Source organism: Occultella kanbiaonis (assembly GCF_009708215.1).
GTDB lineage: Bacteria > Actinomycetota > Actinomycetes > Actinomycetales > Beutenbergiaceae > Occultella > Occultella kanbiaonis.
The window spans coordinates 3,539,805-3,597,475 of sequence record NZ_CP046175.1; the positions used below are offsets into that span (position 1 = coordinate 3,539,805).

The 57,671-nt window shown below is 72.2% G+C and carries 51 protein-coding genes, 1 tRNA gene and 1 riboswitch (2 of these 53 cut by a window edge); of the genes, 25 read left to right on the plus strand and 27 right to left on the minus strand.

The window, feature by feature from the left end; genetic code table 11:
• The 5 genes in view from mvk to GKS42_RS16300 are tightly spaced (at most 21 nt apart) and all read left to right on the plus strand, a layout consistent with a single transcriptional unit that may run on beyond the window.
• Positions 1-948: the 3' portion of a mevalonate kinase gene (mvk, locus tag GKS42_RS16280; RefSeq protein ID WP_168217869.1), read on the plus strand. It extends 27 nt beyond the left edge of the window; 948 of the gene's 975 nt are visible here — the last part of the coding sequence; its start codon lies off the left edge, out of view; it ends in the stop codon at positions 946-948.
• Positions 945-1,919 (plus strand): diphosphomevalonate decarboxylase, encoded by a 975-nt coding sequence (gene mvaD, locus GKS42_RS16285; protein ID WP_154794782.1) that lies wholly within the window; start codon positions 945-947, stop codon positions 1,917-1,919. The genes mvk and mvaD overlap by 4 nt, the downstream gene beginning before the upstream one ends.
• On the plus strand, positions 1,916-3,013 hold the full coding sequence (locus GKS42_RS16290; RefSeq protein ID WP_154794783.1) for a phosphomevalonate kinase: 1,098 nt from the start codon (positions 1,916-1,918) through the stop codon (positions 3,011-3,013). Before mvaD ends, GKS42_RS16290 begins: the two co-directional genes overlap by 4 nt.
• Before the next feature lie 14 nt (positions 3,014-3,027).
• Positions 3,028-4,098 (plus strand): hydroxymethylglutaryl-CoA reductase, encoded by a 1,071-nt coding sequence (locus GKS42_RS16295; protein ID WP_154794784.1) that lies wholly within the window; start codon positions 3,028-3,030, stop codon positions 4,096-4,098.
• Positions 4,099-4,119: 21 nt separating this feature from the next.
• Positions 4,120-5,274: a hydroxymethylglutaryl-CoA synthase gene (locus tag GKS42_RS16300; protein ID WP_290368061.1), complete on the plus strand. Its 1,155-nt coding sequence runs from the start codon at positions 4,120-4,122 to the stop codon at positions 5,272-5,274.
• A gap of 30 nt (positions 5,275-5,304) precedes the next feature.
• Here GKS42_RS16300 and GKS42_RS16305 read toward each other — a convergent pair whose 3' ends face one another.
• On the minus strand, positions 5,305-5,907 hold the full coding sequence (locus tag GKS42_RS16305) for a TetR family transcriptional regulator (RefSeq protein ID WP_154794786.1): 603 nt from the start codon (positions 5,905-5,907) through the stop codon (positions 5,305-5,307).
• A 128-nt stretch (positions 5,908-6,035) separates the two neighbouring features.
• Between GKS42_RS16305 and GKS42_RS16310 the strand changes: the two genes are divergently transcribed.
• Positions 6,036-6,518, plus strand: a complete 483-nt coding sequence (locus GKS42_RS16310; protein ID WP_154794787.1) for a hypothetical protein — start codon at positions 6,036-6,038, stop codon at positions 6,516-6,518.
• 305 nt (positions 6,519-6,823) lie between these two features.
• Positions 6,824-7,861, plus strand: coding sequence for a glutaminase A (gene glsA / locus GKS42_RS16315; RefSeq protein ID WP_435529626.1), 1,038 nt, complete (start codon positions 6,824-6,826; stop codon positions 7,859-7,861).
• 15 nt (positions 7,862-7,876) lie between these two features.
• Here the strand turns inward: glsA and GKS42_RS16320 are convergent, their stop codons facing one another.
• A complete protein-coding gene (locus GKS42_RS16320) occupies positions 7,877-8,749 on the minus strand; it encodes an alpha/beta hydrolase (protein WP_168217870.1) in 873 nt (290 codons plus the stop codon).
• 70 nt (positions 8,750-8,819) lie between these two features.
• Here GKS42_RS16320 and GKS42_RS16325 point away from each other — a divergent pair, with 70 nt between their 5' ends.
• The gene (locus GKS42_RS16325; protein WP_154794790.1) at positions 8,820-9,467 is read left to right on the plus strand and encodes a TetR/AcrR family transcriptional regulator; all 648 of its coding nucleotides are present in this window, start codon (positions 8,820-8,822) and stop codon (positions 9,465-9,467) included.
• Positions 9,468-9,495: 28 nt separating this feature from the next.
• Here the strand turns inward: GKS42_RS16325 and GKS42_RS26810 are convergent, their stop codons facing one another.
• Positions 9,496-9,876: a winged helix-turn-helix transcriptional regulator gene (locus GKS42_RS26810; protein ID WP_354002661.1), complete on the minus strand. Its 381-nt coding sequence runs from the start codon at positions 9,874-9,876 to the stop codon at positions 9,496-9,498.
• A 731-nt stretch (positions 9,877-10,607) separates the two neighbouring features.
• Complete coding sequence (locus tag GKS42_RS27025) at positions 10,608-11,609, minus strand: ABC transporter permease (RefSeq protein ID WP_435529627.1); 1,002 nt, start codon at positions 11,607-11,609, stop codon at positions 10,608-10,610.
• 353 nt (positions 11,610-11,962) lie between these two features.
• Between GKS42_RS27025 and GKS42_RS16340 the strand changes: the two genes are divergently transcribed.
• Together GKS42_RS16340 and GKS42_RS16345 are read left to right on the plus strand one after the other, a co-directional pair.
• A complete protein-coding gene (locus GKS42_RS16340) occupies positions 11,963-12,445 on the plus strand; it encodes a hypothetical protein (protein WP_154794792.1) in 483 nt (160 codons plus the stop codon).
• 4 nt (positions 12,446-12,449) lie between these two features.
• Positions 12,450-12,749, plus strand: a complete 300-nt coding sequence (locus tag GKS42_RS16345) for a hypothetical protein (RefSeq protein WP_154794793.1) — start codon at positions 12,450-12,452, stop codon at positions 12,747-12,749.
• Here GKS42_RS16345 and GKS42_RS26945 read toward each other — a convergent pair.
• From GKS42_RS26945 to GKS42_RS16395, 11 genes are all read right to left on the minus strand, one after another.
• On the minus strand, positions 12,712-12,924 hold the full coding sequence (locus tag GKS42_RS26945; RefSeq protein ID WP_168217871.1) for a substrate-binding domain-containing protein: 213 nt from the start codon (positions 12,922-12,924) through the stop codon (positions 12,712-12,714). The two genes, GKS42_RS16345 and GKS42_RS26945, sit on opposite strands and share 38 nt — an antisense overlap.
• 601 nt (positions 12,925-13,525) lie before the next feature.
• The gene (locus tag GKS42_RS16355) at positions 13,526-14,485 is read right to left on the minus strand and encodes a hypothetical protein (protein ID WP_154794794.1); all 960 of its coding nucleotides are present in this window, start codon (positions 14,483-14,485) and stop codon (positions 13,526-13,528) included.
• 100 nt (positions 14,486-14,585) lie between these two features.
• Positions 14,586-14,658 (minus strand) — tRNA-Ala (locus GKS42_RS16360).
• 29 nt (positions 14,659-14,687) lie between these two features.
• On the minus strand, positions 14,688-15,338 hold the full coding sequence (locus tag GKS42_RS16365) for a histidine phosphatase family protein (RefSeq protein ID WP_154794795.1): 651 nt from the start codon (positions 15,336-15,338) through the stop codon (positions 14,688-14,690).
• Entirely contained in the window at positions 15,335-15,748 is a 414-nt protein-coding gene (rsfS, locus tag GKS42_RS16370; protein ID WP_154794796.1) for a ribosome silencing factor, read from the minus strand. The genes GKS42_RS16365 and rsfS overlap by 4 nt, the downstream gene beginning before the upstream one ends.
• A 104-nt stretch (positions 15,749-15,852) precedes the next feature.
• A complete protein-coding gene (locus GKS42_RS16375) occupies positions 15,853-17,493 on the minus strand; it encodes a hypothetical protein (protein WP_154794797.1) in 1,641 nt (546 codons plus the stop codon).
• Positions 17,490-18,143: a nicotinate-nucleotide adenylyltransferase gene (gene nadD / locus GKS42_RS16380; RefSeq protein ID WP_290368024.1), complete on the minus strand. Its 654-nt coding sequence runs from the start codon at positions 18,141-18,143 to the stop codon at positions 17,490-17,492. The genes GKS42_RS16375 and nadD overlap by 4 nt, the downstream gene beginning before the upstream one ends.
• Positions 18,144-18,189: 46 nt before the next feature.
• Positions 18,190-18,345, minus strand: a complete 156-nt coding sequence (locus GKS42_RS26055; RefSeq protein ID WP_163544798.1) for a hypothetical protein — start codon at positions 18,343-18,345, stop codon at positions 18,190-18,192.
• Positions 18,346-18,430: 85 nt separating this feature from the next.
• Positions 18,431-19,777 carry a glutamate-5-semialdehyde dehydrogenase gene (locus GKS42_RS16385; RefSeq protein ID WP_154794798.1) on the minus strand — a complete coding sequence of 449 codons (1,347 nt, stop codon included), beginning with the start codon at positions 19,775-19,777 and terminating at the stop codon, positions 18,431-18,433.
• Positions 19,778-19,866: 89 nt separating this feature from the next.
• Positions 19,867-20,913, minus strand: a complete 1,047-nt coding sequence (locus tag GKS42_RS16390) for an LLM class oxidoreductase (RefSeq protein WP_154794799.1) — start codon at positions 20,911-20,913, stop codon at positions 19,867-19,869.
• A 265-nt stretch (positions 20,914-21,178) separates the two neighbouring features.
• Positions 21,179-21,293, minus strand: a riboswitch (SAM riboswitch).
• Between the two features lie 62 nt (positions 21,294-21,355).
• Entirely contained in the window at positions 21,356-23,161 is a 1,806-nt protein-coding gene (locus GKS42_RS16395; RefSeq protein WP_154794800.1) for a lipase family protein, read from the minus strand.
• Positions 23,162-23,397: 236 nt separating this feature from the next.
• Here GKS42_RS16395 and GKS42_RS16400 point away from each other — a divergent pair, with 236 nt between their 5' ends.
• Together GKS42_RS16400 and GKS42_RS16405 are read left to right on the plus strand one after the other, a co-directional pair.
• Positions 23,398-23,940 (plus strand): NADPH-dependent FMN reductase, encoded by a 543-nt coding sequence (locus tag GKS42_RS16400; protein WP_154794801.1) that lies wholly within the window; start codon positions 23,398-23,400, stop codon positions 23,938-23,940.
• Complete coding sequence (locus tag GKS42_RS16405; protein ID WP_154794802.1) at positions 23,937-24,500, plus strand: flavin reductase family protein; 564 nt, start codon at positions 23,937-23,939, stop codon at positions 24,498-24,500. The genes GKS42_RS16400 and GKS42_RS16405 overlap by 4 nt, the downstream gene beginning before the upstream one ends.
• 40 nt (positions 24,501-24,540) lie before the next feature.
• On the opposite strand, the gene GKS42_RS16410 is transcribed toward GKS42_RS16405, so the two are convergent.
• The 7 genes from GKS42_RS16410 to rplU all read right to left on the minus strand — a co-directional run bounded on the left by GKS42_RS16410 (position 24,541) and on the right by rplU (position 31,326).
• The gene (locus GKS42_RS16410) at positions 24,541-26,400 is read right to left on the minus strand and encodes a hypothetical protein (RefSeq protein WP_154794803.1); all 1,860 of its coding nucleotides are present in this window, start codon (positions 26,398-26,400) and stop codon (positions 24,541-24,543) included.
• Entirely contained in the window at positions 26,397-26,951 is a 555-nt protein-coding gene (locus GKS42_RS16415; RefSeq protein ID WP_154794804.1) for a hypothetical protein, read from the minus strand. The genes GKS42_RS16410 and GKS42_RS16415 overlap by 4 nt, the downstream gene beginning before the upstream one ends.
• Positions 26,948-27,898 carry a DUF4231 domain-containing protein gene (locus tag GKS42_RS16420; protein WP_154794805.1) on the minus strand — a complete coding sequence of 317 codons (951 nt, stop codon included), beginning with the start codon at positions 27,896-27,898 and terminating at the stop codon, positions 26,948-26,950. Before GKS42_RS16420 ends, GKS42_RS16415 begins: the two co-directional genes overlap by 4 nt.
• Before the next feature lie 57 nt (positions 27,899-27,955).
• Complete coding sequence (gene proB / locus GKS42_RS16425) at positions 27,956-29,107, minus strand: glutamate 5-kinase (RefSeq protein ID WP_154794806.1); 1,152 nt, start codon at positions 29,105-29,107, stop codon at positions 27,956-27,958.
• Complete coding sequence (gene obgE, locus GKS42_RS16430) at positions 29,104-30,600, minus strand: GTPase ObgE (protein WP_154794807.1); 1,497 nt, start codon at positions 30,598-30,600, stop codon at positions 29,104-29,106. Before obgE ends, proB begins: the two co-directional genes overlap by 4 nt.
• A 120-nt stretch (positions 30,601-30,720) precedes the next feature.
• Entirely contained in the window at positions 30,721-30,978 is a 258-nt protein-coding gene (gene rpmA, locus GKS42_RS16435) for a 50S ribosomal protein L27 (RefSeq protein ID WP_154794808.1), read from the minus strand.
• A 39-nt stretch (positions 30,979-31,017) separates the two neighbouring features.
• Positions 31,018-31,326 (minus strand): 50S ribosomal protein L21, encoded by a 309-nt coding sequence (rplU, locus tag GKS42_RS16440; RefSeq protein WP_154794809.1) that lies wholly within the window; start codon positions 31,324-31,326, stop codon positions 31,018-31,020.
• Between the two features lie 348 nt (positions 31,327-31,674).
• Between rplU and GKS42_RS16445 the strand changes: the two genes are divergently transcribed.
• A complete protein-coding gene (locus GKS42_RS16445) occupies positions 31,675-32,409 on the plus strand; it encodes a Type 1 glutamine amidotransferase-like domain-containing protein (protein WP_154794810.1) in 735 nt (244 codons plus the stop codon).
• Between the two features lie 90 nt (positions 32,410-32,499).
• Complete coding sequence (locus GKS42_RS16450) at positions 32,500-34,617, plus strand: hypothetical protein (protein ID WP_154794811.1); 2,118 nt, start codon at positions 32,500-32,502, stop codon at positions 34,615-34,617.
• 92 nt (positions 34,618-34,709) lie between these two features.
• Here GKS42_RS16450 and GKS42_RS16455 read toward each other — a convergent pair whose 3' ends face one another.
• The gene (locus GKS42_RS16455) at positions 34,710-38,252 is read right to left on the minus strand and encodes an Rne/Rng family ribonuclease (protein WP_232847701.1); all 3,543 of its coding nucleotides are present in this window, start codon (positions 38,250-38,252) and stop codon (positions 34,710-34,712) included.
• Positions 38,253-38,681: 429 nt separating this feature from the next.
• On the opposite strand from GKS42_RS16455, the gene GKS42_RS16460 reads away from it, so the two are divergent.
• The 5 genes from GKS42_RS16460 to GKS42_RS16480 are packed head-to-tail and all read left to right on the plus strand — an operon-like array spanning position 38,682 to position 46,613.
• On the plus strand, positions 38,682-40,202 hold the full coding sequence (locus GKS42_RS16460; RefSeq protein WP_154794813.1) for a cytochrome ubiquinol oxidase subunit I: 1,521 nt from the start codon (positions 38,682-38,684) through the stop codon (positions 40,200-40,202).
• 12 nt (positions 40,203-40,214) lie between these two features.
• Positions 40,215-41,261 (plus strand): cytochrome d ubiquinol oxidase subunit II, encoded by a 1,047-nt coding sequence (gene cydB / locus GKS42_RS16465; RefSeq protein WP_154794814.1) that lies wholly within the window; start codon positions 40,215-40,217, stop codon positions 41,259-41,261.
• Positions 41,258-43,099 carry a thiol reductant ABC exporter subunit CydD gene (cydD, locus tag GKS42_RS16470; RefSeq protein ID WP_354002664.1) on the plus strand — a complete coding sequence of 614 codons (1,842 nt, stop codon included), beginning with the start codon at positions 41,258-41,260 and terminating at the stop codon, positions 43,097-43,099. Before cydB ends, cydD begins: the two co-directional genes overlap by 4 nt.
• Positions 43,096-44,988, plus strand: coding sequence for a thiol reductant ABC exporter subunit CydC (cydC, locus tag GKS42_RS16475; protein ID WP_210769203.1), 1,893 nt, complete (start codon positions 43,096-43,098; stop codon positions 44,986-44,988). The genes cydD and cydC overlap by 4 nt, the downstream gene beginning before the upstream one ends.
• Positions 44,985-46,613, plus strand: coding sequence for a sensor histidine kinase (locus GKS42_RS16480; protein ID WP_154794815.1), 1,629 nt, complete (start codon positions 44,985-44,987; stop codon positions 46,611-46,613). Before cydC ends, GKS42_RS16480 begins: the two co-directional genes overlap by 4 nt.
• A gap of 33 nt (positions 46,614-46,646) precedes the next feature.
• On the opposite strand, the gene GKS42_RS16485 is transcribed toward GKS42_RS16480, so the two are convergent.
• The 4 genes from GKS42_RS16485 to GKS42_RS16500 all read right to left on the minus strand — a co-directional run bounded on the left by GKS42_RS16485 (position 46,647) and on the right by GKS42_RS16500 (position 51,733).
• A complete protein-coding gene (locus GKS42_RS16485) occupies positions 46,647-48,518 on the minus strand; it encodes a glycerophosphoryl diester phosphodiesterase membrane domain-containing protein (RefSeq protein WP_154794816.1) in 1,872 nt (623 codons plus the stop codon).
• Positions 48,515-49,954 carry a dipeptidase gene (locus tag GKS42_RS16490; protein WP_154794817.1) on the minus strand — a complete coding sequence of 480 codons (1,440 nt, stop codon included), beginning with the start codon at positions 49,952-49,954 and terminating at the stop codon, positions 48,515-48,517. Before GKS42_RS16490 ends, GKS42_RS16485 begins: the two co-directional genes overlap by 4 nt.
• Positions 49,951-50,607: a response regulator gene (locus GKS42_RS16495; protein ID WP_290368025.1), complete on the minus strand. Its 657-nt coding sequence runs from the start codon at positions 50,605-50,607 to the stop codon at positions 49,951-49,953. The genes GKS42_RS16490 and GKS42_RS16495 overlap by 4 nt, the downstream gene beginning before the upstream one ends.
• 121 nt (positions 50,608-50,728) lie before the next feature.
• Complete coding sequence (locus GKS42_RS16500; protein WP_154794818.1) at positions 50,729-51,733, minus strand: LacI family DNA-binding transcriptional regulator; 1,005 nt, start codon at positions 51,731-51,733, stop codon at positions 50,729-50,731.
• 127 nt (positions 51,734-51,860) lie between these two features.
• Here GKS42_RS16500 and eda point away from each other — a divergent pair, with 127 nt between their 5' ends.
• The 6 genes from eda to GKS42_RS16530 form a co-directional block, all read left to right on the plus strand.
• Positions 51,861-52,487, plus strand: a complete 627-nt coding sequence (gene eda / locus GKS42_RS16505; RefSeq protein ID WP_154794819.1) for a bifunctional 4-hydroxy-2-oxoglutarate aldolase/2-dehydro-3-deoxy-phosphogluconate aldolase — start codon at positions 51,861-51,863, stop codon at positions 52,485-52,487.
• Between the two features lie 52 nt (positions 52,488-52,539).
• Positions 52,540-53,640 (plus strand): sugar kinase, encoded by a 1,101-nt coding sequence (locus GKS42_RS16510; RefSeq protein WP_154794820.1) that lies wholly within the window; start codon positions 52,540-52,542, stop codon positions 53,638-53,640.
• A gap of 61 nt (positions 53,641-53,701) precedes the next feature.
• On the plus strand, positions 53,702-54,658 hold the full coding sequence (locus tag GKS42_RS16515) for a sugar kinase (RefSeq protein ID WP_154794821.1): 957 nt from the start codon (positions 53,702-53,704) through the stop codon (positions 54,656-54,658).
• Between the two features lie 38 nt (positions 54,659-54,696).
• Positions 54,697-55,341 carry a bifunctional 4-hydroxy-2-oxoglutarate aldolase/2-dehydro-3-deoxy-phosphogluconate aldolase gene (locus GKS42_RS16520; RefSeq protein ID WP_232847702.1) on the plus strand — a complete coding sequence of 215 codons (645 nt, stop codon included), beginning with the start codon at positions 54,697-54,699 and terminating at the stop codon, positions 55,339-55,341.
• Positions 55,342-55,388: 47 nt separating this feature from the next.
• Positions 55,389-56,810, plus strand: coding sequence for a serine hydrolase domain-containing protein (locus GKS42_RS16525; protein WP_154794822.1), 1,422 nt, complete (start codon positions 55,389-55,391; stop codon positions 56,808-56,810).
• 84 nt (positions 56,811-56,894) lie between these two features.
• Positions 56,895-57,671 carry the 5' portion of a caspase family protein gene (locus GKS42_RS16530; protein WP_232847703.1) on the plus strand. The gene runs 237 nt beyond the window's last position, so the window shows 777 of its 1,014 coding nt (coding positions 1-777); the start codon lies at positions 56,895-56,897; the stop codon falls past the right edge of the window.

A 57,671-nucleotide genomic window follows, 5' to 3' on the forward strand; every position in this document is an offset into this window, starting at 1 on the left:
GAGGATGCCGGCAGGGTCGCGCCGGTCGCGACCGGCACCGCCCACGCCAAGGCGATCCTGATCGGTGAGCACGCCGTCGTCTACGGGCACCCGGCCATCGCCCTGCCGCTCATTCCGTTGCGCACGATTGCGAGGCTACGCACCGTGCCCGGCCCGCTCAGCGCCCGGCACGGGGACCAGCGCGTCCGGGTGGAGGACCTGCCCGAGAGGTTCGCGCCGGTCGGCGTCGCCGTGACGGCCGCGCTGGCCCACTTCGGCCTGCCCGGCGACGACCTCGAGATCGAGCTGGACAGCGACATCCCGCCTGGTGCCGGGCTGGGCGCGAGCGCCGCATCCGCGCATGCCATCGTCGAGGCCGTGCGGGTGCACGCCGGTCAGGACCTCGATGAGGAGGCCAGGTTCGAGCTCGTGCAGACCGCCGAGCGGGTCGCGCACGGCAACCCCAGCGGGCTGGACGCCCGGGCCACCCGGGCTCGCACGCCGGTGGCGTTCACCGGCGGCGTCACCTCCGACCTGGCTCTCGGCGGCTCGTTCTCGTTCGCCGTCGCCGACACCGGTGTCCGCTCCCCGACCCGGGACGCGGTGGCGGGGGTGCGCAGGTTCGTCGAGGCCGAACCCGACCGCGGTAGCGAACTCCTCGAGCGCCTCGCCGAGCTGACCCGGGCCGCGGGGCGGGATCTCGGCGCGGGCAGGATCGCAGACCTCGGCGCACGCCTGGACGCGGCCCAGGCGGCGCTCGACGCTCTGGGCGTCGGGCACCCCGCCATCGACCGGCTCCTCGCCGCGGCCCGGGCGGCCGGCGCGGCCGGTGCCAAGCTCACCGGTGCCGGGCGCGGGGGCTGTGTGATCGCGGTGGCCGACTCCCCCGAGCGAGCCGCCGAGATCGTGACGGCGATGCGCGATGCCGGCGCGGTCGGCGGCTGGGTCGTCACGGCGGCCGGCCGGTGAGCAGCACCGCCATCGCGCACCCCAACATCGCGCTCATCAAATACTGGGGCAAGGCCGACGAGCGGCTCTCGTTGCCGGCCACCGGCAGCCTCTCGCTCACCCTCGACATCGCTCCCACCCGCACGACCGTGACGCTGGACCCCGGCGCGGACCAGCACGTCGCGTCCTGGAGCGGCGAGCCGATGACCGGACGGGAACTCGAGCGGGTGAGCGCGTTCCTCGACCTGGTCGCCGAGCGCGCCGGCAGCCGGACCCGAGCCGTCGTCGAGACCGCGAACGAGATCCCCACCGGCGCGGGCCTGGCCTCCTCGGCCGCGGGCTTCGCGGCGCTGGCGGCAGCCGCGAGCGCCGCCTACGGCCTCGCCCTCTCACCCCGTGACCTGTCCCGGCTCGCCCGGCGCGGATCCGGGTCGGCGGCCCGCTCGGTCTTCGGGGGGCTCGTCCAGTGGCACGCCGGTGACGACGAGGGCTCGTTCGCGGAGCCGATCGAGGCACCCGGGCTCGAGCTCGCGCTCGTGGTGGCGGTCCTGACCGCCGGACGCAAGGCGATCGGCAGCCGTGAGGCGATGCGGCGCACCGTGGCGACCTCCCCGTTCTTCGGCGCCTGGGTCGCGAGCGTGCCCGGCGAGCTGGACGCGATGCGCGCCGCGATCGCCCGGGCCGACCTCACCGCCGTCGGCGAGCTGGCCGAGTCGAACGCGATGCGGATGCACGCGACCATGCTGGGCGCGGTCCCCCCGGTGCGGTACTGGAACGCGGACACGGTGGCGGCCCTCGACGTCGTGGCCCAGTGCCGCCGCGACGGCATCGAGGCGTACGCGACCATCGACGCGGGACCGAACGTGAAGGTGCTCTGCCGGCCCGAGGCGACGACCGCCGTCGCCGACCGGCTCCGGGCCGCGTTCGCCGACGTGGACCTGTTGGTCTCGGGATCCGGCCCGGGTGTGCGCATCGTCGGACCCGCCGCATGATCACCGCCCGGGCACCCGGCAAACTCTTCATCGCCGGCGAGTACGCCGTCGTCGAGCCCGGCGGGGACGCCGTCGTCGTGGCGGTCGATCGACACGTGCACGTGCATCTCGGTCCGGCAGACCGCGGCCGCGTCGACTCCGACCAGCCCGGCTGGGCACCGCTGACCTGGTCGCGGGACGCCACCGGCGTCGTGGCCGACGACGATCGCGCCCTCGACCACGTGCTCTCGACCATCCGGACCGTCGAGGAGTTCGTGATCGGCCTCGGCATCGACCCCCGCACCCACTCCCTGCGGATCTCCAGCGACCTCGACGACGCCGACGGGCGCAAGTACGGCCTCGGCTCCAGCGCCGCCGTCACGGTCGCCACGATCCGGGCACTCGACGAGTTCTACGGACTGCGCCTGAGCCCGCTGGAGCAGTTCCGGCTGGCCCTGCTCGCGATCATCGAGGTGGCGCCGACGTCCTCCGGTGGCGACGTCGCGGCGAGCAGCTTCGGCGGCTGGATCTCCTACCGCTCCCCCGACCGGGCCGCACTGGCCGAACTGCGCGCCCGCGACGGAGTGCTCGCCGCGTTCCGGGCGCCCTGGGCGCCGCTCGCGATCAGCCCGCTGCCGTCCCCGGACACGCTCGAGTTCGTGGTCGGCTGGACCGGTGCCGCGGCGTCGACGGCGCAACTCGTCGATGACGTGCAGGCTGCGGTGGGCGCTGGCACGTCAGCGGGCCCGGCGCTGCCCTACGAGCGCTTCCTGACCGAGAGCCGCGCCCGCGTCGCGGACCTGACGGCGGGTCTCGCCGATGGTGACCCCGAGCGGGTCCTGGCGGCCGTACGCGCGGCGCGGCGACTGCTCGTCGCACTCGGGACCGGCCTCGGCGTCGAGATCGAGACCCCGGCCCTGACCCGGCTGTGTGACGAGGCCGAGGCCATCGGGGCCGCCGCGAAGTCCTCCGGTGCCGGCGGCGGCGACTGCGGCATCGTGCTGGCCCCGGGCGGCACCGACCTGACACCGATGCTCGACGGCTGGCAGCGGGCCGGCGTGCGCAGGCTCACGCTCGCCGTGGCCCCACCGGAGCCGCGGGTGGGTGCCCGATGACAGAGAATGGGACCATGAGCGAATCCGTGGCGGCCGTGCCCATGCGCTGGGTCGGCCCGATCCGCATCAGCGGGAACGTGCTGTCCGGCGAGCAGGAGGTCCCGCTGGCCACGTACGAGTCGCCGCTGTGGCCCTCCGTCGGCCGTGGCGCGCGGATCTCCCGCCTGGTCGACGGTGGGATCGCCACCACGCTGGTCTCGGAGCGGATGAGCCGCTCGGTGTACTTCGAGACCGACGGCGCAGGCGTGTCCGTCCGCGCCCTCGCCGAGATCCGCGACCGGTTCGCCGAGCTCCAGGACGTCGTTGCCGCGAGCAGCCGGTTCGCCCAGCTCATCGACCTCCACAGTGAGATCGCCGGTCGCCTGCTCTTCCTTCGGTTCGAGTTCCTCACCGGCGATGCCTCGGGCCACAACATGGCCACGCTCGCGGCGGAGTGGCTGATGTCCCACCTGATGGCGACGTGGCCCCAGCTGCGGTACGGCTCGATCTCCGGGAACTACTGCTCGGACAAGAAGGCGACCGCCGTCAACGGGATCCTCGGGCGCGGCAAGCACGTGGTGACCGAGGCGCTCATCCCGCGCGCCGTCGTCGAGAAGCGGTTGCGGTCCACCCCGGAACAGATCGCCCGGCTGAACACGAACAAGAACCTGGTCGGCACGATCCTCGCCGGCGGGCTCCGCTCGGCCAATGCCCACTACGCGAACATGCTGCTGGCCTTCTACCTGGCCACCGGGCAGGACGCGGCGAACATCGTGGAGGGTTCGCAGGGCATCACCCAGGCCGAGGTCGACGACGGCGACCTGTACTTCTCCTGCACGTTGCCGAACCTGATCGTCGGCACCGTGGGCAACGGCAAGGGCCTGCCCTTCGTCGAGGAGAACCTGCAGCGGCTCGGGTGCCGCGAGGAGCGCGCTCCGGGCGAGAACGCCCACCGTCTCGCCGCCCTGTGCGCGGCATCGGTCTGGTGCGGCGAGCTGTCCCTGCTCGCGGCGCAGACCAATCCCGGCGAACTGATGGCCGCTCACGTGGCCATCGAGCGCTCCGCTGGCCACAATGCAGATCTGAACACCTCGAACCAGGAGTGAGACATTTCCCCCGCAATCGGCATCGATGACCTCGCCTTCGCCACAGGCTCCTTCCGTATCGACCTCGCGGTCCTCGCCGAGCGGCTCGGCGCCGATCCGGCCAAGTACTACCGCGGGCTCGGGCAGTCCGAGATGAGCGTCGTGGCCGAGGACGAGGACGTCGTCACGCTGGGCGCCGCGGCGGCGCAGCAGATCCTCGCCCGCGGCGGCGCCGAGGGAGTGCGCACCCTGATGTTCGCGACCGAGACCGGCATCGACCAGTCGAAGTCGGCGGGCGTCTACGTGCACAGGCTGCTCGGCCTCGGCCCGAACGTGCGCGTGGTGGAACTGAAGCAGGCCTGCTACTCGGCGACGGCGGCGATGCAGTTCGCGGCGGCACTCGTCGCGCGGGACCCCAGCGAGAAGGTGCTCGTGATCGCGAGCGACATCGCGCGCTACGAGCTGGACACGGCCGCGGAGCCGACGCAGGGCGCCGGTGCGGTGGCCTTCACCGTCACGGCCAACCCGGCGCTGCTCAGGCTCGAGCCCGCGAACGGGGTCTACACCGAGGACGTCATGGACTTCTGGCGGCCGAACCACTCGACGACCGCGATCGTGGACGGCAAGACCTCGATCACGGCGTACCTGGACGCCGTCGCCGGGGCGTTCGACGACTACCTGAGCCGCGGCGGCGCACCGTTCGACGCCATCGACTGGTTCTGCTATCACCAGCCCTTCACGAAGATGGCAGTGAAGGCCCACCGCCACCTGGCCGACCGCGCCGGGTCCGGCTCCGACCCGGCCGCCGTCGCCGCCCGGATCGAGCCGACGACCGGCTACAACCGGCGGATCGGGAACAGTTACACGGCGTCGGTCTACCTGGCCCTGCTCGCGCTGCTGGACGGTGCCGAGGACCTCGCCGGCAAGCGGATCGCGATCGCGAGCTACGGCTCCGGCGCCGTGGCGGAGTTCCTCACCGGCACGGTCCCGGCGAACTACCGGACGGCGTTGCGCGCCGCCGATAACGAACGGCGGCTCGCCGACCGGGTGCCCGTGGACGACGCCACCTATCTGGCGCTGCAGCACGCCGCCCGCCGCCGGGACCCCTCGAACTATGAGACCGCCCGGCAGACCCCCGCACCGTTCCGGTTCGGCGGCGTCCGCGACGACCAGCGGATCTACGAACCCACCGTCTGAGCAGCTCCTGCGTGGATCGCAGCGTCGCGGTCAGTCTTCGGTCGACCAGATCGCACGCAGGGGCCGCATGCCCTCCTCGACATACTCGGCGATCGGGTGCGTACCGCCGTCGGTGAACCAGCGTTCGAGGGCGGCGAAGTACCCGAACGCGAGCGCGTTCGCGACCACGAGCGCCTGCGTCGGGGTCAGGCCCCGCTCCGGGGCCAGGAACGGTGCCGCCCGTTTCGCTGCCCGGTCGAGCGTTGCGAGAGCGGCCATCCGCACAGACGGTTCGCTGAAGAAGTAGCGGACCCGTCGCCTGGAGGTCGGCTCGGCTCCTCCCTCTGCCGGCGCAGCGCGCCCCTCCGACGCCAGCTCGTAGGTCACCACCGAGCCGAGCAGACTCCCGACCGGGTCGGCCGGGTCGATCAGCACCGCGAGTTCCTCGTCACTCAGTCCGTCGAAGTCGTCGGCGACGAGGAGACCCTCCTTGGTGCCGAAGTACCGATATACCGACGAGGGCGAGACCTCAGCGGCCGCAGCGATCTGCTCGATGGTGACGGCATCGAACCCGTGCGCGTCGAAGAGGTCGAGCGCGCGCTCGGTGATGGTGTGCATGGCAGCGCGGCGCCACTGCTCTCGGAGTCCCGGCATCCACCGATGCTAGCAGTCTTGTGACAGTTACTGGCTAATTGCGATTGACTCTCTCCGACACGGATGTCACAGTGGCTTCGTTCAGATAGTTACTGTCTCAATGCCCACCGAGTCGAATGGAGAACGCCATGACCGCAGCGACCACATCTCTCGCACGTCCCGGCCAGCGGGCCGCCCTGCCTGCCCTATGGATCGGACTGTTGCTCACGGCCGCGGTCGGTGTGTACGCGCTGCTCGACGGCTCGACGACGCACGTGCTCGCCGACCACCTCCGGGCCACGTACCCAGCGTTCGACGACCAGGACGTGCAGGCCGGCGTGGCCGCCTACGTGACGATCCTGCTCGGGGTCACCGGCCTCGGTGTGGTCGGCTGGGTCGCCACGATCTGGGCCGCACGCAGCGGCAAGCGCTGGACCGTCTGGCCCGCGGCGACGCTGCTCGTCGCCGCCGTCGGAGTCGCCACGGTTGGCCTGACCACACTGGACACCTCCGGCGAGGTCGGCCTTGCACCACTGATGGGCTGGCTCCTGGTGCTGCCCTGCTTGCCTGGACTGGTGGCCGTCGTGATGCTCTGGACCCGGCGCCGCTCGGCATCCTCAACCTCGAGGTGAGTGCCGCGCAGTCCCCGTCGAGGGCCGCCGCATCCCGGTGGCGGACTGACGCATCCAGCTCGGCCGAGATCCGGTCACGACCGGCGCCACGTCGGGTCGCGGCGCCTCGCGCTCGCCGGCGACGTGCGCGCACTGTGATCATGGCGAGTCAGCGCCGCCTCGAGAGCCTCACGACGACGCCCGGTGCAGGCGCAAGGGCGAGGACCCGCGGGAGTTTCGCTGAGCTCTGCGACCCCGCGACCTCAAGGCCGTGCTCCGACGCTACGATCGTCATCCTGTCCCTTCTGTCCAGCGGGAGCCGCCTGGTGGAGACGCTGCACAACGACGAGGACGCCGCCCCGGTGGGCGTACAGGATGCCGCGGTCTCCACGGGCTCACTGCCCGCGCCGGCGGACGTCCAAGGCCTCCTGACGGCGGCACACGAGCGATACCGGCAGGACCGGCGGGGCGCCGTCGCCGACTACATCCCGGCACTCGCCGCCGCCGACCCCGACCTCTTCGGACTGAGCCTGGGCGGGGTGGATGGAGCCGTCCACTCCGTGGGCGACGCTGCGGTCGAGTTCTCCATCCAGTCGATCTCCAAGGCGTTCCTGTTCGCGCTCGTCGATTCCGAACTCGGCCACGAGACGGTGCGACAGGCGGTGGGCGTCAACAACACCGGCCTGCCGTTCGACTCGGTGATGGCGATCGAGCTCAACGCCGGCCGACCTATGAACGCCATGGTGAATGCGGGCGCGATCGCGACGACCGGCCTCGTCCCCGGTGGCACCGGTGACGAGCGGTGGGCGTTCATCCTCGACGGCCTGTCCGCGTTCGCTGGCCGGGACCTCCACGTCGATGCGGACGTCTACCGCTCCGAGACCGCAACCAACGGCCGGAACAGGTCGATCGCCGGCTTGTTGCGCTCGTACGGCACTCTGACCGCTGACCCTCACGAGACCGTCGACCTGTACACCCGGCAGTGCTCGGTGAACGTGACCGCCGAGGATCTGGCCGTCATGGGGGCGACCCTGGCCCATGGCGGCGTCAACCCTCGAACGGGGCAGCGGGTGGTCGAGCCGTCGGTGTGCCGTGACACCCTTGCGGCCCTGGCCGCGTCCGGCCTGTACGAGCGCTCGGGCGACTGGCTGTACGAGATCGGCATGCCCGGAAAGAGCGGGGTGTCCGGTGGGCTCGTCACGATCTCACCGGGCAAGGGCGCTCTCGGCTCCTTCTCCCCGCCACTGGATCCCGCCGGCAACTCGGTGCGCGGCCAGCGGGCGGCCCACTACCTCTCCAGTGCTCTTGGGCTGAACCTGTTCGCCTCCCGACCGCTGCCGGCCGGTGACGCGAGCTCCGGGTGAGCCGCAGGGGCCGGCTCACCCGCGCAGTTCGCTGAGGCTCTCGTTCGCGACAGCGGCCAGCACGGTGTCGAGGGTGCGGTCGGCACTGAGGATGCGGCTGTGGCCGAACCCTTCTGTCTCGATCACCCGGACCTGACCGCCACGCTGGGCCTCGAGCTGCCTGACCTCGCCGATGTCAGCCCAGCCGTCCGCGCGATCGTGGATGTAGGTGAGCCGCACGTCGGGAGACAGCGCGAGAACGGTGGCGTCGAAGCGGGTGTAGACGTCGGGTGCCGCGCGCCGCAGGCGGTGCGCGTACCACTCCTCGTGCAGGGCCCGAGCGCGCTCACCGAGGCCCAGGTTCCTGGCGAATACCTCATTGAGGTACCGAAACCGAGTGATCGCCGCGATGGCGACGAGGTGTCCGGTGACGTCGCTCTCGGCGGCTGCGGTGAGCGCCGCAAGCGAGCCGACCGAGTGGCCCACGACCGCGTGGAACGGGGCGGCCTCGCGCTCGGCGAGGGCCGTGACGATCGCGTGGTAGTCGCCGATGTTGGTGCGCCGACCCGGCGAGTCCCCGCACCCGGGGGCGTCGAAGGAGACGACCCGGAATCCCTCGTAGCGCAGGTCCCTGACGAGTGCAGCGAACTGTGAGGCGCGCCCTCGCCAACCGTGCACGAGGAGGACCGTCCGCTCCCCCTGGCCCCACTCGTAGGTGACCACCCTCCGGCGGCCCACATCGACGACGGTCCGTCGCGCCTCCTCATGGGTGGCGCGTTCATACTCGCGGACCCGGCGGCGGGCACCCACCCGGATGAAGAACGGGTAGGTCACTGTCGCCGCGAACCGTGGCGACAGCCGGTCGAGGGCGCGCACCGGTTGCCACGTGGGAAGACCTGAACCAGACATCGGGATCTCCAAACAGTACGGACGATCGTTCGAATAGATATATGGACGACTGTACTGATATTCTCCGGATATGCCAACAGTCATCGACGGGCGTCGCGCCCGAGGGGATCGATCACGCAAAGCCGTGCTCTCCGTGGCGACGCAGCTCGCGAGCACGGACGGGCTGACCGGTGTCTCGATCGCGCGACTCGCAACAGAGACCTCCTCGAGCAAGAGCGGTGTCGCTGCCTTGTTCGGCTCGAAGGAAAATCTGCAGCTCGCGGTCGTCAGCGAGGCCAAGCGCATCTTCATCGACGTCGTCGTCCAACCCGCACGCACCGAGGCGGCCGGCTTCGACCGGCTGTGCGCACTCGTGCGGACCTGGATCGATTACTCGTCCGGCCGTACGTTCCGCGGCGGTTGCTTCTTCCTCGCCGCGTCGGCCGAGTTCGCCGCGCACCCCGGGGCCGTGCGCGACGCGATCACCGAGGCGATGGATCTGTGGCGCTCGTACCTGGAACACCAGATTTCACGGGCTATCGCGGACGGGGCGCTTCCCCGACTGGACGATGCCACCCAGCTCGGTTTCGAACTCGAGGCGCTGCTGTCCCATGCCAACGCCGAGTCGACCCTGCACGACCGCAGCGAACCGTACCGGCGCGCGGAACGCGCCATCGTCGAGCGACTTGAGGCCCTGGGCGGGGACCAGCGCGTGCTGGACCGCGTACGCGGTCCCTGACGGAACGCGAACCGTCCACCGCAGACGGTCAGCGGTTCCGGGCTGCGATCAGTTCGTTGAGGCGTTCGTCGCCCCAGGCGCGGGCCGCGTCGATCACGACGATGAGGCTGCGACCCAGGTCCGTGAGCTCGTACTCGACGTGCGGCGGGTTCTCGGCGAAGTCGTGGCGCAGGATCAGGCCGTCACGCGCCATGTCACGCAGCGTCTGGGTCAGCACCTTCGGCGTCACCGTTCTCAGCGCGGCGCGGAGCTCGGTGAAACGCCGTCGCTGTTCGACGAGGCAGAAGCTTCGTGGCGGCTGGGCTGGGGGTTTCCGACAGGGGTTGGTGCCGTCGCTTCGCGCTCGTTGCATCTGCCTAATCTGACCTATTGGGGGTGTCATGCCTGGGCATCTGTCCAGCGGGCGCATGGGTGCTCGCGCCGACCATGGCCCGGCAACGATTGCTTGGTCAGAAGCCTTTCCACCGCCGAGGATTGCCGTCCCCCGCTGGTGGGTGGCTCATAGCAGGCCGCCTGATCCGTGACACCTCACGCGGGCTGACGCCGCCAACGACGTCCATTCCGCTCAGTGAGGAGGACGCCGGCGTGTCCAGTCAGTCTGCCACCCTGACTGAGTTTGACCGCTTGTCGTCTGGGTCGATACCCACGCCGCGACCACAGCTACGCATCGCCGCTACCTCCGACGCCACCTTTCGCGGCCAACCAACCCTCCCCACGAACCGCGCTGCCCGCGCCTGGCGCCGTATTGGATCGGGCGGTGCGCCGAAGGCGACGTCGATTCGATGGTGATCGCTGCATAGGAAACTGGCTCCTGCGGACAACAATATGTGATGTCATCAAGATGCCGGCTGCCGGGTCGACGAGGCACGCACACCACGACGTGGGCGCGATGACGGCAAGAGCGACAGGGTCGACGGCGTGCTGGCGGCGGGTTCCAACCTGCTCATGGCACTGGCGACGCCGCTCGATCGGCGTACTGGCGAGCCACACCCGACCCCTGCGATATCTTGACCGCGGCACGCGAGCACCCGCAGATCGCGAGCACCTCAACCTCGAACGAGCGCGTTGCACCGACGCTGCCCTCCCTCTTGCGGCGCCTGCCGGAGCCCTCCCTCTCCCGCGGGAGGGGGCCTGGTGGGCTCACTCGAAGCGCAGAGGTTCAATCGGGTCCTGCCTGGCAGTTCGCAGCGCGGGCATGGTCCCGGCCAGGAACGCGACTGCCATGACGCTCAGGATGACCGTGGCCACGGTGGCGGGTTCAAACAGGATCAAGGTCAGGCCCGGCAGGTCGGACAGGATCGAGGAGGCAGGGCAGCTGAGACTGCCTCGCCGACGCCGAAAGCAGCCAGTACGCCGATGGCGCTGCCGAGCAGGCCGATGACGACGGCTTCGATGGTGAACAGCGATAACACCTTCGCGCTGGACACCCCCATGGCCTTCATGAGGCCGATCTCGCGGGTGCGTTCCTGGACGGCCATGTAGAGGGGTGTTGATGATGCCGATGGAGGCGGCCAGCAGGGCGATGATCGCGAACCCGTTCAGGACCAGCACGATGGTGTCGATGACCGAGGTGAACGTGCCGAGCTGGTCTTCCAGCGTGGTCGCGGTGTAGCCAGCGTCGGCCAGCCGCTCCCTGAAGGCGTCGGTGGCTTCGTCGCCGGCGTCCGGTTCGAACCACACCGAGGCGGAGGCGTAGGTCTCGGCCTGCCCTTGCGCCGCGCCGGTCATCTGCAGGTCGAACAGGGCGGTGGTGAGGGCCTCGTTGGGGATGGCGCCGGCCATCGAGATCAGGCCTGGTTCGGCGATTCCGACCACGGTGACCTCGGTGGTGGTCTGTGTGCCGCTGGCGTCGGTGACGGCCAGCACCACATTCTGGCCGATCGCGTCCTGTGCGGGCCCTAGTCCGAGCGGCTCCAGATAGGTATTGGGGAGCACGATCTGCGGCTGGTCGCCCTGCAGGTCGACCTGGTCACCTGCCGCTAGTTCCACGCTCACCCCGGGCATGATCTGTGACAGCGCGAGCTGGTAGCGGGTACCGTCGCCGTGCTGAATGAAGTCGACGCTCACGTTGAGCGCGGGCTGTACCCGCAGCACGCCGTCGATGTCGGCGACCTCGTCGATGTCGTCGACGGTGAGCGCCACCGCAGTGCCGGCGCCGGGTGCACCGGCGCCCCACCGCCGGGCACGCCGCCGGCGCCTACGTCGATCTGGTCGAGATCCCTGGTGATGTCCAGGCGCTTCATCGCGAACGGGCCGTGCTGCATGAGCGCGAGCTGCACAGTGATGGTCGGTTTTCGTGATCGTCCGCATGCTGCGGCCTTCCGATCGAGGCCCGCAGGGCGCCGCGCTGAAGCGGAGCAGGTCTAGGCACTGGCCGACGTCGCGGTGTACGGTGCTCACACCCTTGGAGAAGTTGCGACGTTGCAGTGCTCCCACGGGCCCGTTAGCCATTCGTTGCTCCTGACCCCGGCAACTCCACAAGTCCGGGGAGTGCCGTGGGCAAGTCACATGTTGTACCCGTTGAAGCCACCTTCCAGCCGGCCGTCCACTATGAAGAGAGCGCTCAGGACGGGTCCGCGTGTTCGCGCGGAGTGATCTGCATCGGCCTCCGCCTCCGTGGGGAGGTGGAAGGTGATCAATCCACGGCGCTGCAGCGCATTGCCAGCGACATCGCCGCCTTCCTCAATGAGTACTTTCCCGAGCTGAGCGTCGAGGCACGTCCACACTCGGTCACGCTGATCTGTCCAGGGCCGCCCACTCATCTCATGAACATCGCCGATGCCGTGATCTGGCACCTCGGATGCCTGGGCCGCTGGGAGGGATCGCTACCGTTCGACGCTCAGGTTGGTGTCGCCGTCGCGATAGACGGAGTCAGTGCCCCGGATCTGCTGAGCCGTGCCGAGGCAGCGGCCCAGTGTCCGATCCTGCGCGGGCCGAAACGGTCGGCACGGACGGACCACGTTCCACATGGGTGGTGATCGAATGCTCGTCGAGGAAGAGTTCGACACCTACGTGTGGATCAAGGACGGTAGCGAGGGCCCAGTCGTGTGCGTGTGTGGCCCGCTCTCTTTGCGCGCCGCCAAGTTGTTGATCGCCGCCATCGCCCACGAGGGCTCGCATGCGGTACTTACGATCGACTTGGGCCAGGCCACGTTTGCAGAGGCGAGGGCGGTACGTTACCTCGTCGAAGAGGTCAATGAATATCGTCGCCGCGGATCGAACATCCAGGTGCACGGCTCATGCATCAACCTCCTGCTTCTAGGAGTGAGCCATTCCGAGTGACTGCGCGGACGACGGACACGATCCGCGCTGACCGAGTGAGAGCACTCGGAACTGCGCCGAATTGGGCATATTCGTCGTTGTAGGCCACGACCGTGAGGTCTTCCGGGATCTGCATGCCGCGGTCGGGCGCCGCCTCGGTCAGTCGGGCCGCATGGTCGTCCGTGTGTACGAGCACGGCGCTGATGTCGGCCTACGCACAGCTGTCGAGCAGTGCCTCTAGCGCTCCGGATAGCTCCGCAGGCGCCTCGCTGGGCTTTGGCAGTGCGACGTCGGGTACCTGCCTCATCCCGGGTCGGTCGACGGCCTGGCGGTAGCCGATTCGTATGGGAGATGCGGTCGGGGTCCGATCGAAAGCAACGATCGCCACGGCCCGGTGCCCGACCTGGTAGAAGTGTTCGACCGCGAGCGACGCGCCGTAGGTGTGGTCAGTTCGGACGTAATCGAACTGCTGTGCGGCCGAGGGTCAGCTCCACCGGACGGAGGGCGCCCCGGCCCTACCCGCCGCCCGGGTCCGGACACGTGGCAGGGCGTATATCCGGGACATCGACGACAACGCCGCCGTAAATCACACGAGCGCCGACACTCCAGCCGCGGCCACCCGCCCGGCCCAACGACCGGTCACCTCTGCAGACAGTGGTACGCCCGGTCGACCATCTCACCGACGAGCTGCGGCCCTCAATGGCCGCACCGCTCGCCGTCGAGGCCGTCGTCCTGGGCCTGGTACCAGCCTCGATTCCAGCGTGGAAACCGAGCGGCCGGGGGTGGCCCTTGAACTGTCAGCCGAACGGCCAGCGGCGCTTCTTGGGCTTCTCGGCGGGCTGCTGACCAGGCTGCTGGGCGACGAGGTCGAGCACCGGGCGACCGTCCACAGTGCCGGTGCCCTCGACCAGCAAGTACGGCGTCCGCTCGATGACGATGGTGCCGCCCTGCTGCGGAAGCCGGCTCTGGTTGAGCTCGGCTGCGGTGCCGGCCTGGAGCAGGGCGTGCGCGGCGGCCGGCCCGCGCTCCCCACGCAGCTGCAACTCGCGGCCGCCCAGCGCCGCGAGTCCCGAGGTGAAGGCAACGCTGGCGGTCTGGTCGCCGTCGAGCCACATCGCGTGGACGCCGGTGAGGTTGACCGCCATGTCCCGTTCCGCCCAGCCCATGAACATCACGTCCGTGGTGACGTGCTGTTGGTAGGGCAGCCACACGGCCACCGCGTCGTCGCGATCGAGCAGGTAAGCGACGACCGTGGCCCACGTGTCCAGCGCAGCGGCGAAGTCCTGAGGCGGGTTCACGCCGAGGCTGATCGAGGCACGGTGATCGGCGACCGGCTGTGTGAGCGTCTGACGCAGCGGGCTGGTGGCCAGGTCGGCCTCCAGCCGCGGGTCGGAGATCGAAGAGCCGAATGCACCGATCGTCAGGTCGGCGCCGTTGACGCGCATCTCGAAGCTCGGCAGCAGCGGCGCGCCCGCGAGCGGGTCGCCCATACCGGGCTGGATCGAGGAGAGTACCTCCCCCATGTCCGTGGGGACGCTCGAGAGCAGCACGTGGGCGCTGACGGCGGGGGTGGGCGGCTGCTCGGTCACGAGCACTCCTTCGATCGCGGTGTCACAGCCGCGCGAGCGCGCGGCCAGGGGATCAGCATGGCTCAGCACGGCCTCGTCGAGGGAGGGCAAGAACTGCCCACCCCAGTCGCCGTCGGGCGCCTCGACCTCGAGGTCGGCTGTGCAGAGTTGTGTCAGACCTACTGCCACATCGAGCCTGCCGCTGCCCACTCCTGCGGACAGCCCCAAGGCCGGAACGGCGGGTTCGCGCCGAAAATCCTGGAACCTCGGTGTTCCATCCTCTGTCTTGTGGAGCTAAGGGGATTCGAACCCCTGACCTCTTCCATGCCATGGAAGCGCGCTACCAACTGCGCCATAGCCCCGTGTGGGAGCCCCGAAGGGCGTTGCCAGTTTAGACGATGCGAGCCGCAACTGCGAAATCGGCTTCGCGCACCCCGACGTTGTGGGCGGACAGCCGCCAGCTCGGCCGCTGCCCGTCGTTCGTACGCAGCACCGACCAGTGGCAGTTGCCGATCCCGGTGATGCCCCGCCAGACCTCGGGATCCTGGCCGATCAGGGCCGTGATCCCGGCGCTGATGGCCGCTCCATGGGAGACGATCACGAGGATCTCGTGCTCGCCGAGGGGCTCTGCCGCAGCGAGCACGGCCGCGGCGAACCTGTGACCGACCTCACGTCGGGTCTCGGCGTTGATGCCCGCGGGGTGGTCGCCGGCGTTCCACGCCGCGAACGCGTCGGGCCAGCCGGCCTCGATCTCCGGGTGGGTCAGGCCCTCCCAGTCGCCGAAGCTACGCTCGCGCAACCGGACGTCGGTGGTCACGTCGGCCCCGTCGATGTCGGCCAGTGCACGCGCGGTCTCGAAGGCACGCACCAGGTCGGAGGCGACGATCCGGGCGGGCCGAAGCTGGGCGAGCACGGGCGCCGCGGCCGCGGCCTGCGCCTGGCCGCGTTCATTGAGGGCGATGTCGACCTGACCCTGCAGCCGTCCGGTCGCGTTGTAGTCCGTCTGCCCGTGCCGCCAGAGCAGGATGGTGCCGGCGCTCATGCCTGCTCGCCGGGTGGACCTGCCTGCACCTCGTCCGTCTTGTGACCGTGGACGTCCGCCGGCAGTTCGACCACGGGGCAGTCCTTCCAGAGCCGTTCCAGGGCGTAGAACTCCCGGTCCTCGTCGTGCTGGACGTGCACGACGATGTCCCCGAAGTCGAGCAGCACCCAGCGACCTTCGGCGACACCCTCCTTCCGGACGGTCTTGGCGCCCTCGTTCGCGAGAGCATCCTCCACGGCGTCCACGATCGCCTTCACCTGGCGTTCGCTGGAGCCGGAAGCCACGACGAAGACATCGGTCAGAACCAGTCGCTCGGAGACGTCGAGCGCGATGATCTCGCGGGCCAACAGGTCGGCGGCGGCGCGGGCGGCGGCGATCGCCAGGTGGATGGCGCGGTCATCAGCGGGCACGGTGCTCCTCGGTGTCGGTCAGGCGGTGTGTAGACGGCGGTGTACCGCCCGACTACAGGCGGGTCGCGTCCTCGGCCAGTCTATGCGGCAGGTGTGCCACCGGCTCAGGACCCCGACGAAGATGCGACTCCCGTGACCAGGGCACCGAGTCCATCACCGCCGAACACGTTGCCGCTAGCGACCTGCCAGACGAGCAGTCCGAGCACGAGGCCGACGAGGATCAGGACGATGATCTGGAGCGCCCGAAGCCACGCGGGCGTGCGCTCGTCGTCCTCGTCCTCGTCGTCGTAGTCGTCCTCATCGAGGTCGTCGTCGAAGAACTCATCGCGGGCGCCGGCGGTCGCGCCAGCCTCGGGCTGCTCGTCCGCTGCGGGCTCGGGTTCACCGGAGATGACGCTCGCCCACCTCGGCCGCATGTCGAACGCGTCGTCCTCGTCCTCGACGTCCTCGGGTTCGGTCGACGCCGTCTGGCCGGCAGCGTCCTGATCCACGGCGGCGTCGGCAGGCGTTGCAACGGCCTCGTAGTTCCGACGTGAGCGTCGCGTGGAGGGCAGCGGTCCGCCGTCGTAGAGCAGGTCTGCCTCGGCCTTCGCCGGTTCGTCTGACTGCACCGGCAGGACCGCAGTCTCGTCCGGTGCGTCCGATCCCCAGACCGACGCGGCATCCGCGGTCGGCAGCGGCCCCGGAGTGGCCGCGGGCGACCGCTCGGCCACGATCTCGGCGCGGAGCGGCTCCGGCGCGGCGTCGGGCGCAGCGTTGATGTCGCGCACGGCGCGCTGGATCGGGGTCAGGCCCCCGGTCTCGTCCAGGCCGCGGGTGGCCCGGGCCGCCGCCGGCGGGCGCACCACAGGACGGCGGCCGGTGCTCGTCCGCTCACTGGGGGCTTCCGGGGTGGTCGGCTCGGCGTCCGCGCTGGCTTGCTTGGCGCGTAGCGACCGCCGTGACACGGCGCCGAACTCACCGGTCGTCGCAGCGGACTCGGCCGACGGCGCACCCGCCCTTGACACGCCGGCGGAGGACTCCTCGTCGGCGTCGGCCGTGGCTGCGGCAGCCGTCGAGTCCTCGCTGGTCGCGTCGATCGCGATCGCGTCGTCCGAGGTGAGCGGCGCCGCCGAGGCGGCCGGCCCAGCCGGGCCGGGCCGGGCCGGGCCGGAGGGCACCGAGTCGGGGTCGGCCGGAACCGGAGCCGCCTGGGCTTCGTCCGCCGAAGGCGTGTCCGACGCACCGGACGGCGGGTCGGCGGGCGCCGTACCGTCGGTCGCGGTGTCCGTGCTCGCCGGGTCGGCGATCGCCGCGCCTTCGCTTGCCGGGCCGGTGGTCGCCGGGGCGGCAGCCGCCGCAGCGTCACTCTCCGTGACGGTGGTCGCGGTGTCCTGGCCGGCCGCGCCGTCGGTAGCTGTGCCGGTGGTCGCGGTGTCGGGGCCGGCCGCGCCGTCGGTAGCTGTGTCCGTGGGCGAGGAGGAGACTGCGCCGGTGGCGCGGCGTCGCGGTCCGCCGCTGGCGGGGGTGGCCGCAGACGGCGCCGTGTGCGCGCTCAGGGCGCTCGTGGCGGACATCGGGGTCGGCACCGGGCCGTCCGGGCCCAGCTGCAGGGCGCCGCTGGCGAGTGCCTCGTCACGGGCCCGCAACTCGCGGCGGCTCAACGGTCGCTCGAGCCCAGCGGCACGCGCGCGGGCGCGCTCGGCCTCCCGGCGCCGTCGACGTTCGCCGAGGCCGGCGGTCGAGGTGTCCTCCTCCTCGCTCACAGTTCCTCCTCCCCCACGGCTGGTGCCAGCCTCTCGGTGATCGTCGACACGTCCCTGTAGAGCCGGTGCTTGCCGATGTACTGCACCACACCGTCCGGCACCAGGTACCAGACCGGCTTGCCGGCGATCACCCGCTGCCGGCAGTCCGTCGAGGAGATCGCCATGGCCGGGATCTCGAGGAGCGAGTACTCACCGGGGGGCAGTTCCTCGGCGCTCAGGTCGTGCCCGGGCCGGGTGACACCCACGAAGTGGGCCAGCTTCAACAGCTCCGAGACGTCCTTCCACTGCATGATCTGGCTGAGCGCGTCGGCGCCGGTGATGAAGAAGAGTTCGGCGCCCGGGTAGGCCGCATGCAGGTCGCGCAGGGTGTCGATCGTGTAGGTGACCCCGGGTCGGTCGATGTCCACCCGGGACACGGTGAACCGAGGGTTCGAGGCGGTCGCCACCACCGCCATCAGGTAGCGGTGTTCCGCGACCGTGACGTCGCGGTCCAGTTTGAACGGCTGCGCCCCGGTGGGGACGAAGACGACCTCGTCCAGGCCGAACTCGTCGGCGACCTCACTGGCCGCGACGAGGTGGCCGTGGTGGATGGGGTCGAACGTGCCGCCCATGATGCCCACCCGCAGGGGCACCGGGCTTGCTGCGATCACGATCCGTTCCGCCGGGGCGTGGCCCGGAAGCCGGCAAGACCCACGATCAGCGGTGGCGCGTGCCCACGCTGCGGAATGCGAGAACCACCAACAGCAGGAACACGAAGATGACGAACGCGACCAGGCCGAAACCGATCGGCGGCAAGCCCGAGCCGGCCTCCTCGCCGTGCTCGACGGCGAATGTCAGCAGTGAGTTACTCATCGACTCGGGTCCTCCTCGGTTCCACAACTCTCAAGGGACAAGTCTCGCACGTCCGGCAGCCAGCTCCGAGACGCCACGGTGGTGATCATGGCCGCACGTGTCCGTCGCCCTGCACGATCCACGTGGTGGTGGTCAGTTCGGCAAGTCCCATCGGCCCACGCGCGTGCAGTTTCTGGGTGGAGATGCCGATCTCGGCACCCAGGCCGAGCTGTCCCCCGTCGGTGAACCTGGTGGAGGCGTTCACCATGATCGCCGCGGAGTCGAGCTCGGTGGTGAACCGCTGCACCGACGTCACGTCGGCCGTGCAGATCGCCTCGGTGTGGCCGGACGTCCAGATGCGGATGTGCTCGATGGCGGTGTCCAGGTCCGGCACCACGCGCACCGCCAGGTCAAGGCTGAGGTACTCGGTGGCCCAGTCCTGCTCGGTTGCCGGTTCGAACTCGACACCCTCGCCGAGGTGCACGGCGGTGGCCTCGTCCCCGTGGATCCGCACCCCCGCCGCGCCGAGCGCGCTCAGGGCGCCGGGCAGGAACTCGGCGGCGATCGCCTCGTGCACGAGCAGGGTCTCCAGGGCGTTGCACACGCCCACGCGCTGGGTCTTGGAGTTCAGCAGGATCGCGATGGCCTTCGCCACGTCCGCTCCCGCGTCGACGAACAGGTGGCAGTTGCCGACGCCGGTCTCGATCACGGGGACCGTGGACTCGGTCACGACGGTCTGGATCAGGCTGGCGCCGCCGCGGGGCACGAGCACGTCGACCAGGCCCCGGGCCCGCATGAGCTCGCGGGCACCCTCCCGGCCGTGCGCGTCGATGGACTGGATGGCATCCGCGGGCAGTCCCACTCCGGTGAGCGCCTGCGAGAGCACCCGGACGATCACCTCGTTGCTCCGGGCCGCCGCCGAACCGCCGCGCAGGATCACCGCGTTGCCACTCTTGAGGGCGAGCCCGGCGGCGTCCACCGTCACGTTCGGCCTGGCCTCGTAGATCATCCCGACCACGCCCATAGGCACCCGCAGCTGACGCACGGTCAGGCCGTTCGGCAGGGTGGACCCGCGGACGACCTCGCCGACCGGGTCGGGCAGCGCGGCAAGGTCCCGCAGCGCGCCGGCGATGGCGGCGATCCGGCCGGAGTCGAGACGGAGCCGGTCGACCAGGCCCGGGCTCATCCCGTTCGCCTGCTCCCGCTCGACGTCCTCGGCGTTGCCGGCGATGATCTCCGCCTGCGCGGCGACCAGCGCGTCGGCGAGCACGTGCAGTGCCTCGTCCTTGGTGCCGCGGGTCGCGCTCGCGAGCGCGCGCGCCGCGATCTTCGCCCGTTGGGCGGCCTGGACGACGGCGGTGCGTGCCTGCGTGGCTGCCTGCGGTTCGCCGTCGGTCGCCTCGGGCGCCACGCTGGTCGTGGCGGCAACGCCGGGTTCGGTCTGGACGCTCATGGGATCAAGGATAGGCCGGGCCGGCCCGGTCACCGGGTCGGGTCCAGTGGGTGGCCCGACCCGGGGCGCGCGGGCAGATGCGTCGTCGGTCAGGCGCCGGCGGCGGCTCGGCTGCGCGCCGTGCGGGCGGTCGCGGGGCGCGCAGTCTCGACGGACCCGGCCGCACCGGTCCGGGCCGGGGCGGCAGCCTCGGTACGCAGACCTCTGGCGGTGAGGGCGGGCACGACGTCCTGCACCAGGGCGAGGACATCGGTGGGCACCGACGCCGGGATCACCGTGAATCCGTCGGCCGCGCCGGCGTGCACCCACTCGGCCCACAGGTCGACCAGGTCCGCGGCTGTGCCGATCGAGCGCAGCGGGGCGGTCCGAGGCGCCGTCTCGAGGGAGTTGAGCAGGTCCCAGCGCGCCTGGGCGCTGGGTCGGTCCGCGGAGATCACGACGTGGATGTCGACGAGCACCGTGATGTCGTCCGGGTTGCGGCCCCACTCGGCGGCGGCGCGCCGGATCGCGGTGCGGGCCGTGCGCGCCTCCTCCAAGGTGGCCACGGACAGGCGTGCCACATCCGCGCGGGCCGCCGCCAGTTCGAGGTCGACGGCGTTGCGGACTCCGATCACCACGATCGGGGCGCGGCGCTCGGATTCGGCCGGGGCGGAGGATCCGCTGGCCGCCTTGCCGCGCGAGCGGCGCTCCGGCGTGGCCCAGGAGTTGATGACGGCGTCCACCGCACGGGCGCTCGTCCCGTTGACCGGTGCGGCCTCGAGCTGCCAGCCGGCGCGCTCCGCGCTGGCGCGGTGCACGCTGGAGATCGCGCCGGCCACGTGCTCGGGGCGGGCCACACCGAGCGGCACGGTGGCCACGAGCGTTGCGGTACGGGTGTGCCGGGCCAGGCGGGAGGCGGCCACGGCGCCGTCGAGCCAGGCGTCCCGGCGGCGAGGGCCGCCGACGCGGAACGTCTCGTCGAGGCTGAGCAGGTCGATGCCGCCCTTGTCCGCAAGGGACGCGAGGCCTGCGAGCCGGCCCATGATGAAGGACTCGGCCTCGGTGTCCTCGGTGCGGCGCCACTCGCGGGGGGCACCGGCGCCGGAGAGGTCGAGGGCGATGAGGGTGGAATTACGGGTACGCGGGGACTGCGACATGGGTGTTCACGCCTTCATGTTCGAGGGGGAGCCCCGTCCGGTTCGCCCGCGCGGCACGTGTCACTCGTGCCGGCCTGCGGGCCGCCTCGGATGAGGGGGTGATGCCGAGGGGCGGAGCGCCCGGGGCATCGGATGAGGGTCGGCTCAGGCCTGGACCGACATCGAACAACAGCACATGGCGAGAGAGATCTGCAGCGGCGTGGTCGCTCGTTCCCTGGTGATGGTGCCCATGTGCGGTGTTTCCCTCTTCTCGAGCGCCTGCGGCGCCGTGCGCTTGCTCCGCATCGAATGACCGGAACCAGGTCGTCACCCGGGGCACCCCACCGCAGTTGGAGGGTTGCCGGTCAGCAAGCCGGGGCTGTGCGCTGACACTCAAGACCTTGGGGATAAGTCTAGGAGGCCCTTTGATGACGTGTCAACAAATCCGTGCGGTCCGTACGGATCAACATGTCGGGGTGGGATCTGCGCCGTCCAGGCGAGCCGAGGTCCACTCCACCAGTTCGTCGGTGAGCGCAGAGTCCGCCGCGACCAGGCTCAGGTGGTCCAGACCGGTGTACTCGCGGTAGTCGAGGGACTGCCCGGCGGCGCACTGCGCGCTCACCCAGGTCCGCTGCATCGACGGCAGCACGAGCGTGTCGGCGTCGCCCTGCGCGACGAGGACCGGCACGTCGATGAGGTCGGTGGGGCTGTTGTCCCGCAGTGCGGTCCCGAGGGCACCGTCGAGTGCCTCGTCGACGAACACCGGGTCGAACAACTGCGAGGCCGCGACGCCCGCGGCGAGGGCGTCCCGGCCCTCGAAGCACAGTGCACCGATCCGTTCCACCACGGACTCGGTGCCCGGGGTGAGGACGTCGTCGACGCCGAGCTCCGGGTAGTACTGGGCCCACGAGGCGGCGATGTAGGCCGAGACGACCTTTCCGGCGACCTTGTCCTTGATGCCGGCCGCGAGGCGGTACAGGTCGGTGGCCGGCGCCATCGCCGCGACCCCCACGACGGTGAACTCCGGCGCGTACTCGGGGGCGACGATCGCCGTCCAGAGCGCGCCGTGACCGCCTTGCGAGTGCCCCCACACCGCCGTCGTCTCGGACAGAGCCAGCCCCTCGATCTGATGGGCCGCACGGAGCGCGTCCAGCACGTCGCGGCCGGCCTCCTCGCCGACCAGGTAGGGGTGCGGACCCGCCGTGCCGAGGCCGACGTAGTCGGTGAGTACCCCGGCCCAGCCCTGGGCGACCATGTCCTCGAGCGCGGCACCCGCACCGCCCCCGAACGGGGCCGGTGCGAGCGAGGGTGCGCAGCGCGGCACGATCCCGGTGGTGCCGTGGGCAACCGAGACCACCGGCAGCGCCTCCGCGGTTCGGTCGGCCGGCGCGATCACGGTGCCGCTGGCGACCGCGGGCGAACCGTCCGCGTGGGTCGTCGTGTACAGGATGCGCCAACCGTCGGCGCCGGGTGGCACTCCGCTCGAGAGCGGCTCGAGCCGCAGGAGCTGTCCCGGCGCGTCCGGTACCGCGATCGGTGGGGTGTAGAACCCGTCCGGCACCACCTCGGGCCCGCCGGCCCGCAGCCAGTAGGTGCCACCGGCCAGGAGCACCGCGACCAGCAGGGCTGCGATCCCGACGGCGAGGGCGCCCCCGCGCCGCAGCCGTCCCGCCGGCCGCCGTGGGTCTCGCGCCCCGGAGTCGTCCGAACCCTGCCTGCGCCGCACCATCGCCAACGCGGCCGGGATCCCGAGCACCAGGCCCGCGTAGACGAGGAACGCACCGAAGATCACCCCCACGGCGAGCACGGTCAGGACCGGCCAGGCCTGGGCGAGCGCGGCGAACAGCAGCGCCGCGACCCCGGCGAACGCGGCACCGGCCCGCGCGGCCCGGGTACCGCGGATCGCACCGACGATGCCCGCGATCCCGCTCGCTGCCAGCGCCACGGACGCGACGGTGACCAGTCCCGGCAGCGTGAGCCCGCGCCACAACACGACGAACGCGCCCAGGCCGACCAGCAGCACCGCGAGGACGACGTCTACCCGGGCGATCGATGACCCACCCGCCTGCAGGTACCGGGCCACGCCGGCGAGCACGAGGCCGGCTGCCACAAGTCCGACGAGCAGGTGGATACCGGCGCCGGACGCGACCGTGATGAGCACGACCCCGAGCAGGACCATCAACGCGCCGACCACCACGGCCACGGCGGGCGGGGCCGGCTGCGGATCCAGGGGGCGCCATCGCCGTGCCTGCTCGGTCCCTGCGGTCACGACGCTCCCCCAACCCGCCGGTCGGGTGCCGGCACTCGTGGGCCGAACCGGCCCGGGGAGCCAGTCTGGCGCACCTGCGACCGCCGCGCCGCCGTGCCCTTCCACGGACGGGCCATCTCGCCATTCGGGATTCCCCGGACGTCCCCGAACCGGGTGACGGCCCGGCGGTAGCGTCGGGCCAAGGGAGCACGCCCTAGGCACCCGACCAGTCAGATCGCCGAGTTCGGACGGGAACGATGACCACCACTCTCACCACCCTCAGCGGGAACCCGCGACGGGGCTCTCGCACTCTCGCCGTGGCCGAGGCCGCCGCCACCCGGATCGTCGGTCTGGTCGGTGGGTCCGCCCAGGTCGACGGCCGCGTGATCGAGCTCGCCGATCTCGCCGGGCAGTTGTTCGCACCGGAGCACCCCGAGGCGGACGCGGCGCTGGACCGGGTTGCCGGTTCAGACGTCCTCGTCGTGGCGACTCCGGTCTACAAGGCGAGCTACACCGGACTGCTCAAGTCCTTCCTCGACCTCTACGGCGCGAACGGGTTGCGCGGGGTCGTCGCCCTGCCCGTCGTGGTCAGCGGCAACCCGGCCCACCTGCTCTCCACCGACATCCACCTGCGGTCGCTGTTGGTGGAGCTCGGCGCGAGCGTCCCCACCCGCGGGCTCGGGGTGGTGGAGTCGCAGCTGGGCACGATCGAGGACGTCCTGGACGCCTGGTTCGCCGACCACGGCGGGCTCCTGCGTGGCGCGGTCACCGCCCGGGCGGGCGCGGGGGCGGCGGCATGAGCGCCGAGACGCTGAGCGACCTGGAGCGCCTGCTCGCCGAGCAGGACGAGCCCCAGTTGAATGCCGACGAGTACAAACAGGTCTTCCGCCAGCACCCCGCCGGGGTCGCTGTCGTGACGTTCAACGGTTCGGGCACGGAGGCTGTCGACCCGGTGCCGGTCGGTTTCACCGCGACGTCGGTCATCTCGGTGTCCGCCGCTCCCCCGCTGCTCGCGTTCTCGATCGCATCGACGTCCTCGTCCTGGCCGGCGCTGAGCCAGACCGGCACGGTGGTCGTGAACTTCCTCGACGGCCCGTCCGCGCATCTGTCGACCACCTTCGCGACGAGTGGCATCGACCGGTTCGCCGATGCCCCGTGGCACCGGCTGAGCACCGGTGAACCCACCCTGACCGAGGCCTGCGCCCGCGTCCGGGGGCGCGTGGTGCAGCGGATCCCGGCCGGCGACAGCTACCTGGTCACCCTGCGGGCACTCAGCGCCCAGATCCCCAGGACCGGCTCGCCGCTGGTCTACCACGACCGCAGCTACCACCAGATCGGCGGGCACAGCCGGCTGGCCTGATCCCGGCCGAACCGGCCCACCGGGGCCGGGTGACCGGAGGTCAGGACCAGTCCGGCAGGAACGCCTTCGTGGCGGCATCGATCGCGATCGAGTACGTCCAGTCGGTGCGCCGGGTGGACCCCCACGCCTGCCAGCCCTGCCGGTCACTGTGCGCGAGCACGGTGACGCCGTCCGGCACCCAGGGTCCGGCGATCGGCGCGAAGAACGGGATCGCCCCCACCGCGCCGATGAAGGTTGCCCAGCGCCGGGCGATCTGGCTGCGCTTCCACGGACCGAGGACCACCATCACCCGGCGGTGCTGCAGGTAGTTCGCCACCAGCTCGATCTCCCACGCGAAACCCTGACGGACCTCGAGGGGGGTCGCGCTGAGCACCACCGCCCGAGCCGTCTGCGCGTACCGGGCCACGTGCTGCTGCCACTCGTCGTTGCTGAAGCTGGCCCGCGCCGCTCCGATCGGGGCGATCCGCGCGCCGGGCGGCGCGATCGCGATCACCGGCCCGGACATCGAGAGCTGCTGGACGAGCACCTCCTCGAACCGCACCTGGCGGAACAGGCTGAGTGCCCCGAACAGCCCTCGGCGTCGCAGCAGGCCCGGCAGCTTCAGCGAGTCCTCGTCGAAGCTGCGCAGGTACAGGTAGTGCGGGCGGGTGTCCTGGGCGAGGGCATCCGCCACCGAGGCCGCGCGGATCCGCCGCCCGAACTCGTCGAGGGCGACGAGCAGGGCGATGGCCACGAGTAGCAAGGGCACCAGCCAGATCCGCTGGTCGCCGGCGAAGGCCCGCGCGATCGGGTAGAGCGGCCCCGCGAGCGGCTCCCAGCGCCCGGAGAGCCCGGCCCCGGAGTCCACCGGCCAGCCACCGCTGGCGCCCGCATACCAGTTCAGCAGCACGAAGACGACCAGGATCACCGGCAGCAGGCCGTACGCGATGGTGCTCAGGGCCATGCCGACGCCGCCCCGAACGCTGAGGCTGCCGAGCCGGGTGGGCCGCACGTCCTCCACCGGGTGCGGCGGGATGAGGCGGTACATCAGGGCGATGAGCCCGACCAGGACCGCGAGCGCGAGCAGCACGGCGAGCGCCGCAGAGGTGTCCCCGGCGATGACCGAGTTCAGTTCGACGAGGCCCAGGAAAGCGGCGAAGAACCAGACGACCATCCGGATCCGCCGCTTCCACCGGGCGCCCAGCACCACCCGGGTCAGGTCGTGGTACCGGGGTGAGGTCGAGCCGGACCGGTACCGGGGGCGGCGCGCGAACGCGATCAGCCGGAAGGGTCCGACGAAGATCACCCAGATGAACACCACGAACACGATCGTCTGCACGAGCACGTCGCTGAGGTTGTAGGCGGGGGTGTTGACCCGGTTGTACCCGTCCGCGGCCAGGGTGTCCTGCAGGTCCAGGGCGAACGGCCCGATCCGGCCGGCGCACGCTCGCGGGTCGGCCTCGCACGGCATCCGCAGCTCGACGAGCGCGGTCGAGTCCTCCGCGCTGGTGATCCACTGCGAGCGGAGCTCGGCGTCGCCACCGTTCCAGCGGACCCGCTCCTCGCCGTCGAGCACCTGGACCTCCGTGACCGGCCGGCCCGGGATCCCCCGCCACTCGGCCAGACCGATGGCTTCGTCGTCGTCGTCACAGACGGCGTACCACAGGGTCAGCTCCTCGCCCGCGCCGGGGCCCTGCCAGCGCCACTGCTGCGCGGTGCCGCAGCCGGGCGCGTCCCCGACGCTCTCGTCGACGGCGGAGGTGAGCAGGAACCAGTCGTCCCCGGGTGCCCACGGCGGGTCCCCGGCCGGAGCCGCGGAGGCCGACGGCGCACCGAACGCTCCGAGGAGCACGGCCACCAGGGTGGCGGCAAGGCCGAGCAGGACGCGCCGGGCCGGGCGCGCTGGGGCAAGCGACGTCACGCCGGCCTCGCGTAGCCGTCCGGCCACACGACGGCGACCTCGATGCCGCCGGCGCGGGCGGCGTCGACGATCTGCGCCGTGCCGCCGATGCCGCGCTCGCGCTGCCCGTCCCAGACGGCGAGGAGCAGGTCGGCTCCCTCGAGCACGGCCAGCCCGGCCGCCAGATAGGCGTCCGGCGAGGGCTCGGGGTGGTCGAGCACGCGGACCGAGGCGGCCCGCGCCAGCAGGGCCCGGAACGGGGCCCGGTAGTCGGCCGGGAGGGTCTCGGCATAGCCGTCGGCGGGCAGCACCACGTCGAGCTGCAGGCCGAGCGACAGCGCGATCCCGGCCGCCAGCTGGTCGGCCCCCTCGGCCAGGCTGCTGACCAGATGGGCCGGCCCACCCGACCGGCCCGGCGGGCCATCAGCGTGGCCATCAGCGTGGCCGCCGACGGAGCCGTCGGCCTCGTCGACGGCGTACGGGACGAGCACGGCCCGCACGCCCCGTGCGATCACGTCCCGGGCGGCGTCGTCGTAGTTCCGGTGGCCCGTGACGGCGATCCTGGCGCTCATCCGACCGACTCGTCCGGGGTTCGGCCCGGCTCGGCGGTGCGCAGCGACTGCCAGGTGGTCAGCTCGTCGGCGAGCACCGCCTCGGCACGCGCCACGAACGTGGTCCAGTCCGCCTCGGCGATCCCCTCGCGGGTCCAGGCGACCAGGGTGGCCAGGTGGCTGGCGGTGCGGCCGTAGATCTCGTGCGTCTTGCGGTGCTGGCGCATCTGGCTCCAGGCCCCGAACACTGCGGCGAGGGCACCGAACACGCCGAGCAGGTCGAGGTCGATGATGTTGGCGGCCTTGAGCACGGCGGCGGCCAGACCCGCGGCCTCGGCGAGCAGCATCGCGAGGAACCAGCGGTCAGCGAGCACGCCGTGCCGGCGGCTCTTGCGGGCGTACCAGGTCATCTGTTCGACGATGCGCCCCGTGATGTACGCGTCCCGGCGCGTGGCGAAGTCGGCCTCGCGCAGGTCCGACATGGCACGGGTGACGTACTCGAGGTTCTGGCCGTGGGTGGCCAGCGTCACGCCCAGGTCGGCGATCTCGTCGTTCTGGGCCGCCAGGAACATCCGCCGCGCCCGGGGCCCGTCCAGGTCCGGGCCGAACGGAGCGCCCTGCACCGCGAAGCGCCAGCTGTCCGCCTTCGCCGACTCCGCCACGGAGCGGGCCCGCAGCCAGTGGGACTCGGAGTCCTTGGTGTTCAGGTACACGCGCAGCAGCAGACTGGCACCGAAGCAGACGGCACCGAGGACGGCGACGATGTCGGCACCGGAGCCCGGCAGCGGGATGGAGAACGTGCCGCAGAGGGCGGCCAGGACCAGCAGGGTGTAGTGCACCCGCATGCCGCGCACGAACGTCGTCTGTGACCTGACGGCCACGTCGTCGGCGGCGGCGACCACCCCCGAGAGGTCCTCGTCACGCAGGATGCCCGGCGGGCGCACGCTCGGCTCCGACCTCTGGCTCATGCATCCCTCCGGCGATCCATCGACGGCTCAGCCTAATGGCCTCCAGCGGCCACGTGGTCAGGTTCCGCGGTAGGGACGCACCTGCACCAGGTCGTCGCGGTGGACCACCTCGCGGGCGTTGCCGTCCCCGAACCGCTCCCGCAGCTGCACCGAGGTGGCACCCATCCGTTCGGGCAGCTCGTCGGCGGAGTAGGCGACCAGTCCCCGGGCCACCACGGTGCCGTCCGCGGCGGCGATCTCCACCGGGTCCCCCGCCTCGAAGGTGCCCTCGACGCCGATCAGGCCGGCGGCGAGCAGGGACTTCTTCCCGACCGTGAGCGCGCGGACCGCGCCGTCGTCGATGATCAGCCGACCGCTGGTGTGGGCAGCGTGCGCCAGCCACAGGCGCCGCGTCTGGATCCGGCGACCGGTGGCCGAGAACCAGGTGCCGACGTCCTCGCCGGCGAGCGCGGCGGCGGCGTTCGCGGCACTGGTCAGGATGACCGGCACACCGGAACCGACGGCGATCTGGGCGGCCTCGACCTTCGTCACCATGCCGCCGGTGCCCACGTGCGACCCCTTGGCGGTCAGCTCGATGCCCTCGAGATCCGCGGGCGAGTCCACGCGGGCGACCCTGCTCGAGCCGGGCCGGCTCGGCGGGCCGTCGTAGAGCGCGTCGACGTCCGAGAGCAGCAGCAGTCCGTCGGCGCGGACAAGATGCGTGACCAGGGCCGCGAGGCGGTCGTTGTCGCCGAACCGGATCTCGTGGGTGGCGACGGCGTCGTTCTCGTTCACGATCGGGATCACGCCGAGCGCGAGCAGACGCACCAGGGCCCGCTGGGCGTTCCGGTAGTGGCTGCGCCGGATCACGTCCTCGACGGTCAGCAGGACCTGCCCCACGGTGCGCCGGTGCGCCGCGAAGGCCCGGGTGTAGTGCGCCATCAACAGGCCCTGGCCCACGCTCGCCGCCGCCTGTGCGGTGGCGAGGTCCTTCGGGCGGGAACTCAGTCCGAGCACGGTGAGCGCGGACGCGATCGCACCGGAGGAGACCAGGATCACCTGTCCGCCGGCCGCCACCCGGGCGGCGAGGACGTCGGTGAGCGCCCGCAGCCGCTCGACGTCGAGTCGCCCGGCCTCATCGGTGAGCGACGACGACCCGACCTTCACCACGAGCCGCCGTGCCCGGGCGGGATCGGCGAACGCCGCGCGATCGGTGAGCTCCGCCGTCATTCGTCGTCGTCGCGATCGGTCCACAGTTCGGCGCGGGCCGCGGCCTTGGCGTCCATCCGGCCGTGGAACTCCTCCCGCTTCTCGGCGCGGGTGGGCCTGCTGCGGTCCTCGAGGCGGAGGTCGGTGCCCCGCGGGGAGGCGAGCAGTTCGGGTCCGGTGAGCAGGGTCGGCTCCCAGTCGAACACGACGCCGCGGGGACCGTCGCCGATCACGACCTCATCACCGGCCACGGCGCCGGCCTTGAACAGGCCGTCCTCGACGCCGAGCCGGGCGAGCCGGTCCGCGAGGTACCCGACGGCCTCGTCGTTCGCGAAGTCGGTCTGACGCACCCACCGCTCGGGCTTGTCGCCGCGGACCAGGTAGTAGACGTGGTCGCTCTGCCGGCGGGTCACCGTGAAGCCGGACTCGTTGACCGCGCGGGGGCGCAGCACTTTGCGGGTGGGCTCCGGGGCGGGAGCGGCGTCACGAGCCTGCTGCACGATCTCCGCGAGAGCGAACGACAGCGCCCGCAAGCCCTCGTGGGAGGCCGTCGAGATCTCGAACACGCGCAGTCCGCGAGCCTCGAGCTCGGGGCGGACCAGCTCAGCCAGGTCCCGCGCCTCTGGCACGTCGATCTTGTTCAGGACCACCAGCCGGGGTCGCTCGGTCAGCGGGGTCCGGCCGCCCTCGATGCCGACGTCGCCCGCGTAGGTGGCCAGTTCCGCCTCGATCACGTCGAGGTCGGTGATCGGGTCGCGGCCCGGGTCGAGGGTGGCGCAGTCGAGGACATGCACGATGACCGCGCAGCGCTCGATGTGCCGCAGGAACTCCAGGCCGAGGCCCTTGCCCTGGCTGGCGCCGGGGATCAGTCCGGGCACGTCGGCCATGGTGTAGCGGGCCTGGCCGGCCTGCACCACCCCGAGGTTCGGGACGAGGGTGGTGAACGGGTAGTCGGCGATCTTCGGCCGGGCGGCGGACATCGCGGCCACCAGGGAGGACTTGCCGGCGCTCGGGAACCCGACCAGGGCCACATCCGCGACGGTCTTGACCTCGAGGACGAGGTCCTCCTCCCAGCCCGGCTCACCGAGCAGCGCGAAGCCGGGGGCCTTGCGCTTCTGCGAGGAGAGCGCGGCGTTGCCGAGCCCGCCCTGACCGCCCCGGGCGGCCACGTACCGGGTGCCGGCGCCGACCAGATCGGCGAGCAGGACACCGTTGGGGTTCTTCACGACGGTGCCGTCCGGCACGTACAGCACCAGGTCCTCGCCGCGCTTGCCGGTGCGCATGTCACCGGCGCCCTGGGTGCCGTTCTCGGCCCGCCGGTGCGGGGAGTGGTGGTAGTCGAGCAGGGTGGTGGTCTGCGGGTCCACCTCGAGGATCACGTCACCGCCGGAGCCACCGTTGGCGCCGTCGGGGCCGCCAAGAGGCTTGAACTTCTCCCGGTGCACGGAAGCGCAACCGTTGCCGCCGTCACCGCCGCGCGTGTGCAGGACCACACGGTCCACGAAGTTCGCCATGACTGGCTACCTCCTCATTGCTTGGGGGTGGAACGGACTGGCTGAAACACCGACGGCGGGGGCGGAGCGGCTCAATGCCGCTCCGCCCCCGCCGGACGTACCTACGAGTGCGTGGCCCGCTCAGGCCTCGGCGGCGACGACGTCGATGACCTTGCGGCCCCGGCGGCTGCCGAACAGCACCGAACCCGGCTCGAGGGCGAACAGGGTGTCGTCCTTGCCGCGGCCGACGTTGTTGCCCGGGTGGAAGTGGGTGCCACGCTGGCGGACGATGATCTCGCCGGCCTTGACGACCTCGCCACCGAAGCGCTTGACGCCCAGACGCTGAGCGTTGGAGTCGCGCCCGTTGCGGGAGGAGCTTGCGCCCTTCTTGTGTGCCATGACGAACCTGCTCTCTTGAAGCTCTACGGGTGGGAGGGGTTACTTGATGCCGGTGACCTTGAGGCGCGTCAACCGCTGACGGTGCCCCAGGCGACGGCGGTAGCCGGTCTTGTTCTTGAACTTGAGGATGGTGATCTTCGGACCCTTCTCGTCCCGAACGATCTCCGCCGTCACTGTGATCTTCTTCAGGTCGGCGGCCTCGGAGGTCACCTTGTCCCCGTCGACGAGCAGGATGGGCTCGAGTTCGACCGAGTCGCCCTCGGCCCCCTTGAGACGGTCCACGACGACGACGTCACCGACGGACACCTTCTCCTGTCGGCCGCCGGCCTTGACGATCGCGTACACCACGTTTCCTGCTCATCTCTGTCGTCACAACATGTCTGGGTTCCCGCGCCGGGCAGCCATCTCGGGCCAACTGGCCAGCGAAGACGTCCGCTGCTCGCATGCTCGCGCCGCGAGAGGCGCGCACCACGGGACACGGTGCACAAGCACCGACGCTCAAGATTACGCGAGAGGGGCCCTGGGAGCAAACCACCGGCGTGTGAGTTTCGCCATGACGTTCGCGGCGATCCCTGGGCCCACCCGCGGCCCGCCGTCGGCGCACCCGGGTACGGCAGGATGTGACGCCTACGACCGACGACCACCGGTGGCACCTGAGCGACCTCGTGCGACCGCCGAGCAGACCGGAGCCCACCCATGCCCGCCGATTCTCCCACGATCCTGGCCACGTCCGGTGGCTACCGTCCGGGGCACCGGGTCCCCCTGGAGTTCGGCGCCCTGGTGCACCACGCCGTCGACCTCTCCGGCGCATCCGGCCGCGCGCCCCGGGTCAGCTACCTCGGCACGGCAGGGGGCGACCAGGACTGGCGGGCCGCGAGCATGCACGACGCGGCGCGGGTGGCCGGCTTCGACCTCACGGTCGTGCGGCTGTTCACCATGCCGAACCTGGACGACGTCGAGGGTCACCTGCTCGAGGCCGACGTGGTCTGGGTGGACGGCGGGTCGGTCGCGAACCTGCTCGCGGTCTGGCGCGTGCACGGCCTCGACGAGATCATGCGCAGGGTCTGGGCGGCCGGGGTGGTGCTCGCCGGGGTGAGCGCCGGCTCGATCTGCTGGTACGGCGGCGGCACCACGGACTCCTTCGGCCCCGAACTGCGCGCGGTGACCGACGGTCTCGGACTGCTCCCCTACGGCAGCGGCGTGCACTACGACGGCGAGTCCCGCCGTCGTCCCCTCGTGCACTCCCTCGTGGCGGACGGCACGCTCGGCGAGACCCACTGCACGGACGACGGCGTCGGCCTGGTCTATTCGGGGACCCGCCTCGTCGAGGCGGTCACCGAGGCTCCCGGCAAGGGTGCGTACGTGGTGCGGCGCGAGGCCGACGGCCGCGTACGCGAGGATCGCATCGAACCGCGGCTGCTGGCCGGCTGAGCGGCCGGTGGGGCCGGTGACCCCCGCGGGGACAGACCTGCCCATCAGCCCCGGCCGGTGGCCGGTGGCGGGCGACTAACCTTGGACGCGATGAGTCTCCAGTCCCCGACCGCGCCGGTGCCCCCGAAGCGGCGTGTGCAGCCCGCGGCTCCCCGCACACCGAGCCAACTGCTGCTGGCCGCCGGCGGCGACCCGTTCGACCACGCCCGCGCGACGGTGGACTCGGCGCTCGGCGCGGCCGGCGAACTCCTCGGCTTCCTGCCGCGGGAGCAGGAGCAGCTCCGGCAGCGGTTCACCACGATCGTCTCGATGCTCGAGGCGGACCGCCGGATGCTCGCCGACTGGCGACTGATGCTGACCGAGCAGCAGATCCTGGGTTCCGTGACGCCACCGACCTGGGGTGAGTACGCGACGCTGGCGGGCGCACCGGCCGGCCGGACACCGGTCGACCCGGACGCCCGGGCCGAACCGGTGTACGGCTTCAACGCGGTGCTCGGGCACGTCGGCGGGGCGCTGAAGTCGGCCACGGACGCTCTCGCGCAGTTCGGCGGGCAGATCGGTTCGTCCCGCCGGTTCCTGCTCGCGGGCAACGTGGCCACCGCGGCGGCCGGGGTCGAGCATCTCGCCGCCATGTTCACCGCGGCGATGTGGGACTACGAACGTCCGGCCATGCCGACGTTGCCGGCCCGATCCGGGCGCATCGAGCTGCGCGCGTCGCCCCGGGCGCGGCCGCAGACCAGGTGGGCCCGGTACGCCCGCGTGATGTTCGTGGCGGACCGGGTCGAGTTCACCACGGCGCAGGGTCGACGGGTGATCGGCACGGACACCCCGATCGCGTACCTGCTGCACGTCGCACCGCCGTCCCCGGTGGACGTGCTGGCCCCCTACGACCCGGCCGAGCGGTACGCCCGGGTGCCGCTCTACGACGCCCTCGGCGCGGTGCACTTCTGCAACGAGGCGGGCCTCAGCATGGGGGCGATCGCCGTCGCGGACTGGCTCGTCCAACCCGAGGCCACGGTGGCCCAGTCCTGGTCGATGGCCCCCGGCGCCGAATACCTGCGGGCCCACGCCCGCCTGGTCTGGGCACTGCAGGCGACCGGCGTCACCGCCGGGGCCGCCACCCTGCGCGTGCCGATCAGACGTGGCGTGGCGCACCCGCCGATGGCGGACCCGGACCGGGTCCGGCCAAAGACGAAGACCGGCAGCACCGGACTGGCGACGCCGACCAACCCGGCCGCCACCCCGATCGACGTGGTGGCTGACCTGATCCGCCCGGCACCGCATCTGCTCCCCTACCGCGGCACCGGGGCCCGGCCGGCCGATGCCTACCGCCGCCGCGCCAAGCGCGGCAACACCTTGAACAAGGACACCGGCCCGGCGTCGCCACTGAACGGGATCCTCCGGTGGCCGGCGCTGGCCGCGATCATCATCGGCGGCCTCGGATCGGCGTACCTGCTCGCGAACACCTGGTGGGTGCGCACCTGCGTCGTCCTGATGTTCGCGGCCGTGCTCGAACCCTGGCTCTGGTGGCTCTGGGCCTGGTTCCGTGACCACGACTTCCGCCGGATGAAGGCTGTGTACCGGCCCGGGTCCGCACCGGGCCGGACCTTGCGGTTCTCGCGGCGGGCAGCCCTGCTCTACGACGGCGCGAACGTCGGCATCCGCAGTGCCACCGGCCACGAGGCCTGGCTCGCCGCGTCGTCCGACTCCGACCTCGGGTTGGTCTCCCTGCAGCGGCTGATGCACGAGGGGCAGGCCTGGGCGTTCGCGCTCACCGACCGCTGGGGGCACTGGCGCGCCGTGCTACCGGCGCAGGACTGGGCACCCGGGGGCGACCTCAGCGGTCTGGCCGGCTTCGCCCAGACCGCCGGCCTCGAGCTCGGCGACACGACCGCCGCGCCGTTCCCGGTGACGAACGACCCGCTGGACGAGTCGTCGGCGTTCGCCGCGACCCGGTCGATGGGACCGCGCACGCGCGGCATGGTGATGCTCGGGATCTACGCCCTCTCCGTGGCCCCGCTGACCCTGCTCGGCGCCCGCACCGCCACGTTCATGCTGTTCCTGGTGGCCGCGATCGCGCTGACGCCCACGTTCCTGCGCTATGTCTGGAACCGGTGGCTGGACCGGCGCCCCGCGGCCAAGGGTTCCCAGGCGGACCCGCGAACGGCCGAGCCGCTGCAGATGGGCACCGCGAACACCGGGGCCTGACTGCCCTGCCCTCCGCGTCGGCACGCGCACCCGGCCGGAGACGACCGTGGGGCCCCGATCGGGGCCCCACGGTCGCGTTCGGCCGTCCGTGCTCAGTCGGCGTCGGGACCGTCCGTCGCGGAGTCCTCGGCCTCGGGCGCCGGTGACTGCTCCTGCCGAGCGTGGGTCGCCGGGGCCGCGAGGGCGTCATAGCTGCCCTCGACCAACCGCACCTGGACCGGCTCGTCGCTGCCGTTGCCGAGCAGGGCGCCGTCCACGGAGGCCACCTCGGCGGCAGCCGCCTCGAACTGGGCCGAGCTCGAGGAGTCCCGGCCGATCCCGCGGGCCAGGGCGTCGAGCCGCTCCCCGACCGTGCGGTCCGGGATCGGCAGACGCGGGAGCAGGCCGAGGCTCGCGCCGGTGCCGTGGCCGGCGGCCTCCGCCGGAGCCTCGTCGGCCTCGGGGTGGGAGTCGACCGCGGGTTCGCCGTCGAGCACGGGGGCGTGCGGCGCGTCGCCGTCGTGCTCCTGCGGGTGGCCGTGCTCCTGGTCGTGAGCGTGGGCCGCCGCGGCCGCGATGGTGGCCAGGGTGGCGCGCACCGCGGCGCGCTGCTCCGGGTCGACCTCCGGCTCCGGGGCGGCTGCGGGTGCCGGCTGGCGGTTGTCGCCGCCGCTGCCACCTGTGCTGCCGCTACGGCGGTTGCCCCGACGGCGACCGCCGCGGCTCTCCTCTGGTTCCGGCTCGCTCGGCCCGTCGTTCTCGACCGGTTCGGCGTGGACGATGAACCCACGGCCGTTGCAGTGCTCGCAGGTCTCGCTGAACGCCTCGACCAGGCCCTGGCCGACCCGCTTACGGGTCATCTGGACCAGGCCGAGCGACGTCACCTCCGCCACCTGGTGGCGGGTGCGGTCACGGCCGAGGCATTCGGTCAGGCGGCGCAGCACCAGGTCCCGGTTCGCCTCGAGGACCATGTCGATGAAGTCGATGACGATGATGCCGCCGATGTCACGCAGCCGGAGCTGACGCACGACCTCCTCGGCCGCCTCGAGGTTGTTCCGGGTGACGGTCTCTTCGAGGGTGCCGCCGGAACCGGTGAACTTCCCGGTGTTGACGTCCACCACGGTCATCGCCTCGGTCCGGTCGATCACCAGGGAACCGCCGGAGGGCAGGTACACCTTGCGGTCCATGCCCTTGGCGAGCTGTTCGTCGATGCGGTGCGCCGCGAACACGTCCTTGTTCTCGACCCAGTGGTGCAGGCGCGGTGCCAGGTCCGGGGCCACCGAGGAGACGTACTCCGAGATGGTCGACCACGCCTCGTCACCGGAGACCGTCAGCGAGGCGAAGTCCTCGTTGAACACGTCCCGGACCACGCGGGTGGCCAGCTCGGGCTCACCCTTGAGGAGCACGGGCGCCGTGACCGACTTGCGGGAGGTCTTGGTCTCGATGTCCGCCCACTGCTTGGTGAGCCGCTCCACGTCGTTGCGCAGCTCCTCCTCGCTGGCGCCCTCCGCCGCGGTGCGCACGATGACGCCCTGGCCGTCGGGGACGATCTCCTTGAGGAGCTTCTTCAGCCGCGCCCGCTCGGTGTCCGGGAGCTTGCGGGAGATCCCCGTCATCGCCCCGGACGGCACGAGCACCAGGTACCGGCCCGCGAGGGTGATCTGTGAGGTCAGCCGGGCGCCCTTGTGCCCGATCGGGTCCTTGGTGACCTGCACCAGCACGGAGTCGCCGGAGGACAGTGCCTGCTCGATCCTGCGCGGCTGTCCCTCGAGCCCGGCAGCGTCCCAGTTCACCTCACCGGCGTACAGGACGGCGTTGCGACCCTTGCCGAGGTCGATGAAGGCCGCCTCCATCGACGGCAGCACGTTCTGCACGCGGCCGAGGTAGACGTTGCCGACCATCGAGGTCTGGGTCTTGCGGGCCACGTAGTGCTCCACCAGGACGTTGTCCTCGAGCACCGCGATCTGGGTGCGGCCGTCCCGCTCACGCACCACCATGGCGCGCTCGACGGACTCGCGGCGGGCCAGGAACTCCGCCTCGGTGATGATCGAGCGACGACGGTTCGAGTCGCGACCGTCACGGCGCCGCTGGCGCTTCGCCTCCAGCCGGGTGGAACCCTTCAGTGCGGTGACCTCGTCGCGGGCGGCGCGGGCGCCGTCATCCGAACGGGAGCCGCCGCTGCTACCACTGCCGCCTCGGCTGCGGCGACGACGCCGACGGCGTGAACCGCCCTCGGAGCCGTCGCCACCGTCGCCGTCCTCGTCGCCCGCGTCGGTGTCCTGCTTCGCGTCGGTATCGGGCTCGACGTCCTTGGCCGCCTCGTCCTTGGCGCCGTCGTCCTGGGACTCCTCGCCGGTGGCTGCGTCGTCGTCCTCGGAACCGTCGTCGCCGGTGTCGGAGTCGGAGTTCGCCGGTCGGCGGCGGCCCCGCCCGCCGCGGCGGCGGCGGCGGCGGTTCGGCGCGCCGCCCTCGTCACCGGAGGCGTCCGTGGCGCCGTCGGTCTCCTCGGTGTCGCCGGTCTCGTCCTCGACCGGGGCGACCGGTTCGTCCGCGACCCGACGGTTGCGCGCGGGCCGCTCCTCGCGGGGCTCCGGCGGGCCGGCCGGGGCGGCCGCACGACGGCTGCGGCGGGCGACGTCCGGCGCCTGGAACAGCAGTGCGGTGGCGGGCAGGCGCGGCGACTCGTCGTCGGACTCGTCGTCGTCGCCCAGTTCGTCGGCCAGTTCGTCGTCGGCCGGCGCGTCGTCGACGTCGGTCTCGTCCTCGTCGTCGACGCCCGGGCCGGCGTGACGGTCCCGCTCGGGCAGGTCGATGTCGACGCGGGCCAGATCCGCGGAGGCCGCCTCGTCGGCGTCGACGTTCTCGCGGTCCACGCCGAAGGCGGCGAACACGTCGAGGGTGGGCGCGGGGGCGGGAGCACCGGCAGCGGCCCCGGCCCGGCGTGAGCGTCGGGCCCGCTTGGGCGCCTCGGCCTGGGTCTGCGTCAGGGTGGCCTCGGCAGCAGGTGCCGCCTGGACGTCGTCGGCCTCGGCCTCGGTGGCCTGCGCGGCCGCGATGTCGACCTGCTCGGCGCCGCCCGCGACCTCGGTGGCGTCGGAGTCGGGGCCGCTCTTCTTCCGCGACCGGGAGCCGGCCGACCTGCGCTTCTTCGGTGCCGGCTCGGCGTCCGACGGCGTCGCGGCGTCGGCGGGTGCGTCACCCTGGGCGTCGGTCACATCGGTCACCGTCTCCACGGCAGCCGCGGCTTCCTCGGTGACCTTCTTCTTGCGGGGGCTGCGCTTGCGCACCGGCTTGGTCGGGGCGTCCGCCTCGGCCGCGGGGCCGGCCGTGCCGTCGGTGCTGGAAGTGCTGTCGGTGCCGGCAGTGCTGTCGGTGCCACCACTGCCCTCGGCGCCCTCGTTCGGGAGCGAGCCTGCGCCGTCGGCGGTCTCCGGCCCGGGCGACCCGGCGCCGCCGGAGGATGCCTGCGCGACCTGCGCGCCGCCGTCGGCCGTCTGTGCGGCCTGCGCCGCCGCGGCCGCGGCGTGCTCCTCGGGGGTCATCACCGGCCGGGTGGCGCGGCGCGAGCGGCGCCGGCGCGGCTGCTCGGTGGCGGCGACCTCGGTCGGCTCCGTTGCCGTGGTCTGTTCGTTGCTGAAGCTGTCGTTCTCGGTCACGGGTTGTGCTCCCGGTGCCCCGGTGCCCCAGCCATACCCGCCTGGCGCCCTTGGGCGGTTCGTCGGCGTCACCCCGCGGGGTGGCCGTAAGAAAGTCGTGTGTGCCTCGAGCCTCGCGAGTTCTCGCGTCGACCGTCCGCCGATTCCATCACGCACCATGTGGGCACGTTCTCCGGGTGGTCGGTCCTGGCCCGCGCCTTGCCTGGTGGCGGCGCGTGTTCCACAACCCCAACTACCTTTGCCGATGTCGTCGGGCTCACCGGCAGGTATGGGACTGACCGGCTCGCCGCGGCAAGTATCGCACAGGCCCTCCGCGGGAGGAGGTGACACGCCGTCACCACACGGGACCTTGGTCCCAGGTCTGCGGCAGGGCCGCACCTAGCGTCTTGTCTACCGCGCACCTCGCTCCCCAGAAGGATGGCCCCACCGGTGGAAGCACTCGACGTAGCCCGTTGGCAGTTCGGCATCGTGACCGTCTACCACTTCATCTTCGTGCCGCTGACGATCGGTCTGGCGCCGTTGGTGGCGATCATGCAGACGATCTGGACCTTCACCGGCAAGGAGAACTGGTACCGGCTCACGAAGTTCTTCGGCAAGCTTCTGCTGATCAACTTCGCGATCGGCGTGGTCACCGGGATCGTCCAGGAGTTCCAGTTCGGCATGAATTGGAGCGAGTACTCCCGGTTCGTCGGCGACGTGTTCGGGGCACCACTGGCCATCGAGGGCCTGGCCGCGTTCTTCGTGGAGTCCACGTTCCTGGGCCTGTGGATCTTCGGCTGGGACCGGCTGCCGAAGAAGATCCACCTGGCCTGCATCTGGGCGGTCGCGATCGCGACGAACGCCTCCGCGTTCTTCATCCTCGCCGCCAACTCGTGGATGCAGCACCCCGTCGGGGCGATCTTCAACGAGGAGACCGGGCGCGCCGAGATGGTCGACTTCGGCGCGGTGCTGACCAACAACACACTGGTCGCCGCGTACTCCCACACCGTCTCGACGTCGCTGCTGGTGGCCGGGACGTTCGTCGCAGGCGTGGCCGGATGGCTGCTGGTACGAGCGGCCCGGAACTCGCAGAAGGACCTGGCCCGGACCGTGTACCGGCCCGCCGCCCTGCTCGGGCTCGCCACCATCGTGATCGCCGGCGCCGGGGTGGTCGTCAGCGGCGACTACCAGGGCAAGCTCATGTACGAGCAGCAGCCGATGAAAATGTCCTCGGCGGAGGCCCTGTGTGAGGGCGAGAACGGCGCGGACTTCTCCCTGCTCACCATCGGGGACCTGTCCAACAGTTGTGAGGGCGTGCAGCACATCCTCACCATCCCCGGCGTGACCAGCTACCTCGGTACCGGCGACTTCGACGGGTACCTGCCCGGCGTGGAGGACCTCCAGGAGCAGTATGCCGAGCAGTACGGCGAGGGCGTCGACTACCGCCCGAACCTGGCCCTGACGTACTGGTCGTTCCGCCTCATGATCGGTTTCGCGGCCGGGTCGGCGGCGCTGGCCCTGGTGGGGCTGTGGCTGCTGCGGCGCGGCCGGATCACGGACTCGAAGTGGTTCGGGCGGCTGTGCCTCGTGGCCATCCCGATGCCGTTCATCGCCGCCTCGTTCGGGTGGATCTTCACCGAGACCGGGCGCCAGCCCTGGGTGGTGGCCCCGAACCCGACCGGCGTGGATCTGGTCTGGATGCTCACAGCGGACGGACTGTCCACGACGGTGCCCGTCGGCGAGGTGCTCGCCTCCCTGATCACGTTCACCGTGCTCTACACGGTGCTCGCGGTGGTCTGGTTCACGCTGATGCGCCGGTACGCCGCGATCGGGGTGGCACCGGCCGCCGGCACCACCGCCGCCGCGACCGGTTCGCCCGACGATCCCGACTCCGACGACGGGTCCGATGATCCCGGCGGCACCGGAAGCGCCGAGGATCCCGAGTCCCAGCCCCTCTCGTTCGCGTACTGAGTCGAGGAAGCCATGGATCTGCCCCTGCTCTGGTTCTTGATCATCGCCTTCTTCTGGATGGGCTACCTCGTCCTGGAGGGCTTCGACTTCGGCGTCGGCATGCTGATGCGCCCGCTCTCGCGCAGCGACACCGACCGGCGCCTGATCATCAACACGATCGGCCCGGTCTGGGACGGCAACGAGGTGTGGCTGATCGTGGCCGGTGCCGCCACGTTCGCGGCGTTCCCGGAGTGGTACGCCACGATGTTCTCCGGGTTCTACCTGCCCCTGCTGGCGATCCTGGCGGCTCTGATCATCCGCGGCGTCGCGTTCGAGTACCGCGGCAAGATCCACGACGACGCCTGGCGGGCGCGGTGGGACTGGGCCATCACGATCGGGTCCTGGGTGCCGGCGATCCTCTGGGGCGTCGCGTTCGCGAACTTCGTGCGCGGGGTGCGCCTGGACGCCGACCACCAGATGGTCTCGGGGTTCTTCGAGCTGCTCTCCCCGTTCGCGCTCCTCGGTGGCGCCACCACCGCACTGCTGTTCGCCCTGCACGGCGCGATCTTCATCAGCCTCAAGACCGACGGCGACATGCGCGAGCGCGCCGGACGCACGGCCGCCGTGCTGGCCGTGCCGACCCTCGTGGTGGCCGGGGCATTCGCGATCTGGGCGCAGGTGGTGCACTCGGCGCACACCTGGACGTGGGTGCCGGTGGGCGTGGCCGCGGCGGCGCTGGTCGCGGTCGTGTTCGCGACCCGGGCCCGCAGGGAGGGCTGGGCGTTCACGCTCAGCGCGCTCACGATCGCCGCCGTGGTCGTCTTCATCTTCGGCTCGCTGTACCCGAACGTGCTGCCCGCGATCAACGACCCGGCGAACTCCCTGACGATCGCCAACGCCTCGTCGACCGACTACACGCTGACCATCATGACGTGGGTGGCGGCGTGCCTGACCCCGCTGATCATCGCGTACCAGGGCTGGACGTACTGGGTGTTCCGCAAGCGCCTGACCACGGCCGCCATCCCCGCCCACATCGGACTGCCACGCAAGGACCCCGCGAAGGACCCGGCCCGCTCGTGAGCAAGCCCCTCGATCCGCGCCTGCTCCGCCGAGCCCACGCCGCTCGCACCTACATGCTCCTCACTGCGGTGCTGACGGTGGCGGTGACGGCGTGCGTGGTGGCCGGCGCGATCCTGCTCGCCCGCGCGGTGGCCCCGGTGGTCACCGGGGCGGCGACGCTCGGACAGGTCCTGCCCCAGATCGCCTGGGTCGGCGCGCTGTTCATGGTCCGCGCCGGGCTGTCCGCGGTCTCGGAGTCGATCGCGCACCGCAGCGCCGTGCGAGTGATCACCGAGCTGCGGGAACAGGTACTGGTCCACGCTGCGGACCTCGGGCCACGCTGGCTCGCGACGAACGGCGCCGATACCGCCACTCTGGCGACGCGCGGCATCGAAGCCCTCGAGCCCTACTTCGTCCGGTACCTGCCGCAGCTGCTGCTGACGGCGGTGCTCACTCCGGCGGTGTTGGCCGTCATCGCCGGGCTGGACGTGGTCTCCGCGGTCACGATCGGGATCACGATCCCGTTGATCCCGCTGTTCATGTGGCTCGTCGGGGTCGCCACCCAGAAGTACGCGGCGGACCGGTTGGCGGCGCTGTCCCGCCTTGGCAGCCAGCTCCTGGACCTGATCGCCGGGCTGCCCACGCTGCAGGCGTTCGGGCGGGCGCTCGGCCCGGTGCGCCGGGTCCGGGAGCTGGCCGACGCGACCCGTCGCACCACGATGGCGACGCTGCGGGTGGCGTTCCTGTCCGGCGCCGTGCTGGAGCTGCTCGCCTCGCTGTCGGTGGCGATGGTCGCCGTCGGGGTCGGGCTGCGGCTCGTCTACGGCGAGCTCGACCTGACCACGGGACTTGCCGTCCTGATCCTGGCCCCGGAGGTGCTGCTGCCGCTGCGGCAGGTGGGCGTGCACTTCCACGCGGCCGCCGACGGCGTGGCTGCGGCCGACCAGGTGCACACCGTCCTGGACACGCCCGTGACCGACCGCGACCAGCCGGCCGCCCCGGGCACGCGTCCGGTCGGCGTCGTGACGGCGCTCGAGTGGGACGGCGTCGACGTGCGCGCCGGCGACCGCGGCTACGCGGCACCGGCGGGACTGAGCGGCGTGGTCCGCCCGGGGGCGATCACGGCACTCGTCGGCCCGAGCGGTGCCGGCAAGAGCACCGCGGTGATGACCGCGCTCGGTGTGCAGGCCCCCGACGCCGGGCGGGTGCTGCTGCACACCCCCGACGGCGTGGTGCCGCTCGCCGAGGTGGCGCTCGCCTCGTGGTGGGCGCAGGTCACCTGGGTGCCCCAGCGGCCGGTGATCGAGCCGGGCACGCTGCGCGAGTACGTCACGGGGGCCTCGCTCGCCACGACCGGCGGCCGCGAAGGTGCCGAAGCGGCAGCCGATTCAGCACTGTCGGCATCACCCGCCTCGGTGCCAGGTGGTGAGAGTGCCGAAGCGGCACCAACGGCAGCACTGTCGGCGGCGGCCGCGGCGACCGGGTTCGACGACGTGCTGGCCGGGCTGCCACGTGGCTGGGACACCCCGATCGGGCGGGGCGGCGTGGGCCTGTCCCTCGGGCAGCGGCAGCGCCTCGCCCTGACCCGGGCCCTGCTGCACCCGGGCCGGATGCTGGTGCTGGACGAGCCGACCGCGCACCTGGATGCGGCGAGCGAGGCGCAGGTGCTCACCGCCCTGCGCGCCGCGGCCGACGCCGGGAAGGCGGTGCTGGTGATCGCGCACCGGCCCGAGCTCATCGCGGCCGCGGACCATCTCCTCGAGGTGCGTGCGGGTGCGCTGCCCGAGGCCGGCGGTGCCGCCGAACGGGACAGCGTCGGGCGCGTCGATCGCTCCGATCGGGCGGCGGTGACCCGATGACGTCCGCCACCCCCACGGCCGGCACCACCGCCAAGGCCGGCGCCGACCCGGCACCCGGAGCCACCTCCCCTGCCGGCGCCGCCGCCAGCCACTCTCCTGCCGCCAGCCACTCCCCCGCCGCCCGCCGCGACGGCCGGGACCTGACCGCATTGCGCCGGATCCTCCCGCTTCTGCGCGTCGACCCGAGCCGCGTGCTGGTCGCGATCGTCTGCGGCACCCTCGCCCTGGGAAGCGCCGTCGGGCTCGCTGCGGCGTCGGCGTGGCTCATCGCGCGGGCGTCCGAGATGCCGCCGGTCATGCACCTCGGCGTGGCCGTGGTGGCGGTCCGCGCGCTCGGCATCTCGCGCGGTGTGTTCCGCTACCTGGAGCGGCTCTCCTCGCACGAGGTGGCGCTGCGCGGCGTGGTGGACCTGCGCACGAACGTGTACCGGATCCTCGCCCTCGGGCACCCGGAGGCGACCGCGGGGATGCGCCGCGGCGACGTGCTCGCCCGGGTCGGCGCCGACGTGGACGCGGTCGGCGACGTGGTGGTCCGGGCACTGATCCCGACGGCGGTCGCGGTCGTGGTCTCGGCCGGCACCGTCGGCCTCGTGGCCGCGTTCTCCCCCGCCGCCGCGGGCATCCTTACCCTCGCCCTGCTCCTCGCCGGGATCGGCGCACCGGCCCTCGCCGCGGCCGCGGCGAGACGCAGCGAACTGGCCGGCGTGCAGGCCCGCGCGGACGTGGCGGCCGCGTCCATGGTGATCCTCGACGGCGCCACGGAGCTGCGCGTGTCGGGTCGCCTCGCCGCCGCGGTCGCGGACCTGCGCCGCGCCGAGGCGCGGGTGGCCGCCGCCCAGGACGCCGCCGCCCGGCCCGCAGCCCTCGCGCAGGGGCTCGGTGTCCTCGCGACCGGCCTGGCCGTGGTCGGGGCGATGCTGGTCGGGATCCCGGCGACGACCGCCGGGACCCTGGCACCGGTCGAGCTGGCCGTCGTGGTGCTCACTCCGCTGGCCGCGTTCGAGGCCGCCGGTGCGCTGCCCGCGGCCGCGCTGCAGGTAATCAGGTCCGGCGGCGCCGCGCGCCGGCTCGTGGACCTGCTGGACCGGTCCGGCGCCTGGCCGACCGGCGACGACGCCTCGGTCGCGGCGGCGACGCCAGCCCGGGCGAGCGCCACGGCCCGGCCGGCCTCCGCCGTCGACCCGACGGTCGTCGCGACCGGCCTCGCCTGCGGCTACCCCGGCCACCCGCCCGTGCTGACCGGCCTCGACCTGCGCCTGGAGCCTGGCCACGCCGTCGTCGTGGTCGGGCCGAGCGGGATCGGCAAGACCACCCTCCTGCTCACCCTCGCCGGCCTGCTCGAACCCGTCGCGGGCGAGGTACGCATCGGCGGCACGGACGGCGGTGCGCACCCGTCCACGACCGTCGCGGTGACGGCCGAGGACGCCCACGTGTTCGCCACCACCGTGCTCGAGAACCTGCGGGTCGCCCGCGGCGACGTCACGCCGATCGAGGCCACCGAGGCCCTCACCCTGGCCGGGCTCGGCGACCTGCTGGACCGGCTGCCGGACGGCCTGGACACCATGCTCGGGCCGGACGCCACAACGCTCTCGGGCGGGGAACGCCGTCGGCTGCTGCTCGCCCGGGCCCTGCTGCACCCGGCCCCGTTGATGCTCCTGGACGAGCCCGGCGAACACCTCGACCCGGCCACCGCGGACGCCCTCATCGCCGACATCCTCAGCGTCGGCCGCGAGCGTGGTGTCCTCGTGGTGACCCACCGCCTGGCCGGGCTGGACGGAGCAGACCAGGTGATCGACCTCGGTGCTCGGGACATCGGTCCCTCGCCGAAGGCCCCGGTCAGCGGCCACACTGGGGAGATGGAGACGCTCGAACCCGGCCGCCGGCCATGACGAAGTTCCTCGACGCCGTCCTGTCGGTCACCTCGCACCTGCACCTGGACGACATGCTCGCCAACTTCGTGCGGGCCGCCGCGGACCTGACCGGCGCGAAGTACGCCGCGATCGGCGTCCTCGACGCGGCCGGCGAGACGGAGACGTTCGTCCAGCACGGGGTGGACCCGGTCACCGAGGCGGTCCTGGAGCATCCGCACGGGCGCGGGATCCTCGCCGAGATCCCCACCGACGGGGTGCTGATGCTGTCCGACCTGACCACCCACCCACGGTTCCAGGGGTTCCCCGAGGGGCACCCGATGATGCGCTCCTTCCTGGGCGTCCCGGTGCGGGTGGCCGACCAGGTCTACGGCCGGCTCTACCTGTCCGAGAAGACGGGCGGCGACTTCACCGACACCGACGCCGAGAACATCCGGATGCTCGCCGCGGCGGCCGCGATCGCGGTGCAGAACTCACGCCTGTACAAGGCGGCGCGGACCCGGGAGCGTTGGCTCGCCGTCGGGCAGGAGATCACCACGGCGCTGTTGTCCGGGCTCGACGTGGAGGACGCCCTCGCCCTCATCGCCCGGAAGGTGCGCAAGGTGGCGGACGCGGACACCGCCGTGGTGGTGCTGCCCGGCCTCGACGACTCCTGGCTGATCGAGTTCGCCGACGGTGACCCGGTCGGCGACCTGATCGGGATCGTGATGCCGCCGGACGGGCGGGCGATGACGGTGCTGGCCGAGAAGGAGGGGATCATCGTCGATTCCTTCGCCCGTGCCCGCAACCTGCGGGTGCCCGAGTTCGGCCGGTACGGGCCGTCGCTGTACGCGCCGCTCGTCGCCGAGGGGCAGAGCATGGGCGTGATCATCCTGCTCCGGAACAAGCACGCCCCCGAGTTCACCGAGAGCGACCTGAACGTGGCCGAGTCGATCGCCCGGCAGGCCGCGCTGGCGCTCAAGCTCGCCGAGGCGCGCCAGGCCCAGGACCTCGCCGGGCTCGTCGAGGAGCGCGCCCGGATCGCCCGGGACCTGCACGACATGGCGATCCAACAGTTGTTCGCCACCGGGCTGCAGCTGGCCCATGCGCGCGACCAGGTGCCGCCCGAGCGTGACGAACTGCGTCAGGTGCTCGCCACGGCGCTCGACGGGGTCGACGACTCGGTGCGCCAGATCCGCGCGATCGTGCAGAACCTACGCTCCCCGAACGAGAACGCGCCGCTCCTGGAGCGGCTGCGCCGGGAGACCTCACTGGCCCGTACCGGTCTCGGCTTCGCCCCGTCCCTAGTGCTGGAGGCCACCGACCCCGTCACCGGGGTGCCGCAGCCGTCGGACCAGGCAGCCGACGACCTCGACGCGCGCGTGGACGCCGACCTCGCCGACGACGTGGTCGCGGTGGTCCGGGAGGGGCTCGCGAACGCGGCCCGGCACGCCCGGGCGTCGTCGGTGCACGTGCGGCTGGCGGTCGGGCCGGAGGACATCGAGGTGGTGGTCACCGACGACGGAGTCGGGCTCGATCCCGAGCGCAACCGCTCGTCCGGGCTCGACAACCTCGCCACTCGGGCCCGCCGGCACGGCGGCGAGTTCCGGTTGGGGCCAGGGCCTGACGGCGGGACGTCGTTGGTCTGGACGGCCCGGTCGGGCTGACCCGGCCGGGCCGATCGTGGCCCCCGCTGCCTCTCACCACCACCCGACGAGCTTGTGCAGCTCGTCCTCGAGGCGGCGGGCGAGCGAGGTGTCCGCTGCGACTGCTGCACGCTGATCCAGCGCGCCGGCGGGATCGCTGGTGATCAGCCCGTCGACACCATCGCGCACGAATCGGCGCATCGCGGCCGGGTCGTTGACGGTCCACAGCAGCAGCTCGGCGCCGGCGGCGTGCGCCTCGCTGAGGATCCGCGGGGTGTAGGAGGACTCCTCGAGGGCCACGAAGTCCGCCCGCCCGGGGTGGAGGCGGCCCCGGTGGAAGGCCACCACCCAGCCGGTCGTGACGTCGGAGAACCGGCCCTCGATCTCGTTCACCAGTGCGATGTCGAAGGCCTGGACGCGGGCGGTCGCGACCAGGCCGTGAGCCACCAGCACGGCCACGACGTCGCCGACGTAGTCCCCCTGCTCGCGCCCGTGGGTCTTCAGTTCCACCAGCAGCGCGATGTCCAGTTCGGCGGCTCGGGCCGCGAACTCCTCGAAGGTGGGGATGGTCGCAGTGTGTCCGCCCTGCCTGACCGTGGTCCCGGTCAGCTCCGCCGTCGTCAGCTCGAACACGGACCTGTTGATGCCCGCGATGCGACGCAGGTTGGTGTCGTGCACGACCACCAGGCCACCGTCGGCGGCCTGCTGGACGTCGAGCTCCACGTAGTCCGCGCCGACGGCCGCCGCCGCGTCGAGCGCGTCGAGCGTGTTCTCGACCGCGTCGTCCGTCACGCCTCGGTGCGCGATGACCGCCGTCGTCACCTCGTCGCGGACCGCGATCATGACCGTGGTGTTGACGGTGACCGCCACGGCGAGGACCGCGCCGAGCACCGCCACGCCGACGGCTCGGCCACCGGGCATCCCGGTCCATCGGGGGACCCATCCCGCGGCACGGGAGGCCTCGGGCGGAGGTTCGGTGTCCGGCGCGTCGAGCGGGGCGGTCGTCAGCCAGCCGATGTCGCCGCCGTGCTCGCGGCGCCGGTCCGCCAGAACCACCAGCGCCTGGGTGAGCACCGCGACGATGAGACCGCTCACGGCCAGCACGGCCACCTGCACGACGGTCACGGTCAATCCTGCGACGAGCGGGGTGGCGGGCGGCCAGACGGCGTCGGCCAGCCGCACGGCGTACAGGATCAGCACCACCAGGCCACCGAGGACGACGGCGGAGACGGTCCAGGCCGCGGCGAACAGGCCGACCACCCGGGCGCTCTGCCCGCGGGTCATCCGCCAACTGCTCGCGAGGGCCGCGAGCACGGACACCCGGCTCGTGAGTAGTACCGCCGGGACCAGGACCAGGCGCACGTTGACGTAGAGGACGGCCACGGCGCCGAGCATCCAGACCAGCGTGCCGACGACCGTCTTGCGCAGCTCACCGGCGACGAACGGCGGCAGCTCGACGCCGCGGGTCAGGAAGGCACCGACCTCGAGACCGCCCAGCGGCACGAGCAGGAACGCGTACGCGACGAACACCAGGAGCTGTGGGCCGAGCAGGCGCCGGCCCACGGCCGCCAGTTCGGCGCCGATGGCCCGCGGATGCAGGATGGAGTCGTCGCGCAACCGGGTGCCGATCAGGATCAGGACGCCCTGCCCGATCAGGACGGCGACACTCGCCACGGCCGCGAGCAGCAACAACAACAGGAACGAGACCGGGTGCGTGAGCAGCCGGACGGCCGTGGCCTCCGTCAGCGCCGTCAGCCCGGCCGCCCTGAGCGCCGCGCGAAGGAGCAGCGCGACGATCGGCACCACGACGAGCACCGTCGCAGCCTGGAGCGCCACGGTCGTGCGCAGGTAGAGGCTCCGATTGCGCGCGACCGTCACCGCGGCGGTGGCCAGGATGCCTGGCCTCCGCCGTTCGGCAGGGCTCACCCGGTGGGGTCGAGGTCCCCGGTGGAGCCGGAGTGGGCCTCACCGGCCCCCGCGAGACCCAGGCGGCGCAGGAACATGGCCACGCCGAGGGCGGTGTGCTCGATCTCGGCCGGATGCACGCTCTCGTTCGGTGCGTGCATGAGGCTCGCGGGGTCGGCCAGGCCGAGCATCACGATGGACGCCTCCGGCTGGGCGGCGGCAAGTGCCGCGGTCAGCGGGATCGAGCCGCCCTGGCCGGAGGTCACGGTGGGCTTTCCGAAGGCGTCACCGAGCGCCTCGTGCAGCGCCGCGAACGTGGGGGTGCTGGTGTCCGCACGGTAGGGACGCCCGTTGCCGCCGGACTCGGTGGTCACCTGCACGCCCCACGGGGCGACGTCGGCCAGGTGGGCCCGCAGCAACCGTTCCGCCTCGTCGGGGTCCACGCCGGGCGGTACCCGCAGGTTCAGGCGCGCGGCGGCGCGGGGCTGGATCGCGGCGACGGACCCGACGACGGCGGGCGCGTCCAGGCCGATCACGGTGAGGGCGGGGCGGGACCAGACCTGATCGGCCACGGTGCCCGAGCCGAGCCGGCGTCCGCCGGGCAGGATCCCGGCCTCCGCGCGGAAGGCGTCCTCGGGGTACGGGACGCCGTCCCAGACCCCGTCGCTGGCCAGCCCGCGCACGGTGGTGTTGCCGTCGGCGTCACGCAGGGTCGCCAGGATCGCGATGAGAGCCGCGAGCGCGTCCGGCGCGGCGCCACCGAAGGCACCGGAGTGCAACTCCCCGGCGACCGCCTCGACCCGGACGATGACATCCACCACGCCGCGCAGCGAGACGGTCAGGGTGGGTTGCCCGACCGTCACGTTGCCGGTGTCCTGGATCAGGATCACATCGGCGGCGAACTCCTCGGGGTGCGCCTGCACGTACTGCTCGAGGCCGCCCGTGCCCTGCTCCTCCGAGCCCTCGATGACCACGGTCAGGGAGACCGGGTACGCGCCGTCGGGCCGGAGCGCGCGCAGCGCGGTCAGGTGGGCGACGATGCTGCCCTTGCAGTCCGCGGCGCCGCGGCCGTGGAACCGGCCGTCCCGCTCGGTCAGGGTGAACGGGTCGGTGGCCCAGGCCTGCGTGTTGGACGCGGGCTGGACGTCGTAGTGGGCGTAGAGGAGCACCCGGGGTGCGCCGGCCGGTCCCTCGTGGTGCGCGATCACGGCGTCCGTGCCGTCCGGGGTGCGCACCAGGGCGGCGTCGGTCAGGCCGAGCTCCGCGAAGGCGTCCGCGACCCACTGTGCGGCCAGCCGGCACTGCTCGGGGTCCTCGACGGCGGGGTCGGCGACCGATCGGTACGCCACCAGCTCGGCGAGGTCGGACAGCGCCTGGGGCATCAGGCCGGCCACCCGTGCGCGCAGGTCGGCATCCGCCGAGCCCTCGCTCGCGGTCGCAGTCCCGTCGGTCGTCATGAGTGCTGCCCCTCGCTCGGTGCCCGCCACCGGCCACCGCGGTGGGCGGCCACCCAGGCGGCAACCTGGGTGCGTCGCTGCAGACCCATCTTCGCCAGCAGCGACGTGATGTGATTCTTGACGGTCTTCTCGGCCACCCCGAGCCGGTCCGCGATCTCGCGGTTCGACAGGCCCTCACCGATCAGGTCGAGCACCTTCAGCTCGCTCGGGGTCAGGTCCGCCGTCGGGTCCGGGTGGGCGTCCTGGCGGCGGGTGACGGTCCGGTCGTCGAGCAGGGTCCGTCCGGCTGCGACGGCACGGACCACGTCCGCGATCTCGGCGCCACGCACGGACTTCAGGACGAACGCCTTCGCTCCCGCGGCCAGTGCCGCCGCGACCGCGTCGTCGTCGTCGAAGGAGGTCAGCACCACCGCCCGCGCCTCCGGCAGCACCCGCGCGGCCTCGGTGATGATGTCCAGACCGGTGCCGTCCGGAAGCTGCAGGTCCACGAGCAGCACATCCGGGCGGACCAGCGGCACCCGGCGATGCGCCTCGGCGACCGAGGATGCCTCGCCGACCACGGTCAGCCCGTCCGAACGCTCGATCACTTCGGCGATGCCCCGCCGCACCACCTCGTGATCATCGACAATCATCACGCGCACCGGATCCGTCATGGCTGCGAGCCTATCGGCCCGAAGACACCGCGGGAGCGCCCTCTCAACGGCCGGCCGATCTGTGCCTTGACTCCCGATCAGGGTGACGTCGACGAGGCCCGGGCGGGGCCCGCCCCCGAGCTCAGCCCGGGGCCTGCGCCGTGGAGCGGCGCACCTGCAGTTCCACGGGCAGCACGTTCAGGGCACCGGCTGCGTCCGTCAATGGCTCCGCGAGGAGCAGGTCCACCGCCGCGGCACCCATCCGCTGCGCCGGGACCGCCACGGTCGTCAGCGCCGGGGCGAGCAGGCGGGCGACCGGCACGTCGTCGAAGCCGACGACACTCATCGCCTCCGGCACGCCCACGCCACGTTCACCGAGACGCCCGAGCAACCCGAGGGCGAGCTGGTCGTTGAACACCAGGACCGCCGTGACCCCCTCGGCGATGGCCAGGTCTGCGGCCGCCACTCCCCCGGCCGGCCCCGGTCGGAACGCGCCCAGGTCCACGATCGTCACGTCCCGGCCCTGCGCGCGCCAGGCATCGACCGTGACGGTCAGGCCGGCGCGCCGCTCCGCGTCCGACCACGACGTCGCCGGACCGCCGGCGTAGCCGATCCGCGCGTGACCGAGGGCGAGCAGGTGCCCGACGGCCTGCCGGATGCCGTCGGCGTTGTCCCCGGTGACGGCCGGGACCCCGGGCAGCGACCGGTTGATCAGCACGACCCGGCTGCGTGCGGCCAGCGCGAGCAGGTCCGCGTCGGCGGCGCGCGGGGAGGCCAGGATCATCCGGTCCACGTCCGCGGCGAGCTGCCCGAGGACCTCCCGCTCCCGGTCGACGTCCTCGTCGGTGTCCGCGATGATCGCGGTCAGGCCGGCGGCCCGCACCCGGTTCTGCATGCCCTTGGCCACCGAGGAGTAGAACGGGTTCTCCAGGTCGGGGATGACCAGGCCGACGGACTGGCCCCGGCCGGTGACGAGCGCGCGTGCGGCCCGGTTCGGTTCGTAGCCGAGCGCGGCGGCCGCCCGGCGGACCCGGTCCGCGGTGGCCGCGGCCACGGTCGTGGACCCGGCGAGGGCACGGGACACCGTCGCGATGGAGACGCCGGCCTCCCGCGCGACGTCGTGGATCGTGACCACATGATCAGCCATGCGCTCCCCTCCTCAGCCAGATCATCACAAACGTTTACATTCGCCCTTGTCGGCCCATCCTTACCGTGCTAGCGTCGCCGGTCAAGACCAATCTGAAAACGTTTTGATTCGCGGAAGGCACCCTCCCATGACCGAACTGCTCGACCAGATCGCCGCCGCCCGGCTCGTGCCGGTCGTCGTCCTCGACGACGCCAAGGACGCCGCCCCGCTGGCGCACGCGCTGATCGCCGGTGGCCTGCCCGTGGCCGAGGTGACGTTCCGCACCGACGCCGCCGTGGCGTCCATCGAGGCGATGTCCGCGATCGACGGGATGCTCGTCGGCGCCGGCACGGTCCTCACCGCCGAGCAGGTCGACGCCGCCGTCGACGCCGGGGCCAGCTACATCGTCTCCCCCGGGCTGTCGACCGCCGTGGTGCGCCGCGCCAAGGAGCGCGGCGTGCTCGCCCTGCCCGGCGCCGTCACCGCCACCGAGGTGCAGGCCGCGCTCGCCGAGGGCCTGACCGCCGTGAAGTTCTTCCCGGCCGAGACCTCCGGCGGCGCCGCCGCGATCAAGGCGCTGTCCGCCCCGTTCGCCGGCCTGAAGTTCGTCCCGACCGGCGGCATCGGCCCGAAGAACGTGGCCGAGTACACGGCCGTCTCCGCGGTGCTCGCCATCGGCGGCAGCTGGATGGTCCCCCGGGACAAGGTCGCGGCCGGCGCCTTCGACGAGATCACCGCCCTCACCGCCGAGGCCGTCGCCCTCGTGCGCGGCTGAGCCGCGCCCGCTCCCCACGTACCCGCAACCCGCCCACGACAGGACCACAGCCATGAGCCTGACCATCCGCCCCGCCGCCGAGTGCCGCTACGACATCGTCTCCCTCGGTGAGGTGATGCTGCGCCTCGACCCGGGCGAGGGCCGCATCCGCACCACCCGCCAGTTCCGCGCCTGGGAGGGCGGCGGCGAGTACAACGTCGCCCGCGGCCTACGTCGCGCGTTCGGGCAGCGCGCCGCCGTCGTCACCGCGCTCGCCGACAACGAGGTGGGCCGCCTGGTCGAGGACTTCATCCTCCAGGGCGGCGTCGACACCCAGTTCATCAGGTGGGTGCCCTACGACGGCATCGGCCGCGAGGTCCGTAACGGCCTGAACTTCACCGAGCGTGGCTTCGGCGTGCGCGGCGCCGTCGGGGTCTCCGACCGCGGCAACACCGCCACGAGCCAGCTGGGTCCCGGCGACATCGACTGGGACCACCTGTTCGGTGAGCTCGGCGTGCGCTGGTTGCACACCGGCGGGATCTTCGCCGCCCTGAGCGAGTCCACCGCCGAGGTGGTCGTGGAGGCCGTGACGGCCGCCAAGAAGTACGGCACCGTGGTCTCCTACGACCTCAACTACCGACCGAGTCTGTGGAAGTCGATCGGCGGCCAGGCCAAGGCGCAGGAGGTCAACAAGGCGATCGCGGGGCACATCGACGTCATGATCGGCAACGAGGAGGACTTCACCGCCTCCCTCGGCTTCGAGGTCGAAGGGGTGGATGAGAACCTCTCCGACCTGGACATCTCGAAGTTCCAGTCGATGATCGCGACCGCGTCCGCCGCGTACCCGAACTTCCAGGTCATCGGGAACACGCTGCGCACCGTGCACTCCGCCTCGGACAACGACTGGGGCGCGATCGCGTGGAGCAAGGAGGAGGGCTTCGCCCAGGCCACGCACCGGCCGCACCTGGAGATCCTGGACCGCGTCGGCGGCGGGGACTCCTTCGCCTCCGGCCTGATCTTCGGACTGCTCGAGGGCGAGCCGCTGAGCACCGCCGTCGAGTACGGCGCCGCGCACGGGGCGCTCGCCATGACCACCCCGGGCGACACCACCATGGTCACCAAGGCCGAGGTGCTCAAGCTCGCCGGCGGCGGGAGCGCCCGCGTCGACCGCTGACGCGTTCCATCAGGTGACCAGGGTGCGGCCGGCAGCGGATCCACAAGTACGCTCAGGATCCATGCACAGCCGCACCCTGCTCACGTTCGGCGAGACGATGGGCCGCCTCGACGCCGAAGGCATCGGCCTGCTCGACGGCGGCCGTCCGCTCTCCCTGAAGCTCGCCGGGGCCGAGAGCAACGTCGCCATCGCGGCCGCTCGTCTCGGCGCCGACGTCACCTGGGTCGGCCGGGTAGGGCCCGACGGCGTCGGTGACCTCATCGAGCGACGGTTGCGTGCCGAGGGGGTGAGCACGCGGGCGCTGCGCGACGACGCGTTCACCGGTCTCATGATCTCCTCCCGGCGCACCAGTGCGGGGGTTCGGGTGGACTACCACCGGGCCGGCAGCGCCGGGTCCCGACTGCGGCCGTCGGACCTGCCCCAGGAGTTGATCGCAGGGGCCGGCGTGCTGCACGTCACCGGCATCACTCCGGCCCTGAGCGCGGGCGCACGGGAGGCGACGTTCTACGCCGTCGACGTCGCCCGCGCCGCCGGCGTGCTGGTGTCGGTGGACGTCAACCACCGCGCAAAACTCTGGTCGGCGCAGGAGGCGGCGCCGGTGCTGCGCGACCTCGTGGCCCGCGCGGACCTCGTGTTCGCCGGACCGGAGGAGGCCCGCCTGGTGCTCGACGCACCCAACGACGCAGCGGACCCGCTGACCCTGGCCCGCGCCGTGGCCGGCCTCGGGCCGACCGCCGTGATCATCAAGGACGGCCCCCGCGGCGCCGTCGCGATCGTCGACGGCGCCGAGCACGTCGCTCCCCCGGTGCCGGTGCACGCGGTCGATCCGGTCGGGGCGGGCGACGCGTTCGTCGGCGGCTACCTCGCCGACCTCCTCGATGGCGCCGACCCCGCGACGTGCCTGACGACGGCCGGCCGCACCGGCGCCTACGCCGTCACCGTGCCCGGTGACTGCGAGCACCTGCCCTACCGGCACGAACTGGCCGCGTTCGCCGCGGCAGAGGACGTGGCCCGGTGAGTGTCGGTCCCATCCCTCGACCCGCCCAGGAGCCTGACGTGACCACGCCCGCCGTGCACCCGTTCACCGCCTACTTCGACGCCGCCTACGCCGCGGTGCCGGTGATGGCGATCCTGCGTGGCTACTCCCCGGAGCGCACCGTCGAGCTGTGCACCCGCGCGTGGGACCTCGGCCTGACCCAGGTGGAGGTCCCGATCCAGACCCCCGACGCCGTGCCCTCGCTCGAGGCGGCCGTGGCCGCGGCGCGTGAGCGCGGCGCCGAGGTCGGCGCCGGCACCGTCACGACGCCCGAGCAGGTGGACCTCGCACACCGGGTCGGCGCGGTCTTCACCGTGGCGCCGGGCTTCGACCCGGACGTCATCGCGCGCAGCGTGGAGCTCGAGGTGCCGCACGTGCCGGGGGTGTCGACACCGTCGGAGATCCAGCAGGCTGCCAAGCTCGGCCTGACCTGGGTGAAGGCGTTCCCCGCGTCCGTGCTCGGACCGGCCTGGATCAAGGCCGTCCTGGCCCCGTTCCCGGGCGTCAGGATCGTGGCCACGGGCGGCATCAACGCGGCCAACGCGGCCGAGTACCTGGACGCCGGCGCCCGCGTGGTCTCGCTCGGGTCCGCCCTGGAGGACCCGAGTCAGCTCGACCGGGTCGCGGCCCTGCTCACCGGGCCGCGCGGGCGCGCGCAGACCTGAGCCGCTAACGCTCGGACCGGCGCCACCGTCGGCGCCATACTGGAAGCATGGCCCCCGACGGGCAGGTGGTGAGCGCCGGAGCGCAGCACCGGCTCTGGCCATTCGTTGAGCGAGTGCTCCGAGCGTTCGACGTGCCCGGGATCGCCGTCGGGCTCGTGGCCGACGGTGAGCTGGCCGCAGCGCGCGGGTTCGGCGTGCGCGATCGCACCACGTCCGAGCCCGTCACCGAGGACTCGATGTTCCACCTGGCCTCGGTGTCCAAGCCGTTCGTCGCGGTCGCGATGCTGCAGCTCGCCGAGCGCGGGCAGGTCGACCTGGACGCTCCGGTCCTCACCTACCTCCCGTACTTCCGGGTGCTCGGCGGTCACACCGAGGCGATCACGGTGCGGCACCTGCTCACGCACACCGCCGGTATCCCGGACGTCGAGGACTACCGCTGGCACGAACCGGAGCACGACGACGGCGCCCTCGAACGGTTCGTCCGGTCGGTGGCCGCGAGCACGTCCGAGCGGGCCCCCGGTGGCGAGGTGCACTACTGCAACACCGGCTACGAGATCGCCGGCGACATCATCGCGAAGGTCGGCGGCCGCAGTTTCGAGGACCACCTGAGGACCCGCGTGCTCATCCCGGCCGGGATGACCAGGAGCACGTTCATACCCCGCGAGGTGCCCGGCCGGTTGGCGACCGCTCCGCACCTCGGCGTGCCCGCTGCGGTACTCCCCGGTGTCTACCCCTACCATCGCGGGCACGCGCCGAGCTCGACCCTGCACTCCAGCGTGGTGGAGCTGAGTCGGTTCGCCACCACCCTGCTCGACGGCGACTCGCTGATCTCCCGGCTCACCCGCGACCGGATGTGGCAGCGGCAAACTTCGGTGGACTGGTCCGACATCGCGGACGGGGTGGGCACCGGGTGGTTCCTGGGCGGCTACCGCGGCCGCGTGCTGGTCGGCCACGAGGGCGAGGACCCCGGGTTCACCGCCTACCTCGGACTCGTCCCGGAGCTCCGCGGCGCAGTGGTTCTGCTCGCGAACTCGAACTCGGTCCCGCTGGCGACCCTCACGAGGGCCGCTCTCGACGTGCTGCTCGGCGAGGGCGTGGACGAGTTCGAGGTGCCTACGACACCGATCACCGTGCCCGTGGGCGCGGTTCTCGCCGAGCACGGCGTCTTCGCCGCCATCGCCGAGTACCGCCGCCTCGCCGACGACCCGACCTACGACGCGTCGCCGGATGTCTTCATGGACGCCGCGTGGGCCGCCATCGAGGTCTATCGCAGCGACACGGTCCGCCCGCTGCTCGAGACCTGGACCCGGGTCCAGCCGGACTCGGCGCAGGCGTGGGAGGCGACCGGCTGGGCGGACCTGCACGAGGGTGACCGGGAGGCTGCCACGACACACCTGCGCCGCGCCCTCAGCCTGGATCCCGGTGCCGAGGACGCGGCGCGGCTGCTCCGCCGGGCGGAGCGTGGCTGAGGGTCCTCAACCGCGTGTGTGAGCGCTCGGGGACCCCGCGGAAAACACCACCGGCGGACCTTCCGACGGGGCCATACTGGGTCCGTGGCTGCCTCGCGTGGGCTCCGACTCGACCAGCCGCCGACGATCGCGCCGGCCGGCGGCCAGGTGAAACGCGCGCTGCTCATCGGTGTCGACGACTACGAACACACAGCCGGACTGACCGGTTGCGTCAACGACGTCACGGCCCTGCGACCGCTGCTGGCCCGCAACGCCGACGACAGCCCGAACTTCGAATGTCGCACCATCCTCGGCCCACCCGAACGGGTCACCCGGCCTTCGGTCCTCGCCGCGCTCGCCGCGCTGTGCGCGCCGGGCGCCGACCTGGCCCTGCTGTACTTCGCCGGGCACGGCCGCAGCAGCGGTGAGGACGTCACGCTCGTGACGACCGATGGCATGGAGCACGCCTGGGGCGTGGGCTTCGCCGAGGTGATGGCGCTGGTGATGGCGTCGCCGGTGCCGGAGGTCCACGTCATCCTGGACTGCTGCTTCTCCGGCGCGGCCGGAGCGGTCCCGCAACTCGGCTCGTCGGCCGCGACCCTGCGTTCGGGCGTGGCGATCCTGACGGCGGGGCGCAGCGACCAGCTCGCGGCCGAGTCCGGTGGCCGCGGGCGGTTCTCGGTGATGCTCTGCGGTGCCCTCGACGGCGGAGCGGCCGACGTGCTGGGTCAGGTCACCGCCGCGGGCATGTACGCCTATCTGACCGAGTCGTTCGGGGCGTTCGACGCGCGGCCGATGCTCAAGGCGAACATCGACCGGCTTCGCGCCCTGCGGAGCACGCGACCCTGGATCACGCCGTCCGACCTGCGCCGCCTTCCCGTG

Coding starts and splice junctions, on each gene's coding strand:
- GKS42_RS16290 (WP_154794783.1), top strand. CDS start 1,916: ATGATCACCGCCCGGGCACCCGGCAAACTCTTCATCGCCGGCGAGTAC.
- GKS42_RS16295 (WP_154794784.1), top strand. CDS start 3,028: ATGAGCGAATCCGTGGCGGCCGTGCCCATGCGCTGGGTCGGCCCGATC.
- GKS42_RS16305 (WP_154794786.1), bottom strand. CDS start 5,907: ATGCCGGGACTCCGAGAGCAGTGGCGCCGCGCTGCCATGCACACCATC.
- GKS42_RS16310 (WP_154794787.1), top strand. CDS start 6,036: ATGACCGCAGCGACCACATCTCTCGCACGTCCCGGCCAGCGGGCCGCC.
- GKS42_RS16320 (WP_168217870.1), bottom strand. CDS start 8,749: ATGTCTGGTTCAGGTCTTCCCACGTGGCAACCGGTGCGCGCCCTCGAC.
- GKS42_RS16325 (WP_154794790.1), top strand. CDS start 8,820: ATGCCAACAGTCATCGACGGGCGTCGCGCCCGAGGGGATCGATCACGC.
- GKS42_RS26810 (WP_354002661.1), bottom strand. CDS start 9,876: ATGCGCCCGCTGGACAGATGCCCAGGCATGACACCCCCAATAGGTCAG.
- GKS42_RS16345 (WP_154794793.1), top strand. CDS start 12,450: ATGCTCGTCGAGGAAGAGTTCGACACCTACGTGTGGATCAAGGACGGT.
- GKS42_RS16365 (WP_154794795.1), bottom strand. CDS start 15,338: ATGAGCGCCGGCACCATCCTGCTCTGGCGGCACGGGCAGACGGACTAC.
- GKS42_RS26055 (WP_163544798.1), bottom strand. CDS start 18,345: ATGAGTAACTCACTGCTGACATTCGCCGTCGAGCACGGCGAGGAGGCC.
- GKS42_RS16385 (WP_154794798.1), bottom strand. CDS start 19,777: ATGAGCGTCCAGACCGAACCCGGCGTTGCCGCCACGACCAGCGTGGCG.
- GKS42_RS16390 (WP_154794799.1), bottom strand. CDS start 20,913: ATGTCGCAGTCCCCGCGTACCCGTAATTCCACCCTCATCGCCCTCGAC.
- GKS42_RS16400 (WP_154794801.1), top strand. CDS start 23,398: ATGACCACCACTCTCACCACCCTCAGCGGGAACCCGCGACGGGGCTCT.
- GKS42_RS16405 (WP_154794802.1), top strand. CDS start 23,937: ATGAGCGCCGAGACGCTGAGCGACCTGGAGCGCCTGCTCGCCGAGCAG.
- GKS42_RS16415 (WP_154794804.1), bottom strand. CDS start 26,951: ATGAGCGCCAGGATCGCCGTCACGGGCCACCGGAACTACGACGACGCC.
- GKS42_RS16420 (WP_154794805.1), bottom strand. CDS start 27,898: ATGAGCCAGAGGTCGGAGCCGAGCGTGCGCCCGCCGGGCATCCTGCGT.
- proB (WP_154794806.1), bottom strand. CDS start 29,107: ATGACGGCGGAGCTCACCGATCGCGCGGCGTTCGCCGATCCCGCCCGG.
- obgE (WP_154794807.1), bottom strand. CDS start 30,600: ATGGCGAACTTCGTGGACCGTGTGGTCCTGCACACGCGCGGCGGTGAC.
- rpmA (WP_154794808.1), bottom strand. CDS start 30,978: ATGGCACACAAGAAGGGCGCAAGCTCCTCCCGCAACGGGCGCGACTCC.
- GKS42_RS16445 (WP_154794810.1), top strand. CDS start 31,675: ATGCCCGCCGATTCTCCCACGATCCTGGCCACGTCCGGTGGCTACCGT.
- GKS42_RS16450 (WP_154794811.1), top strand. CDS start 32,500: ATGAGTCTCCAGTCCCCGACCGCGCCGGTGCCCCCGAAGCGGCGTGTG.
- cydB (WP_154794814.1), top strand. CDS start 40,215: ATGGATCTGCCCCTGCTCTGGTTCTTGATCATCGCCTTCTTCTGGATG.
- cydC (WP_210769203.1), top strand. CDS start 43,096: ATGACGTCCGCCACCCCCACGGCCGGCACCACCGCCAAGGCCGGCGCC.
- GKS42_RS16480 (WP_154794815.1), top strand. CDS start 44,985: ATGACGAAGTTCCTCGACGCCGTCCTGTCGGTCACCTCGCACCTGCAC.
- GKS42_RS16490 (WP_154794817.1), bottom strand. CDS start 49,954: ATGACGACCGACGGGACTGCGACCGCGAGCGAGGGCTCGGCGGATGCC.
- GKS42_RS16495 (WP_290368025.1), bottom strand. CDS start 50,607: ATGACGGATCCGGTGCGCGTGATGATTGTCGATGATCACGAGGTGGTG.
- GKS42_RS16500 (WP_154794818.1), bottom strand. CDS start 51,733: ATGGCTGATCATGTGGTCACGATCCACGACGTCGCGCGGGAGGCCGGC.
- eda (WP_154794819.1), top strand. CDS start 51,861: ATGACCGAACTGCTCGACCAGATCGCCGCCGCCCGGCTCGTGCCGGTC.
- GKS42_RS16510 (WP_154794820.1), top strand. CDS start 52,540: ATGAGCCTGACCATCCGCCCCGCCGCCGAGTGCCGCTACGACATCGTC.
- GKS42_RS16515 (WP_154794821.1), top strand. CDS start 53,702: ATGCACAGCCGCACCCTGCTCACGTTCGGCGAGACGATGGGCCGCCTC.
- GKS42_RS16525 (WP_154794822.1), top strand. CDS start 55,389: ATGGCCCCCGACGGGCAGGTGGTGAGCGCCGGAGCGCAGCACCGGCTC.